General features: G+C 68.8%; 49 protein-coding genes and 3 pseudogenes (2 of these 52 running past the window's edge). 25 read left to right on the top strand and 27 right to left on the bottom strand.

Features of this window, described 5'->3' with window-relative positions:
• The 3 genes and pseudogenes from FVE89_RS01310 to FVE89_RS01305 form a co-directional block, all read left to right on the top strand.
• On the top strand, positions 1-120 hold the 3' portion of the coding sequence (locus FVE89_RS01310) for a hybrid sensor histidine kinase/response regulator (protein WP_071000266.1). The gene continues 1053 nt to the left of window position 1, outside the view; only the last 120 of its 1173 coding nucleotides appear in the window; its start codon lies beyond the left edge, outside the window; the stop codon is at positions 118-120.
• Between the two features lie 197 nt (positions 121-317).
• Positions 318-881 carry a Crp/Fnr family transcriptional regulator gene (locus FVE89_RS30390; protein WP_071000265.1) on the top strand — a complete coding sequence of 188 codons (564 nt, stop codon included), beginning with the start codon at positions 318-320 and terminating at the stop codon, positions 879-881.
• An 89-nt stretch (positions 882-970) separates the two neighbouring features.
• A pseudogene (locus FVE89_RS01305) lies at positions 971-1694 on the top strand (response regulator); the annotation flags it as partial.
• 39 nt (positions 1695-1733) lie between these two features.
• On the opposite strand, the gene FVE89_RS01300 reads toward FVE89_RS01305, so the two are convergent.
• From FVE89_RS01300 to FVE89_RS01290, 3 genes are all read right to left on the bottom strand, one after another.
• Positions 1734-2654 (bottom strand): molybdopterin-binding protein, encoded by a 921-nt coding sequence (locus FVE89_RS01300; RefSeq protein ID WP_043074860.1) that lies wholly within the window; start codon positions 2652-2654, stop codon positions 1734-1736.
• Positions 2651-3535: a cytochrome b/b6 domain-containing protein gene (locus FVE89_RS01295; RefSeq protein ID WP_236961835.1), complete on the bottom strand. Its 885-nt coding sequence runs from the start codon at positions 3533-3535 to the stop codon at positions 2651-2653. Before FVE89_RS01295 ends, FVE89_RS01300 begins: the two co-directional genes overlap by 4 nt.
• 76 nt (positions 3536-3611) lie before the next feature.
• Positions 3612-3845 (bottom strand): hypothetical protein, encoded by a 234-nt coding sequence (locus tag FVE89_RS01290; protein ID WP_043074859.1) that lies wholly within the window; start codon positions 3843-3845, stop codon positions 3612-3614.
• 560 nt (positions 3846-4405) lie between these two features.
• On the opposite strand from FVE89_RS01290, the gene FVE89_RS01285 reads away from it, so the two are divergent.
• Positions 4406-6961 (top strand): ATP-binding protein, encoded by a 2556-nt coding sequence (locus FVE89_RS01285; protein WP_071000264.1) that lies wholly within the window; start codon positions 4406-4408, stop codon positions 6959-6961.
• A gap of 289 nt (positions 6962-7250) precedes the next feature.
• On the opposite strand, the gene FVE89_RS01280 is transcribed toward FVE89_RS01285, so the two are convergent.
• The 8 genes from FVE89_RS01280 to FVE89_RS01245 form a co-directional block, all read right to left on the bottom strand.
• The gene (locus tag FVE89_RS01280; RefSeq protein ID WP_071000263.1) at positions 7251-8948 is read right to left on the bottom strand and encodes a GMC family oxidoreductase; all 1698 of its coding nucleotides are present in this window, start codon (positions 8946-8948) and stop codon (positions 7251-7253) included.
• Positions 8949-8962: 14 nt separating this feature from the next.
• Positions 8963-9622, bottom strand: a complete 660-nt coding sequence (locus FVE89_RS01275) for a gluconate 2-dehydrogenase subunit 3 family protein (protein WP_043074858.1) — start codon at positions 9620-9622, stop codon at positions 8963-8965.
• A 14-nt stretch (positions 9623-9636) separates the two neighbouring features.
• Positions 9637-10623, bottom strand: coding sequence for a hypothetical protein (locus FVE89_RS01270; RefSeq protein WP_236961837.1), 987 nt, complete (start codon positions 10621-10623; stop codon positions 9637-9639).
• A gap of 40 nt (positions 10624-10663) precedes the next feature.
• Complete coding sequence (locus FVE89_RS01265; RefSeq protein ID WP_071000262.1) at positions 10664-11758, bottom strand: enolase C-terminal domain-like protein; 1095 nt, start codon at positions 11756-11758, stop codon at positions 10664-10666.
• 15 nt (positions 11759-11773) lie between these two features.
• On the bottom strand, positions 11774-13561 hold the full coding sequence (locus FVE89_RS01260; protein WP_043074856.1) for a thiamine pyrophosphate-requiring protein: 1788 nt from the start codon (positions 13559-13561) through the stop codon (positions 11774-11776).
• A gap of 180 nt (positions 13562-13741) precedes the next feature.
• On the bottom strand, positions 13742-14686 hold the full coding sequence (locus tag FVE89_RS01255) for an SMP-30/gluconolactonase/LRE family protein (RefSeq protein ID WP_043074855.1): 945 nt from the start codon (positions 14684-14686) through the stop codon (positions 13742-13744).
• A gap of 651 nt (positions 14687-15337) precedes the next feature.
• Complete coding sequence (locus FVE89_RS01250) at positions 15338-16774, bottom strand: YncE family protein (RefSeq protein WP_007557737.1); 1437 nt, start codon at positions 16772-16774, stop codon at positions 15338-15340.
• Positions 16771-17223: a DUF305 domain-containing protein gene (locus FVE89_RS01245; protein ID WP_007557739.1), complete on the bottom strand. Its 453-nt coding sequence runs from the start codon at positions 17221-17223 to the stop codon at positions 16771-16773. The genes FVE89_RS01250 and FVE89_RS01245 overlap by 4 nt, the downstream gene beginning before the upstream one ends.
• A 181-nt stretch (positions 17224-17404) precedes the next feature.
• Between FVE89_RS01245 and FVE89_RS01240 the strand changes: the two genes are divergently transcribed.
• From FVE89_RS01240 to FVE89_RS01220, 5 genes are read left to right on the top strand one after another with little or no spacing between them, the layout of a single operon-like run.
• Positions 17405-17788 carry a hypothetical protein gene (locus tag FVE89_RS01240; protein ID WP_007557741.1) on the top strand — a complete coding sequence of 128 codons (384 nt, stop codon included), beginning with the start codon at positions 17405-17407 and terminating at the stop codon, positions 17786-17788.
• Positions 17789-17831: 43 nt separating this feature from the next.
• Complete coding sequence (locus FVE89_RS01235; RefSeq protein WP_043074853.1) at positions 17832-18341, top strand: sigma-70 family RNA polymerase sigma factor; 510 nt, start codon at positions 17832-17834, stop codon at positions 18339-18341.
• Positions 18338-19147, top strand: a complete 810-nt coding sequence (locus FVE89_RS01230; RefSeq protein ID WP_043074852.1) for an anti-sigma factor — start codon at positions 18338-18340, stop codon at positions 19145-19147. Before FVE89_RS01235 ends, FVE89_RS01230 begins: the two co-directional genes overlap by 4 nt.
• The gene (locus FVE89_RS01225) at positions 19144-20034 is read left to right on the top strand and encodes a LysR family transcriptional regulator (protein ID WP_007557747.1); all 891 of its coding nucleotides are present in this window, start codon (positions 19144-19146) and stop codon (positions 20032-20034) included. The genes FVE89_RS01230 and FVE89_RS01225 overlap by 4 nt, the downstream gene beginning before the upstream one ends.
• Positions 20031-20402, top strand: coding sequence for a DUF202 domain-containing protein (locus FVE89_RS01220; protein ID WP_007557749.1), 372 nt, complete (start codon positions 20031-20033; stop codon positions 20400-20402). The genes FVE89_RS01225 and FVE89_RS01220 overlap by 4 nt, the downstream gene beginning before the upstream one ends.
• A gap of 3 nt (positions 20403-20405) precedes the next feature.
• Here the strand turns inward: FVE89_RS01220 and FVE89_RS01215 are convergent, their stop codons facing one another.
• From FVE89_RS01215 to FVE89_RS01185, 7 genes are all read right to left on the bottom strand, one after another.
• Positions 20406-21491: a sulfite oxidase gene (locus tag FVE89_RS01215; RefSeq protein ID WP_007557751.1), complete on the bottom strand. Its 1086-nt coding sequence runs from the start codon at positions 21489-21491 to the stop codon at positions 20406-20408.
• 78 nt (positions 21492-21569) lie between these two features.
• Positions 21570-22553: a beta-propeller fold lactonase family protein gene (locus FVE89_RS01210; RefSeq protein WP_007557753.1), complete on the bottom strand. Its 984-nt coding sequence runs from the start codon at positions 22551-22553 to the stop codon at positions 21570-21572.
• A 183-nt stretch (positions 22554-22736) separates the two neighbouring features.
• A complete protein-coding gene (locus tag FVE89_RS01205; RefSeq protein ID WP_007557755.1) occupies positions 22737-23075 on the bottom strand; it encodes a cytochrome c in 339 nt (112 codons plus the stop codon).
• Between the two features lie 11 nt (positions 23076-23086).
• Complete coding sequence (locus FVE89_RS01200) at positions 23087-24310, bottom strand: molybdopterin-dependent oxidoreductase (protein WP_043074850.1); 1224 nt, start codon at positions 24308-24310, stop codon at positions 23087-23089.
• A 196-nt stretch (positions 24311-24506) separates the two neighbouring features.
• Positions 24507-25646, bottom strand: a complete 1140-nt coding sequence (locus tag FVE89_RS01195; RefSeq protein WP_007557758.1) for an adenylate/guanylate cyclase domain-containing protein — start codon at positions 25644-25646, stop codon at positions 24507-24509.
• 101 nt (positions 25647-25747) lie between these two features.
• Positions 25748-26845 (bottom strand): putative sulfate exporter family transporter, encoded by a 1098-nt coding sequence (locus tag FVE89_RS01190; RefSeq protein WP_007557760.1) that lies wholly within the window; start codon positions 26843-26845, stop codon positions 25748-25750.
• Positions 26846-26992: 147 nt separating this feature from the next.
• A complete protein-coding gene (locus FVE89_RS01185; RefSeq protein ID WP_193375331.1) occupies positions 26993-27607 on the bottom strand; it encodes a 2,3-bisphosphoglycerate-dependent phosphoglycerate mutase in 615 nt (204 codons plus the stop codon).
• Positions 27608-27948: 341 nt separating this feature from the next.
• Here FVE89_RS01185 and FVE89_RS01180 point away from each other — a divergent pair, with 341 nt between their 5' ends.
• The 3 genes from FVE89_RS01180 (at position 27949) to FVE89_RS30385 (ending at position 30329) form a co-directional block, all read left to right on the top strand.
• Positions 27949-29229, top strand: coding sequence for an MFS transporter (locus FVE89_RS01180; protein ID WP_160532424.1), 1281 nt, complete (start codon positions 27949-27951; stop codon positions 29227-29229).
• Between the two features lie 19 nt (positions 29230-29248).
• Positions 29249-29977, top strand: coding sequence for a phosphatase PAP2 family protein (locus tag FVE89_RS01175; RefSeq protein ID WP_043074849.1), 729 nt, complete (start codon positions 29249-29251; stop codon positions 29975-29977).
• A gap of 175 nt (positions 29978-30152) precedes the next feature.
• Positions 30153-30329 (top strand): hypothetical protein, encoded by a 177-nt coding sequence (locus FVE89_RS30385; protein ID WP_164706348.1) that lies wholly within the window; start codon positions 30153-30155, stop codon positions 30327-30329.
• A 389-nt stretch (positions 30330-30718) separates the two neighbouring features.
• Here the strand turns inward: FVE89_RS30385 and FVE89_RS01170 are convergent.
• Positions 30719-31274 (bottom strand): annotated as a pseudogene (locus tag FVE89_RS01170) (terminase family protein); the annotation flags it as partial.
• The gene (locus tag FVE89_RS01165; protein WP_160532423.1) at positions 31240-31890 is read right to left on the bottom strand and encodes a hypothetical protein; all 651 of its coding nucleotides are present in this window, start codon (positions 31888-31890) and stop codon (positions 31240-31242) included. The pseudogene FVE89_RS01170 and the gene FVE89_RS01165, both read right to left, overlap by 35 nt.
• 614 nt (positions 31891-32504) lie before the next feature.
• Between FVE89_RS01165 and FVE89_RS01160 the strand changes: the two genes are divergently transcribed.
• Together FVE89_RS01160 and FVE89_RS01155 are read left to right on the top strand one after the other, a co-directional pair.
• Positions 32505-33530: a histidine kinase dimerization/phosphoacceptor domain -containing protein gene (locus FVE89_RS01160; RefSeq protein WP_160532422.1), complete on the top strand. Its 1026-nt coding sequence runs from the start codon at positions 32505-32507 to the stop codon at positions 33528-33530.
• A gap of 81 nt (positions 33531-33611) precedes the next feature.
• Entirely contained in the window at positions 33612-34040 is a 429-nt protein-coding gene (locus tag FVE89_RS01155; protein ID WP_160532421.1) for a SufE family protein, read from the top strand.
• 315 nt (positions 34041-34355) lie between these two features.
• Here the strand turns inward: FVE89_RS01155 and FVE89_RS01150 are convergent, their stop codons facing one another.
• Both FVE89_RS01150 and FVE89_RS01145 read right to left on the bottom strand, forming a co-directional pair.
• Entirely contained in the window at positions 34356-35210 is an 855-nt protein-coding gene (locus FVE89_RS01150) for a DUF6456 domain-containing protein (RefSeq protein ID WP_246730439.1), read from the bottom strand.
• A 92-nt stretch (positions 35211-35302) separates the two neighbouring features.
• Positions 35303-35527 (bottom strand): hypothetical protein, encoded by a 225-nt coding sequence (locus tag FVE89_RS01145; protein WP_160532419.1) that lies wholly within the window; start codon positions 35525-35527, stop codon positions 35303-35305.
• A gap of 207 nt (positions 35528-35734) precedes the next feature.
• On the opposite strand from FVE89_RS01145, the gene FVE89_RS01140 reads away from it, so the two are divergent.
• Positions 35735-37882, top strand: coding sequence for a S9 family peptidase (locus FVE89_RS01140; protein WP_160532418.1), 2148 nt, complete (start codon positions 35735-35737; stop codon positions 37880-37882).
• A gap of 96 nt (positions 37883-37978) precedes the next feature.
• Here FVE89_RS01140 and FVE89_RS01135 read toward each other — a convergent pair.
• Positions 37979-38964 (bottom strand): annotated as a pseudogene (locus FVE89_RS01135) (IS630 family transposase).
• A gap of 441 nt (positions 38965-39405) precedes the next feature.
• On the opposite strand from FVE89_RS01135, the gene FVE89_RS01130 reads away from it, so the two are divergent.
• Positions 39406-40125, top strand: coding sequence for a hypothetical protein (locus FVE89_RS01130; protein ID WP_160532417.1), 720 nt, complete (start codon positions 39406-39408; stop codon positions 40123-40125).
• A gap of 116 nt (positions 40126-40241) precedes the next feature.
• On the opposite strand, the gene FVE89_RS01125 is transcribed toward FVE89_RS01130, so the two are convergent.
• Together FVE89_RS01125 and FVE89_RS01120 are read right to left on the bottom strand one after the other, a co-directional pair.
• The gene (locus FVE89_RS01125; protein ID WP_160532416.1) at positions 40242-43664 is read right to left on the bottom strand and encodes an AsmA-like C-terminal region-containing protein; all 3423 of its coding nucleotides are present in this window, start codon (positions 43662-43664) and stop codon (positions 40242-40244) included.
• Positions 43665-43927: 263 nt separating this feature from the next.
• Positions 43928-44878, bottom strand: a complete 951-nt coding sequence (locus FVE89_RS01120; protein WP_160532415.1) for a LysR family transcriptional regulator — start codon at positions 44876-44878, stop codon at positions 43928-43930.
• Positions 44879-44948: 70 nt separating this feature from the next.
• On the opposite strand from FVE89_RS01120, the gene FVE89_RS01115 reads away from it, so the two are divergent.
• The 8 genes from FVE89_RS01115 (at position 44949) to FVE89_RS01080 (ending at position 53454) form a co-directional block, all read left to right on the top strand.
• Positions 44949-46361 (top strand): MFS transporter, encoded by a 1413-nt coding sequence (locus FVE89_RS01115; RefSeq protein WP_246730462.1) that lies wholly within the window; start codon positions 44949-44951, stop codon positions 46359-46361.
• A gap of 184 nt (positions 46362-46545) precedes the next feature.
• Positions 46546-48912 carry a UvrD-helicase domain-containing protein gene (locus FVE89_RS01110; protein WP_160532413.1) on the top strand — a complete coding sequence of 789 codons (2367 nt, stop codon included), beginning with the start codon at positions 46546-46548 and terminating at the stop codon, positions 48910-48912.
• 431 nt (positions 48913-49343) lie between these two features.
• Positions 49344-50060: a PhoH family protein gene (locus FVE89_RS01105; RefSeq protein ID WP_160532412.1), complete on the top strand. Its 717-nt coding sequence runs from the start codon at positions 49344-49346 to the stop codon at positions 50058-50060.
• A 132-nt stretch (positions 50061-50192) separates the two neighbouring features.
• Positions 50193-50450 carry a hypothetical protein gene (locus FVE89_RS01100; RefSeq protein WP_160532411.1) on the top strand — a complete coding sequence of 86 codons (258 nt, stop codon included), beginning with the start codon at positions 50193-50195 and terminating at the stop codon, positions 50448-50450.
• Positions 50451-50598: 148 nt separating this feature from the next.
• Positions 50599-50883 carry an accessory factor UbiK family protein gene (locus FVE89_RS01095; protein ID WP_160532410.1) on the top strand — a complete coding sequence of 95 codons (285 nt, stop codon included), beginning with the start codon at positions 50599-50601 and terminating at the stop codon, positions 50881-50883.
• A gap of 306 nt (positions 50884-51189) precedes the next feature.
• Positions 51190-51699 carry a YbjN domain-containing protein gene (locus tag FVE89_RS01090; protein ID WP_160532409.1) on the top strand — a complete coding sequence of 170 codons (510 nt, stop codon included), beginning with the start codon at positions 51190-51192 and terminating at the stop codon, positions 51697-51699.
• Between the two features lie 26 nt (positions 51700-51725).
• Positions 51726-52529 carry a pyrroline-5-carboxylate reductase gene (gene proC, locus FVE89_RS01085; RefSeq protein ID WP_160532408.1) on the top strand — a complete coding sequence of 268 codons (804 nt, stop codon included), beginning with the start codon at positions 51726-51728 and terminating at the stop codon, positions 52527-52529.
• A 103-nt stretch (positions 52530-52632) separates the two neighbouring features.
• Positions 52633-53454: a TetR/AcrR family transcriptional regulator gene (locus tag FVE89_RS01080; protein WP_202130503.1), complete on the top strand. Its 822-nt coding sequence runs from the start codon at positions 52633-52635 to the stop codon at positions 53452-53454.
• Between the two features lie 25 nt (positions 53455-53479).
• On the opposite strand, the gene FVE89_RS01075 is transcribed toward FVE89_RS01080, so the two are convergent.
• Complete coding sequence (locus tag FVE89_RS01075; protein WP_246730438.1) at positions 53480-55432, bottom strand: HAMP domain-containing methyl-accepting chemotaxis protein; 1953 nt, start codon at positions 55430-55432, stop codon at positions 53480-53482.
• Positions 55433-56040: 608 nt separating this feature from the next.
• A complete protein-coding gene (locus FVE89_RS01070; RefSeq protein ID WP_160532407.1) occupies positions 56041-56475 on the bottom strand; it encodes a histidine kinase in 435 nt (144 codons plus the stop codon).
• Positions 56476-56705: 230 nt separating this feature from the next.
• Between FVE89_RS01070 and argJ the strand changes: the two genes are divergently transcribed.
• Positions 56706-57056, top strand: the beginning of a protein-coding gene (argJ, locus tag FVE89_RS01065; protein WP_160532406.1) for a bifunctional glutamate N-acetyltransferase/amino-acid acetyltransferase ArgJ. It continues 900 nt past the right edge of the window; the window shows 351 of its 1251 coding nt (coding positions 1-351); it begins with the start codon at positions 56706-56708; its stop codon lies beyond the right edge, outside the window.

Here is a 57056-nt window from a genome sequence, read left to right as displayed (position 1 = left end):
CGACAGGGCGCCGTGCTGACCGTGACGAGCGCCGTCGACCGTGGCACGACCTTCCGGTTCCGTCTGCCTGCACCGCTCATGGCCAGACAGGTCCCCGCCTCCGCCGCATCGACTTCCTGAACTCCTCCAACGCCCCTGGCCTTTCGGAGGTGACGAAACGTCCGTCGCCCCGGGAAAAAGTCGCGCCTCCTTGGACGACTTTGGCTCCACTCGTCAGGTATCGGACTTCTTCGCGCCAGGAAATCCGCTAGTTCGCAACCCGACGACCAGCGCTGCGACCATCCCCCCGTGAACATCCGCCCTTCATCGACGGCAACTTGCTGCTCGAAGCCCTCGATGCCGACGACCGCAACCTGCCGGCTCTGCACGCCGAGCGGCGCGAGGTCGAACGGGGCGACGTCCTGTTCCGTGCCGGCGACGACGTCAGCCACGTCACCTTTCCGGCTCACGGCTGCGTCGTCATCCTGGTTGTGCCGCTCATGGACGGGAAGTCCGTCGAGACCGCCACGGTCGGTCGCGAAGGCGCCATGCGCGGCGTCGTCAGGCATGGATACCTGCCGGCGTTCGGGCAGGCGGTCCAGGTCGGCGGCCCGGTCGTCCGGATCGACGCCGCGCGCCTGTCCGAGGCCAAGCAGGCCTCGAAGGCCATCCGCGACCTGTTCGTGCGCTACGCCGACTGCCTGCTGGCGCAGGTGCTGCAGTCGGTCGCCTGCAACGCCGCCCATACCATCGAGCGACGCTGCCTGCGCTGGCTCCTGACCCGGCAGGACCGCCTCGGCACGCCCGACTTACCGGTGTCCCGTGAGATCCTAGCCGACATGCTCGGGTGCGCCGCGCCTACCTTACGGAAGTGCTCGGGCGCATACATCGGGAGGGTTTGATCGAGATCGGCCACCGGCGCCTGACGCTGCCGGACCGTGCACGCGCGGAAGCCGCGTCCTGCGAGTGCCATGCCGCCGTCCGACATCACCGCATCACCATCGAGACCGCCAACCGTTGGATCGACGAGGCCGGCGGCCGCCAGCACGACCTCGCGCCCGGCCAGTACCTGGGCGTCTGCGTGACCGACACCGGCACCGGCATGGCCCCGGACCTGATCGGCAAGGTGTTCGAGCCGTTCTTCACGACGAAGCCCACCGGCGAGGGCACGGGCCTCGGCCTGTCCATGGTCTACGGCTTCGCCAAGCAGTCCGGCGGGCAGGTGCGCATCTACTCCGAGGTCGGCGAGGGCTCGACCGTCTGCCTGTACCTGCCGCGGCACTACGGCGAGGCCGACGAGGACGAGGTCGTGCGCAGGCTCGCCGAGGTGGAACAGGCGGGCCAGGGCGAGACGGTGCTCATCGTCGACGACGAGCCCTCGGTGCGGATGCTGGTTACCGAGGTGCTGGAGGATCTCGGCTATACCGCCATCGAGGCGGCCGACAGCGTCGCCGGCCTCAAGGTGCTGCAGTCGGACGTGCGCATCGACCTGCTGGTCACCGACGTCGGTCTGCCAGGGGGTATGAACGGGCGCCAGATGGCCGATGCCGGCTGCGAGCGTCGCCCAGATCTCAAGGTGCTGTTCATCACCGGCTACGCAAAAAAATGCCATGCTCGGGAACGGTTACCTGCGCCCCGGTATGCAGGTCCTGACCAAGCCGTCCGTGCTGGAAACCCTTGCCACCCGCATCAAGGATCTCATCGCCGAGAGTTAGTCTCCCGCGCATGCGCCGACCCCTGATCGCCGCAGCGGGTCAGATTCCCGCGTACCAAGCGTAGCCCTGGTCTTCCCAGTATCCGCCCTTGCCCTCGCCGATGTCGGCGAAGCTCTCCACCACCTCGATGCGCATCACGTACTTGGCTTGCTTGTAGCCGAGGTTGCGTTCGAGGCGCAGCCGCAGGGGAGCGCCGTTCGCCACGGGCAGGGTCTTCCCGTTCAGCTCGTAGGCGAGGATGGTCTGGGGATGGAAGGCGTCCACGAGGTCGATGCTCTCGTAGTAGCGAATGGGCGCGTCGTTGCCAGTGGAGCTTCCCTCGGCGGCCTGCTGGCCTCCGGAATCCCGCTTGTCCTCACCCCCGCCCGATTGCTTCGTCATCGCGGGGTTGGCGTTGCCGCCGGACGAGGCGTCCTCCGTCCCGTCACCCTCGGCGCCATCGTCCTCGCCCTGGTCCATCGTGTCGGCGCAACGGAACACGACGTAGCGCGCCTGCGGTTTCAGCCGTGCCCGGTCCAGGATCTCGGACAGTGGCACGCCGGTCCACTTGCCGATGCAGCTCCATCCCTCAACGCAGTCATGCCGGGTGATCTGCGTCCGGGAAGGGAGCTTGCGCAACTCGGCCAGGGAAAGCTTCAGCGGGGTCTCGACGAGGCCGCACACCTCCAGCCGGTAGTCCGCGAACTTGCGCCGCTCCAGCGCCTTGTAGGCCCGGTCCGGCGGATCCTCGGTGCCGTTCGGCTTGAACCACGGCGAGATGTCGGCCTCGGCGTACTCGGGCGCGAGCGTTCGCTCCGTGAGGAGCAGCCGCTGCACGAACAGGTTCGCGTCCTCGCCGGCCTTGAGCGTGCGCCGGAACCAGTCGGCCTCGCCGAGGCGGTCGCAGCCTCCGAGCATCGCTGCTCCGGCCGCGGCGGTGGCGCCGAGCAGGAGGGAGCGTCGGCTGGGCTTCCGGGTCATGCCCGGTCTCCCGCGCGGTCCGCCGATGCGGGCTCGACCTTGCGCTCAATCACGAACCAGCCGGTGAGCATGCCGCGCATGTTGTTCCAGAACCCCGAGAGCACGACCAAGGCAACGTGGACGACCACGAACAGAACCAGCAGGGCCGCCACGACGAAATGGACCGTGCGGGCCGACTGCCGCCCGTCGAACAGGGTCAGGAGGAACGGGAACGCCGCGTCCATGGCTGGAGACATCGCCAGCCCGGCCAGAACCTGCATCGGCAAGAGCACGAACAGCACGATGGCGTAGGTTAGCTTCTGGATGACGTTGTAGCGCTTGGCCTCGTCGCCTTGCGGGAAACGCAGGGTCACGTGCTCCCACACCGAGGCGGCGAAATGCCGGACCTGGTCGCGCTGCGGGACGACGCGAAAGCGAAGCTGGCCGCTCAGCAGCCCGTACAGGAGGTACAGGGCGCCGTTCAGGACGAAGGCCCAGGCGAAGAAGAGGTGCCAGGAGCGCCCTCCCGTGAGGTCCTGATCGCTGGGAAGCGTCAGCCAGGAGGGGAAGCCGCGGTCGGCCGGCTCGCCGTCAGCGCCGGGCGAGGAGCCTAGCCAGCCGGTGGTGTCGAGGCTGTGGCCTAGCAAGGTCGTGACGCCCTTGGGCGGGTCGTCGTCAGTCGAGGTCATCGACAGCAGCGGGTGATCGAAGGTCGAGACCTTGCCCCAGTACAGGGCCGGGTGGGCGTTGAAGATCTGCAGGCCGCTCATCAGCAAGACGAGCAGGCACAGGGCGTTGACCCAGTGGGTGATCCGGATGACGGCGGGGTGCCTGAACATCCAGCGCCGATGCTCGACCTCTCCGGTGTCGGGGGCGGAGCGCGTCAGGTAGGTGCGGGGCACAAGGGCGGCTCGTCCTGAGGACCGAGGGGCGCGGCGACCGGACCGAGGGTCGGGCCGCCGCGTTCGGGATGGCCGCTTACATGCGGTTCATCATCATCTTCCGCTTCATCATCCGGCGCTTCATCATCTTCTTATGCATCATGCGCTTCTTCATCATCATGCGCTCGCTGTGCGTCATGCGGACCTGCGTGATGCCTGCCGGGCCGGCCTGAAGGCCGTTCGGGCCCATCGGGGCGGCCGAGGCGGCGCCAGTTCCAAGCGCGAGGCTTCCGAGGACCGAGGCGGTGAGCGCGAGGGTGGTGATCTTCATTCGGTATCTCCTTTACAGGGTAGAATTTCCCTTTCGCACAGTGGAGCAAGAAGGGAAATACGTCACAAGTTCCTGATTTATCGAATTAATTTCTTTGATTAGTGGCCTATGGGCGCAACTCTCCGGGCGCCGGGGCGAGGCGCCGCGCCACGCCCCAACCGGGCGTACCCCGACCTGTACGGAGGCTCGCCGCGGAAGGTTTCAGGGGGCGGGAATAATCTGGTCCCGGGCATGAATGGGGTTGTTGGCATTTTACACCCTATTGGCATCACGGACGGGAGCGGACCGGAAGCCGAGCAGCTTGACCTGCGCTGGCCTGTTACTGAATGGAGCGGACTAACCTTCCTTCTGTTGCCTCGCCACCGACAAGGGGACGGCTTCCTCCCCGGCCGGATCTGGGGGATTCGGGCAACCGCGGCACCAAGAAGGCGCGACCGCGAACGTCGCGTGGGCCGGTGCGTTCTCCCAAGGCCAGGCTGCGGACGGGAATAGAGTTGGCACAGGTTCCTCGACGAGCGGACAACACGGCTGCGGCGGGTCCCGCGGCAAGGGCAAGGGCCATGTCCCGGGCGCTCGCCTACTTTGGCATCGCGGTCTCGATCACTGTCGCCTCGGGCTGGGCGTTCCGATTGCCTCTCCTGACGACGATCCTACCGGGCGAGGCGCCGATGGTGGCGCTGACCGCCCTCGCGGTGCTGATCCTGTCGGTCTCGTTGCTGCTCTCGGCCCAGCCCGAGGGGCGAGAGGTCGACAGGTCTGTGGGCCGCTGGCTCGCCGTCGTCGCCGTCGCGGTGGCCGCCGGCGGAGGCATCCAGTACGCCAGTCCGCACGGTTTCCGGCTCGACGACTGGCTGCAGCGGCTCGTGTCAGGCCCGCTCGGGCCGGACAACGGGATGTCGCTCGCGACCGTGGCCTGCGTCCTGGGGGCCGCGGCCGGTATCATCCTCGGCGACGCGCGAGGCCGGACATTCACCCGCCTCGGCGTGGCGACGGCTGCCTTCGCCTTCGTCGCCGCCGCCGTCGGCGGCCTGGGCTACGTCTACGGGGTCGGCGCCCTCCATCAGGGCGGCCCGTTCTCGCGCATGTCGCTGCTCAGCGCCCTGGCCCTGGGCCTGCTGTCGGCCGGGGTGTTGCTCTCCAGGCCGCACGGGCCGTGGGTCGCGACCGTACTCCGCGGCGGCGAGGTCGCGCGTGTCCTCCTGCCGGCCGTCGTGGTCGCACCGCTGCTGCTCGGGGCGCTGGAGATCTACGCCGTCCGTTCGAACCTGCTGGAGCCCGAGACCGGGACCGCTCTCCTCGTCACGGTGCTCGCGATCTGCCTCGCCGCGCTCGCCCTCCGCCTCGCGCGTGACGTCGAGCGGCGCATCGTCGGAGAGAGACGGCTCAGGGATGCTCTCCAGGCCATGAACGAGGCGCTTGAACGGCGGGTGGAGGAGCGGACCCGCGACCTCGCCCAGGCGCAGGACGCCCTGATCCAGGCCCAGAAGATGGAGGCCATCGGGCAGCTTACCGGCGGCGTGGCCCACGACTTCAACAACCTCCTGACCATCATCCGGTCGTCGGTCGAGTTCCTCCGCCGGCCGAACCTGCCGGAGGAACGGCGTGTTCGGTACATGGACGCCGTGTCCGACACCGTGGACCGGGCGGCGAAGCTCACCGGGCAGCTCCTCGCCTTCGCCCGGCGGCAGCCGCTGAGGCCCGAGACCTTCGACGTCGGCTCCCGCCTCGTCGGTCTGGCCACGATGCTGGACACCCTGACGGGGGCCCGCATCCGCGTCGTGACGACCAAGCCCGAGTGCCCCTGCTTCGTGCACGCCGACGCCAGCCAGTTCGACACCGCCATCGTCAACCTCGCAGTGAACGCCCGCGACGCGATGGACGGCGAGGGCACGCTGACCCTCACCCTGTCCTGCGGCAGGGAGAAGCCGGCGATCCGCGGCCACGCTGGCCTGTCGACGCCGTTCGTAACGCTCGGCGTCGGCGATACCGGCGCGGGAATCGCGGCGGAGAACGTGGCCCGCATCTTCGAGCCGTTCTTCACCACCAAGGAGGTCGGCAAGGGCACGGGCCTCGGCCTCTCCCAGGTCATCGGCTTCGCGAAGCAGTCCGGCGGCGACGTCGACGTCGCGAGCGTCGTCGGTCATGGGACCACGTTCACGCTGTACCTGCCGCAGGGCCAAGAGGCGGTCATGGACGTCGTCGAGGACGCCGTCCATGACGACGCACAGGCCGACGACGAGGCCCGGTGTATCCTGGTGGTCGAGGACAACGTGGAGATCGGGCGCTTCTGCACGCAGATCCTGCACGACCTGGGTTACGGCGCGATCCTGACGGAGACCGCGGAGGCGGCGCTCGCGGAGATCGAGGCGGTGCCGTCCCGCTACGACGCGGTGTTCTCGGACGTCGTCATGCCGGGAATGGGCGGCTTCGAGCTGGCGAAGCGGCTGCGGGAGACTCACCCCGGCCTGCCGGTGGTCCTGACGTCCGGCTACAGCCACGTGCTGGCGCAGGACGACGCCCACGGCTTCGACTTGGTGCGGAAGCCCTATTCCGCCGCCCAGGTCGACGGTGCCCTACGTTCGGCGACGCGCCGTCGACGACGCGCGCGCGCACTCGGCATCCATGCGGGAGATGAGCTCATGACCACCTCGAAGCCTCGCCTCGTCGGGCTGAACCACGTCGCGCTTGAGGTCGGAGATATCGGGGAGTCACTCGGGTTCTACCGGGCCGTGTTCTCGTTCGAGCTCCGGGGCACCCATGAGGATGAGGCAGGCCGCACGGTCATGGCCTTCCTCGACATGGGCGACCAGTTCCTCGTCCTGTCGGCCGGGCGGGAACAGCCGGCCGACACGGAGCGGCATTTCGGACTCGTCGTCGATGATCGGACCGGCGTCATGGAACTCGCCGAGAAAGCGGGTGCGAAGGTCCTGGACCGCCCATTCAACTTCCTCGACCCCTGGGGCAACCGCCTGGAGATCGTCGCCTACCCGGATGTCCAGTTTACGAAGGCGGGCGAGATTCTCGGAGGCATGGGCCTGAATCTCGGGAAAGGCGATGAGGCGTTGGGGGAGTTGCGGCGCAAGCTGTCTTCGCCTCCGGCACGCGCCGAAGATTGAAGGCGTGTTTTTCGGGAAAGGCGGGCATCGGATCACCCGCATAAGCGATGGACGGTCGCAGGTCTCCTGGCGCGAACTACAAGAACGATGGCCCCATCCACATACGGAAAATGGCGACCGAGGGGCTGTCAGTCGCCCCTTTCGTTTCCATCCTGACGATTTGGCCTCGAACCTCCGATGACTCCGCAATGCCTCAGTAACCGTAGCCGTAGGCCCGGCAACCGTACCTATAGTTCGGCGCGTAGCCATCACCGGCGTATGAATTTGCGTCATCGACACGCGAAGCCGGTCACCGCCTCCTCGCGAGTATCCGGTCCGCCGTACGCAACGCGACCGCTTGGATCGTGAGCGAGGGATTGACCCCCCCAACCGTCGGGAAGACCGAACCGTCGCAGACGTACAGGTTCGGGATGTCCCAGGACCGGCAATCGGCATCGACCACGGAGGTCCGCGGGCCGGACCCCATCCGGGCGGTGCCGTTCAGGTGGCAGGTGTCATCACCCTGGTCCCAGACCTCGCGCCCGCCCGCGGCCGATAGGGCCTCGCGCATGAACTTGAGCGCGTGCCGGTTCAACGCCTTGTCGTTGTCGCACCAGGAGTAGGTGATGCGCGCCACCGGCAGCCCGTACTGATCCTTCACGTCCGCGAGGGTCACCCGGTTGCGCTCCTGCGGCATGTACTCGGAGACGACCTTGAGCCCGGCGACGTGGTTGTAGCGCTGCATCTCCGAGACGAGCGCCTCCCCCCACAGGCCGTGCGCCGAGGCCTGTGTGTTTGCCCAGAGCTGCGGCAGCGGCCCCTGGCTCATGTAGGAATAGCCACCGAAGAAGTCCTTTACGAAGGGGCCGTGACCCTTGTCGTCGTAGTTCCAGTGCTCGCTGATCGCCAGAGATGGCGGGCCCTTGTAGCTACGGATCTCCTCGTCGAAGACGCCCCAGACCGCTTGGTTGCCCTGGACCATCAGGTTCTTGCCGACGAGGCCCGAGGAGTTGGCGAGGCCGTCCGGGAACTCCTGGTTCGCCGAGTTCAAGAGGAGCCGCGGCGTCTCGATGGCGTAGCCCGCCACCACGACGTTCTTCGCGCGTTGAAACCGCCACTTCCCCTCGCGGAAGTAGTGGACGCCGGTGGCGCGCCCATTCCTCGTCTCGATCCGCCCGACCATGGCGAGGTCGCGGATCTCGGCGCCCGCCTTCAGGGCGCGCGGCAGGTAGCTCACGAGCACGCTCTGCTTGGCGTTGGTCGAGCAGCCCAGCGTGCAGAAACCCCGGTAGACGCAAGGCGGTGCGTCGCCGTGCGGCGCCGAGACCGTAGCGAGCGGCGTCGGCGTCCAGTTGATGCCCATCGCCTCCGCGCCCCGGGCCAGCACCTTGGCGGCGGCGTTGATCTCGTGCGCACGGCGGTGATAGCGGCGACGGTGCGGTCCCCATGGGTAGGAGACCGGGCCGGAGATCTTCAGGTCGTCCTCGACCTGATCGTAGTAGCGCCACATCTCCCGCCAATCGAGCGGCCAGTCGGCGCCGTAGCCCATCAGGGTGCGGGTCTTGAACCATTCCGGTCGGAAACGCAGGGCGACCATGGCGTAGTGTACGGTCGAGCCACCCACCGCCTTGCCGGAATTGTTCGAGCCCATCTGCAGCGGGTTCTCGCCGTCGACGATGCGCTCGTCCGTCCAGTAGAGCTTGGACTGATGGCTCTCGTCCGAGGCGAAATCCTCCAGCGGCCGGAAATACGGTCCGGCGTCGAAGGCCACCACCGACACGCCACCCTCCGCGAGCCGGCAGGCCAGGGTGCCGCCGCCCGCGCCGGTGCCGACGATGGCGAAGTCGACCTCCTCCTCGTCCCGGTGCTGGCGCATCGGCACCCATTCGCCGATCCGCATGACGTTGGGCGCGCGGCCGTCGCGGGCGCGGGGATGGTGCTCCGGGTCGTCGCCGGGCGTGGCGTGCTTGGGGTTGTCGGCGGCGTTGCCGAGGCCGGGGATGCGCATGGACGGAGGTATCCTTATCGACCGACCCGAAGGTTCTCTTGGTAGGCCTCGTCCTCGCGGCCGGGCTTGGCCTCGGCGGCCTCCCAGGGGTCGCGGCGGTCGAAATCCATGCGCACGTAGCCGCGCGGGCTCGCCGGGCCGCCCCAGCCGATCTCGTTCCAGGCCGTGGGGTGGGCGTAGTACGCCTTGACCACATCGGCGAGGACGCGCTGGTGGAAGAACAGCTTCGAGGGCATGCCCTCCCAGACCGCACCGGTCAGGTCACCCTTTTCAGCAAGCTTCAGAAGCTCGTCCTGCGCCCAGGCGCCGAGTTCGTGGAAGCGTGCCCCGAACCGTGCCCGTGCCTCGGCATCGAGGGCGCGCAGTCCCAGGCGCCATGCCTCGCGCTCCCCGGGCATTTCGGCGTTGCGGTAGCCGTCGCGGGTATCGGTCGCGAGCTTGTGGTCCACGAGGGCGGCCACCGGAACCGGATCCCCCCGGTCGGCGGGTTGCGGGACGATCCGCTCGGCCAGCGACTTCATCGTCGACCATTCGGCCTCGTCGAAGAAGCGGCGCGTCTCAGGTCCGATGGCGAGCCGTTCCTCCAAAACCTCGCGGGTCTTGGCGTTCCAGGACGGGCCGTCGCGCTTCGCGAGCACGTCGTAGCCCGGATAAAGGTCCAGTCTCGGACGCATGATGATCTTTCGGGTCAGAAGCGGAAGCGGCTGCGTTCGATGAGTTCGAGGGCCGCGAGCCCCCCGAGCGCCACCCCCGAGAAGGAGGGCGGGGCCGGCAGAGGCGGCCCGTCGATGAGGTTCTGGCGCCAGTTGGACCAGCCGCCCATCATCCGGGCGACGCCGTAGCCGTGGAACGCGACGCCACCGACGCCCATCGCCGAGACCGCCCACATCCCCCACTTGGCGCCCGATTGACTCGCTCCCTCCGGTTTGGTCGCGGCGCGGACGAGAAGGGCGGCGGCAAGCGGCGGCAGGGTGACGGGAACGAACATCGCCGGGTTCTGGAAAGCACCCCGGAAGTGAAGCAGCCCGGCCTCCAGGGTCGTGCCGGCGAGCATGCCCGCCGTGGCGACTGCAAGGGAGCGCCCCGCCGGCAAGCCACCGAGCCGCGGCTCGTCGGGGTCGGCGTCGCGCACGCGCTCGGCGATGACCCCGAGGACGCCGGCCAGCGTCAGAGCCATCGGCGCGCCGATGGGGGCGGAATAGAACAGGTTCTGGAAGGAATACCCACCCTCGCGCTTGCCGACGTTGTAGGCGTGGAAGCCGAAGCCGATCAGCCCTGTCAGGCCGGCGAGCGCCTGCACCCCGTGCCGGACGCGGGAGCTGCCGGGGTCGGTGTCGCCGGCCCCGTGCAGGGACGCCGCCAGGATGACGCTGGACACGACGATGGGCGTGTACATCGCCCGGTTGAAGAACTGGCCGCGGTAGTGCTCCAGGCCGGAATCGAACAGTACCGAGGCGGCGAGCATCGTCGAGGCGTGGTTCAGGCGCTGTGCCGCGCTCGCGGTGACCTCGCGCCCCCGCGGGCTGTAGCTGCGGCCGCCGGCGGCGTGACCTAGGGGCTTGGAACGCCCGGCGGCGAACCAGGTCAACAAACCGGCCCCCGCCGCCACCGCGGCGAGGACCACCACCGGGTGGACGGCCGCCTCAACTCTCACAGGTGCGACGCGCCGCTTCATGCCTGGCGCATGTTGACGTTTCGGCGGGGGTGGGCCGCGATCAGACGGCATAGGCATCGGCATCCCGGGTCTTGAGGGTGAGGCCGTGTCCCGGCCGGGTCAGATCGGGGGTGATCACGCTATCGCGCGGTGCGGGCGCCCCGTCGAACAGCATCCGCTCGATGCGGACGTGGTCGTGGAACCATTCGAGGTGTCGGAAGCGGGGAGCCGCAACCGCCACCGGGAGGTGCAAGGCGGGGGCGCAGTGGCCGGACAGATCGATATGCGCCGCCTCGCACAGGGCCGCGATCTTCAGAAACCCGCTGTAGCCGCCGCAGCGGGTCACGTCCGCCTGGGCCACGTCGACTGCCCCTACGTCGAGCAGTCCACGCAAATCGTTCAAGGTGTAGATGTACTCGCCCGCGGCGACTTCGATGCCGGCAGGCGTAGAGGCACGGACGGAAGCCATACCTGCGGGATCGTCACTGGACACGGGTTCCTCGAACCACGCCACGTCGTAGCGGTGTGCTTCGTGCGCAAGGGCGACGGCGCGCTTCGGGGTGAAGGCGCCATTGGCGTCGATGAACAGACGTGCATTGCCGATGGCTGCCTTCGCCACCGCCATGCGCGCCGGGTCGTGCTCGGGAGCGCTGCCGACCTTCATCTTCACCGCCCGGCAGCCGTCTCGCTCGACCCACCCGGCAAGCTGCTCGCGCAACTGCCGGTCGCCGTAGCTCGTGAAGCCGCCGCTGCCGTAGATCTCCGCGTGTTCCCGCGCCTGCCCGAACAGGCTCGCCAGGGATACGTCGAGGAGGCGTGCCTTGAGGTCCCACAAGGCGGTGTCCAATGCCGAGATCGCCGTGGCGGCCAGCCCGGAGCGCCCGAGGTTCCGCACGGCGCCCCACAGCACGGCATTGGCCCGCGGGATGTCGAAGGCGGACAACCCGGTAAGACGCGATGCGAGCGTGCCTACAATCAAGCGCGCGACACTGGCGTCGGTGTAGCTGTAGCCGAGGCCGGTCTCGCCCCCGGCCTCGACATGGACGACAACGAGCGTCGTCCTGTCCCAGCTGAACGTCCCGTCCGCCTCCGGCGCGTCGGTGGGAACGGTGTAGGCTCGCGCCCGCACCGTTCCGATCCTCGGATCGTCATGCATGCCGTAGAAGCCGTCCTACTTGCTGCCCGGTAGGACGGAACTCAGCACCTGTCGGGCGGTGTCGACAAGGAGATGACGCTCCTTCGGGTCGCCCTTGCCGAGCATCGACATGAAGTTCTGCACCTGCTGGAGCGTGAAGAACGGCGGCAGCGGCGGCACCTCGGGGTCGGTCTTTACCTCCAGCACCACCGGCACGGGGCTCGCCAGCGCCTCGTCCCAGGCCGCCCCCATGCGCTGGGGATCATCGACGTAGATGCCCTTCAGGCCGATCAGCTCGGCGAACTTGTGATAGGGCACGTTCGGGATAGTCTGGCTCGCCTCGAACTTCGGGTTGCCCTCCATCACCCGCTGCTCCCAGGTCACCTGGTTCAGGTCCTCGTTGTTGAACACGCAGCAAATCCAGGTCTTGTTCGACCAGCGATGCATGTACTTTGAGACCGTGATCAGTTCGGCCATGTTGTTCATCTGCATGGCGCCGTCGCCGACCAGCGCGATCACCGGCCGGTCGGGATGGGCTACCTTGGCGGCGATGGCGTAGGGGACCGCCGCGCCCATGGAAGCGAGGCCGCCCGACAGCGAGCACATCTGGCCGCGGCGCATCTTCAGGTCGCGGGCGAACCAGTTGGCGCAGGACCCGGAATCCGAAGTGATGATCGCCCGCTCGGGCATGCGCGGCGAGAGTTCCCAGGTGACGCGCTGCGGGTTGACCGGGCTGGCCTTGGCCATCGCCCGGTCCTCGGCCTCCTTCCACCAGGAGACCATCCCCTTCTCGATGCCGGTGCGCCAGGAGCCACCCTCCTTCTTCTGCTCCAGCAGCGGCAGCAGGGCACGCAGGGTCTCGGCGGACTCGCCGCAGAGCGGCACCTCCATCGGGTACCGCAGCGACAGCATCTCCGGTGAGATGTCGATCTGCACACCGCGGGCCTGCCCCTCCTTCGGGAGGAACTCGGCCCAGGGAAAGCCGGAACCGATCATCAGGAGGGTGTCGCAGTCCTCCATCATGTCCGAGGACGGCTTGGACCCGAGCAATCCGATGGTGCCGGTCACGAACGGCAGGTCGTCCGGCAGCGCCGCCTTGCCGAGCAGCGCCTTGGCGACGCCGGCCTGAAGCTTATTGGCGACGGCGATGACCTCGTCGGTGGCGTGCAAGGCGCCCGCACCGACCAGGATCGCGACCTTCTTGCCGGCGTTCAACACGTCGGCGGCGCGGCGCAGATCGGCGTCGAAGGGCACGACCTTCGGGGCGGTGTAGCCCACCCCGGAGAAGGTGTTGCCGTGCTTGCGTACCGGCTCCTCGTAGGGAACGTCCTGCAGGTCGTTCGGTAGAATGATGGCCGAGACCTTCCGTTCGGCCTTAGCGATCCGCATGGCGCGGTCGACGATGTGGCGGACCTGCGCGGGCGAGGACGCCTGCTGCACGTAGGCCGAGACGTCCTTGAAGACGCTCGTGAGGTCGAATTCCTGCTGGTAGTGGGCGCCATTGACGTTGCGCGCCTGCTGCCCGCAGATGGCGAGAAGCGGCACGTGGTCGAGATGGGCGTCGTACATCCCGGTGAGCAGGTGCGTCGCGCCGGGACCGGAGGTCGCCATGCAGACGCCGACCTCGCCGGTGAACTTGGCGTAGGCCGCGGCCATGAACGCCGCCATCTCCTCGTGGCGGACCTGGATGAACTCGAACGGCAGGTCGTTGCGCTGGAGGGCGCCGAGCAGGCCGTTGATGCCGTCGCCGGGATAGCCGAAGATCTTCTTCACCCCCCACTCGGCCAGGCGCTTCCAGAAAAAGTCGGCGACGGCTTCGGCCATGGCGGATCCTCGGAATAGGTATTGGTGCCGCCCGCTGGGCGAACGTGGTCGGGGGCGGCATGGGATGAAGCCTGCGTGTACCGGCACACGGCTTCCTTAGTCCGAGGCCAACCTCGCGTGGGAACCCAGGTTCCTAGGAGTTTCCGGAGCGTTCTGACGATGCCGTGATTTCACCCCGATCTACTGGGCGGCGAGGTCCAGGGCGTACAGGTGCTGTTTGGACGTGATGAACAGCCGTTGCTGCTCCGGGGAGAAGCAGAGATTGGAGCACACCTGAGGCGTGGGAATCAGTCCGAGCCGGTGCCCCTCCGCGGAGAGGACTTGAACCCCTGCCTCCGAGCTCGTCCAGATCCAGCCGCGATGGTCCACGCGGAACCCGTCCGGCACGCCGGGCTCGACCTCGGCAAAGACCCGCGGTTCGCCCAGGGTTCGGTCATCCACGACCGCGTAGGCGTGGATCGTGTGCCCGTCACCGCCCTCGGTCCGTGAAGTGTCGCTGACGTACAGGGTGTGCCCGTCCGGCGAGAAGGCCAGCCCGTTCGGTTGGCCGAGGTCGGCCATGCGCCTGACGGAGCCGTCCGCCGGGTCAAATCTGTAGACGCTGTGATGGCCCAGGTCGGACGCGGCCAACACCCCCTGCCTGGGTAGCCGTAGCCCATAGGCTGGATCGGTGAACCAGAGGGCGCCGTCGGCGGCGCAGACCACGTCGTTCGGAGCGTTGAACCGGCGGCCCTCGTAGGTCTCGACCAGGGCCTCGTAGTGTCCGTCCGGGGATGTGCGTGACAGGCGGCGGTTGCCGTGCTCGCAGTGGATGAGGTTGCCGTCCCGGTCGACCGTGTTGCCATTGATGAACGGGGTTGCGTCGATGACGACCCGCACGCAGCCGTCGGCGTGCCAGCCAAGCACCCGGCGCCCCTCGACATCGGACCAGACCAATATGTCCCGCGCGGGCCACCAGGTCGGCCCCTCGCTGAAGACGGCCTGATCGTAGAGCGAGACGAGACGGGCGTGGTAGGGCACTACCTCGGTGAAGCGCGGGTCGGACGCCCGGGGTGGATCGACGTGGTGGACGGGCTCGGGCGGACCGGGTCGCCGCAGCAGATTCGACGCGGGTTCAGCGTTCATGATCCCTCCCTGATCGAAGTTTTAGGGCACCTCAGTGGGTGCATGTCTCGAACGGTTAATCCCTCCGGGTTGATGTCGTTCTCCCGCCACCCCCGGCTGACTTGTCGGGTACGACCTAAAGAATGCGGGATCGTCGAAGATCATGAATCAAGAAAAACGCCGATCTTTTCGATGACGACTGCAGCCGGCACCTTGGGGCTAGGTTACTGTCGGCGCACGTCCCGAAGGTCGAACGCAATCGCGAACCTCGTCTTCAGGGCGGCATGGAGACCATTTTAGAAATGGGTGCCCAGCTAAACGCAAGCCCGACCGTGGAATATCGTTCCGTAGCGTCGCCTCATGCGAATGGCCGATCGCAGCTGGTAGCGTCCACTTACGGGATATTGTCAGAACCATCTGAATGACCGGGATGGGCGCGAAGACGAATGTCCGGTGTTGCGCGCTCCAGCGGTACGGCGTGACAAAGTGGGGCCGAAAGCGACTGGTCCGCTTCGGAGAACTCCCGCGGGAAAAGCGGACAGCCTCCTATCGACCCAACTGCGCCGTAGAAGCAGTCCGACGTCGTTCTCGAAAGCAGACATCGAAACTGGGCTCGCGCCGCCAAGGTACTCTTATGAGTGTTCGCCTTCCGAACTAGCGCCCCCCACTCGATCAATCCACAGTCTGCATCTGGACGACACTGCCGAGTTCACCGGGCTTGCCCGAGACCACCACGAGGTAGCGCCGGCTAGCGCCGGCATCCGTGCGGGTGACCTGTCGGATCGGGCCGATCGCGTTGACGATGGCCGCGCCGGCCGGGTTGGTCATGAAGGCGGCGAGCGGCTCCAGGCCGGTCGCTCCCTTCGGATTGGCGGCGAGCGCCAGCACGAAGGGCATTTTCGCGGGCAGTCCTGTGACCGCGGCCTGTAGCGTTTGCAGCACGCCTTGGTCGAACAGGGTGACCTGCGTCGCCGGCTTGTCATCGGAACCGGTGAGCGTCAGCGCGCTGGTCTTGCCGGCAGCACCCAGCGGCTGGAGGTTCTGCTTTCCGTCGCCCTCCGGCACGGCGTTCGGGACGTAGGCGACGCCCTGCGGACCCTGCCCGATCGGCACCTCAGCGATCACCGTGTTCGACGCCGTGTCGATCACCGCCGCCATGTCGGCGTTCTCCAGGCCGACATAGACGCGGCTGCCGTCGCCCGAGGGCCAGAGCCCGTGCGGCAGGGCGCCGGTCGCGATGGTGGCGACCTGAGAGAAGTCGTCGGTGCGGAACACCTTGAGCTGGTTCAGGCCGCCGATCGTCACGTAGGCGAACTGGCCGGCCTTGGTCGAGACGATGTTGACGTGGTTGGTGATCGGCCCGGTCTCGATCGTCTTCAGCGGCGCGAAGGGCGGACGCGCCGAAAACACTTGGGTGCGGCCGACATCCTTAAGGGTGAACCACACCTGCTTGCCGTCCGGCGTCGCGGCGATGTCGGGGCAGAACGGGCTCTCTTGCTTCACGCGGCCGACGATGGTGTGGGTCTTGGTGTCGATGACGACGGTCTCGGGGCTGAAGCTGGAGCAGACGTAGCCGTAGGCGCCGTCCGGCGAGAAGATCGTCATGCCGGGCCCGTTCGGTACGGTGATCCGGCGGGTCTCCTTGGCGGTGGCGGCATCGAGCACCGCGATATGGTCCTCGCCGCGCACGCTCACCCAAACCTCTCGGCCGTCCGGCGTGAAGAAGGCTTCGTGCGGCGAGCGGCCGACATAGGCGGTGTGGCGGACCGCGTTGGTCGCCGTGTCTATGAAGCTCACGGAGTTCGAACCGATCGAGACCGCGAGCAGGGTCCTGTGGTCCGGCGAGAAGCCCATGCCGTGAACCAGAAGCTGCCCGCGATAGAGCGGGCTCAGGTTCATCGGCGTCGGGTCGCCGAGCCGGATCACCCCGAGCAGGGTGTTGGCGGCGGGATCGACCACCGAGACCGTGTTGGAGAACTGGTCGGAGGTGTAGAACCGATCCTTGCCGCTAACCGGCACGTCCGGGGCGGAAGCTGCGCCCGGGGCCTGCCCGGCGAGCGCCGGGCCGGAGAGCAGCGCGAGGGCGAGGATAGTCAGGGCGGTCTTCATCGGCGGGTCTCCGAGGGCATGGCGGCGGGGGCTGCACTGTGGTCGTGGGAATGGGCCGCACCAGTCGATGGCTGCGGCGCTTTAGGAAGACTGGCGAGCGCACGGCGCATCACATCGATCTCCTGGCCCTGCTCGACGACGATTCCTTGCGCGAGGCGACGCAGGACCGGATCCTTGCCGTAGAGCAGCTCCGCCTTGGCCATCGCGATCGCGCCCTCGTGGTGGGGGATCATCATCGCGGCGAAATCGCGGTCGGGATCGCCCGAGGGCGGGACCATCATGTCGGCGTGCATCCGCGTCATCGACTGCGCCATCATCGCGTCGAACGACGTTGACGACGCGGCCGGAGGCTCGCTGGCGGCCAGCGTCGGGCGCATCATCATCCGGCCGCCGACGAGGCCGCTCGCCATCAGCGCCGACGTCACGGCAAATCCCAGTGCTCCGCGCATGCGGCCTCCTCGCGATCCGGTATCAATGGAAGGGATGCCAGAGGACCGCCTTTATTCCGCGGCGGGGCCGAAAAAGCGTTCGCGCCGATGGGATCGCCTTTTTTCGTGTGTCAGCGGAATAAAGGCGCCCGTTTCGCATCCCTCCCGATGCGGTCATGCTCGACCGCGGGAGACTTCACCCATGCGCAATCTGCTGATCCGCACCGCCTTCGCGGCTATCGCCTTCTCCGCCGTGGCCGCCCAGGCCGCCGCGCCCGCCATGACGGCCGAGACCGCCAAGGGGCCGGCGCTCGTGGATGCCAAGAGCATGACCCTCTACACCTTTGACAAGGACATGGGCGGCAAGTCGATGTGCAACGGCCCCTGCGCCGCCAACTGGCCGGCCCTGACGGCTGCCTCCGGATCGGCGGCCTCCGGCGATTGGACGACGGTGACCCGGGACGACGGCACGATGCAGTGGGCCTACAAGGGCAAGCCGCTCTACACCTTCGCCAAGGACACCAAGCCGGGCGACACCACCGGTGACGGCTTCCTCAACGGTGCGTGGCACATCGCAAAGCCCTGATCGGTGAATGCCCGGATCGGCTCCCTCTGATTGGGACACGTCGTTGGACGAGATCGCCCCCCTGATCGAACCGCAGATCCCGGCCCTGCGGCGCTACGCGGTCGCGCTTCTTCGGGATCGCGAAGCGGCGGACGACCTCGTCCAGGACACCCTGGAGCGGGCATTGTCCGCCTGGTCCGGGCGTCGCCGCGACGGCGACCTGCGGGCGTGGTTGTTCACGATCGAGCGCAACCTGTTCCTCGCCGCCGTCCGACGCCGGGGCCGGCGCGGCGCCGATCTCGGCGCGGAAGTGTTGGAGCAGGTGCCCGATCCGAGCGCCGACCCGGGGGCAGCTTTGGGAGCCCGTGACGTACTCGCAGGGCTCGACACCCTGCCCGAGGAGCAGCGCTCGGTGTTGCTCCTCGTGGCGGTGGAGGACCTGTCCTATGCCGAAGCGGCACAGGTGCTCGGGGTGCCGCTCGGCACGGTGATGTCACGATTGAGCCGGGCGCGCACGCGGATGCGCGGATTTGTGGAGACGGGCCGGACAGGCCTGCTGAGGAGGGTTAAATGAGCGGGGATCCGCGCCCGGTCGGCGAGGACGATCTGCACGGCCTGATCGACGGCCGCCTTGAACCGGAGCGGCAGGCGCTGGTCGAGGCGTGGCTCGTGGGGAACCCCGCGCGTGCGGCTGAAGTCTCGACGGACCGAGTTCTGCGCGAGCGCCTGCGCGCCCGCCTCGCGCCGATCGCCGAGGAGGCGATCCCGGCGCGACTGCGGGTGGCCAACATCCGCTCGCGACACCTGTACCCTGGCGCACGCTGGTTCCCCATGGCGGCTGCGGCCGTGCTCTGCCTCGCGCTCGGCAGTGCCGGCGGCTGGGTTGGCCATGCCCTGCACGGTGTGCCCGCGGCGGCGGCGGTGGCGGAGGCACCGGCGACGCAGGACGCGGTCGCAGCCTTCCGCACCTTCGTGGTCGAGGCGGTGCATCCGGTGGAGGTGCGCGCCGACGAGAAGCCCCACCTCGTGACGTGGCTCTCGAAGCGTCTCGGTCACGCGGTCGCGGCCCCCGACCTCTCGGCGCAGGGCTTCCGGCTGATGGGCGGGCGCCTGTTGCCGGCCGGCACCGAGCCCGCGGCGATGTTGATGTACGACGACGACCGCGGCACCCGGCTGACGCTCTACAGCCGCGTCGGTGACGGCGACGGCCGCACGCTCTTCCGCTTCGCCCGCGAGGGCGACATCGCTGCCTTCTCCTGGGTCGATGGTGGCATGTCATACGTCGTCACCGGCCGCACCGACGAGGCCCGGCTGCTCTCCGTCGCGCAGGCGGTCGATGCGCACGTCCGCGACCTCGCGCCGGATCGTCGGCAGCCATGACCCTCGATCAGCTTCGCATCTTCGTGGCGGTGGCCGAGCGACAGCACGTGACGCGGGCCGCCGAGGCGCTGAACCTCGTCCAGTCGGCGGTCAGCACGGCGATCGCCAACATCGAGGGGCGGCACGCGACGAAGCTGTTTCACCGGGTTGGCCGCGGGATCGAGCTGACCGAAGCAGGGCGCGTGTTCCTCGTCGAGGCCCGCGCCGTGCTCGCCCGGGCCGAGGCCGCCGAACTTGTGCTCGCCGACCTCAGCGGCCTACGACGCGGGACGCTGGCGCTTTTTGCCAGCCAGACCATCGCCAGCGACTGGCTGCCTCGCCACCTCGTCGCCTTCCGCCGGGCCTACCCTGAGATCGCTATCCGGTTGGCGGTGGGCAACACCACCGACGCCGCCGACGCGGTGCGCGCGGGGCAGGCCGAACTCGGCTTCGTCGAGGGGGCGCTGGACGACCCGACGCTCGCAAGCACGACCATCGCCCAGGACAAACTCGTCCTCGTGGTCGCCCCAAACCATCCCTTCGCCGGGGCGGCTGCACTCGCACCCGAAGACCTCGCCGGGGCCGACTGGGTGCTGCGCGAAGCGGGATCGGGAACCCGCTCGGCCTTCGAGGCGACCCTGGGTGCGGCCGGCCTTGCCGCGGCCCAGCTCCGGGTCATGCTCGAACTGCCCTCGAACGAGGCAGTGCGCGCCGCCGTCGAGGCCGGGGGCGGGGCCGCCGTCCTGTCCGAGACCGTGGTCGCCGCAGCGCTTCGAACCGGGACCCTGGTGCGGGCGGCGTTCGACTTACCGAGCCGGCCGTTCCGGGTGCTGCGCCACAAGGAGCGCTACCGCAGCCGGGCCGCCGACGCGCTTCTCGACCTGATCGCGACGGCGAACATCAAATGAGCGAGCCCGCGAAACCAGTGCCCCCCGACGACCCGCGGGTGAGGCTCGCCGAGGACCGGACGGTGCTGGCAGCCGAGCGTACGTTCGTGGCGTGGCTTCGAACCGGGCTCGCCTTTCTGGGCGTCGGCTTGGCCGCGCAGCGCTTCCTGCGGGAGGTGCTGGCGGTCTGGCCGCTGAAGGTGCTGTCGCTCACGTTGATCGGCTGCGCGCTTGCCTCGTTCGCCGGCGCCGCATGGCGGGACCGGGCGATCCGGGCGCGTCTCGCCCATGCCGAGATCCCGATGATGCCGCGCATCCTCACCATCGGGATCGCGGCCTTGCTGATCGCGATCTCGGGCCTCGCGGCCACCGCCTTGCTCTGGGCGTGATGATCAGGCCACGGTGACCCGCACCCGGTGCCATGCGGCGCTAAGGTAGCCCTTGTAGTTCCAGGTGTCGTCGGGGGCGGCCGGCTGGGTCTGGCCGGCGGAGTCCCAGGCCCGCACCGCAAGTTCGTGCTCGCCGGCCGTCAGCTCGCGCTCGATCTCCCAGAATGTCCACGCGTAGGGCGCGTCGGCATCGCGGTCGATCCGGGCCTGCGCCCAGCTGCGGCCGCCATCCGTCGAGACGTCGACGCGGGCGACCGCGCGGTCGCTGGCGATGGCATAGCCGCGGATCGCGTGCCGGCCGGCCTTCAACGCCGCGCCGCGGGCGGGCTCGCAGATCGCGCTGTTGAGCGGCATCGCCTCGATGGTGATGCCGTGGGCGGGGTCCGCGGTCTCGGCCGTCACGTCGGGCGGAAACAGCTTGTAGTCGTCGGCCTGCATCGGGTTGTCGGAGGGCCGGTCCTGCACCGTGATCCGGGCGAGCCATTTCGGGCTGCGGATGCCGGCAAATCCCGGCACCACCACGCGCAACGGATGGCCGTGCTCGGGGGCGAGAGGCTCGCCGTTCATCGCGAAGGCAAGCAGCGTCTCGGGCGCCAGCGCCTTGGCGAGAGGGATCGAGGCGCCGAAGCGCGTGTCCGTGTCCGCGATCCGGTCGTGGCTCTCGAAGGCGACGTAGCGCTCTTCATCTGCATCGATGCCGGCCGCGCGCAGCACCTCGGCGAGCCGCACGCCGGTCCATTCCGCGTTGCCGATGGCACCGGGCGCCCACGGGTCACCGGAGACCGGCGCCACCGCCAGCATGTCGGCCCGTCTGTTGCCGGCGCATTGCATCACCGCCGTGACGGTGGCGTGCGCAAAGCGCGCCTTGAGTTCCGCGAGGGAGAGTTCGAGCGGCATGGTGACCATGCCATCTACCGTCAGGCGGTAGCTGTCGGCGTCGAGGTCCGGGATGTCGCCGTGGCTGCGGACGTAGAAGTCGGCCTGTTCGGTGAGGAACGCCGCCCGCAGGCGATCGAGCGGCGGCTCGGCGTTGTAGGGCGCCTTTCCGTGGACGATGAGGCGGTCCTTGCGCTGGAACAGGCGGAGCATGGGGTCTTTGTCCTGCGTACTTGACATGTCGACGACGAGAACGCGCCGGGGGCGATAAGGCCCCCGGCGCGCGTCGCCTCAGGGCTTCATTGTCGAGACCACCGCATTCTTCGCGCGATCGACCACGGCGACGCTGAGATCGCGGTTGAGGACGTAGGCGCGGGCGTTGTCGGCCGAGAACGCGATCGCCTGGCGCGGCTCGTTCAGGCCGGTCACCGTGGCGACAACCTTGAGGGTGCCGGTGTCGATCACTGAGAGTGAGTTGTCCTTGAGGTTGCCGGAATAGACGAAGCGACCGTCCGGTGTCAGTGCGGCTCCGTAGGGGTCCTTGCCCACCTCCACCTCGGAGGTGACTTTGCGGGCGGCGATATCGACCACGCCGATGGTATTGCGGCCGCTGTTGGCGGCAAACAGCGTCTTGCCGTCCTTGGTGATCGAGATGGCGCGCAGCTTGTCGAACCCAGCGATCTCGCCGGTGATCTTGTTGGTGGCGGTATCGACCAACGTGATTTTGTCGCCGAGGAAGTTCGTCACGAACACGGTCTTGCCGTCGGGCGACAGCTTCACGCCCTGGCGCGGCTGCGCGAAGCCGGGAATCACGGCATCTGCCAGCATAGTCTTGGTGTCGAACACGGTCAGCGTGCTCGCGGCCTCGTTGTTGACGTAGAGCTTGCCCCCGTCGGCCGAGAGCACGGTGCCGAAGACCCCGGGCCCGGCGGCGAGAACGCCGGCTTCCTTGCCGGTGGCGGTCTCGTAGACCGTGATCCGGCCGGTGCCGCTGTCGGAGACGTAGAAGCGGGCGCCGTCCGGCGCGAACACGATGTTGCGCGGCGTGACGAAGCCGTCGAGGCGGCGCAGCACCGTGCCCTTGGCGACGTCGTAGACGACGACGGCGCTCTCCTCGCTGTTCGATACAGCGGCGACGGTCCCGGCAGCGTTCAGCGCCAAGGCGTTGTTCTTGATCGCGCCGTCGAAACCAGCGGCGGACCCGGGCTGGCCCTGGGCGAGAAGCAAGGCAGCTCCGGCGAGGAAGGCGCGGAGACTGGTGCGGATATGGGTCATGAAGCGGGTCTCTTGGGCATGCGCGCTCGTTCGGCGGCCGGGGCCAGCCGTGCGGGCGGGTTCGAAATCGGATTGCGTCGTGCGGGACCGGTCCGGCCATGCATCGCCTTAAGGAGATGCCAGCGAGGGCGGTCTATTCCCCGAGGCCGGCGAAAAAACGCGGCGGCCTCGGGATTCGGGAGTTCAGGGGGTCGGCTTCAACGCCGTGAGGTAGTCGACGATGGTCTGCACGTCGGCCTGATCGACCGGAGCCTTGTAGATGTGGACCATCTTGTTCACGGTCTCGGTCCACTGCGCCTTCGTGAGCTTGGGCTGGGTCAACACCATCCCGGCCGAATGGCAGGCGAGGCAGTTGTTGTTGACCGCCTCGGCCCCGGGCCCGTCGGGGAAGATCCGGTCGGAGGTCGGCATCTCGATCGATTGCGAGGTGAAGCGCATCGGCTCGGGAGCCGGGGCGGCGAGCGCCACCAGGGGAGACAGTATGAGCGCGACGCTGAGGGCTGCAGAGCGGATCGGGGTCATGGCTGTTCTCCTCAAGCGGCCTGGAAGGACACGGTTTCTATACCGTTCTGCATGAAGCCGGCCCCGTTCCAGACCCGGTCCGTGGGCTGCGCGACGCCGTTGGTGTTGGTGCAGCGGACCTTCACCGTGTGGGTGCCGGCGGCCAACGCCGGCAGGCTGCCCTCGAAGCGGCGGAAGCTGTAGGGGCCCTCGTCCGCGCCGAGCTGTGCTGGAAACCACGTCGCGCCGCCGTCGCCGGAGAAGTCGACCGCCTTCACCCCGCAATCGCCGCCGAAAGCGATGCCGCGCAACGCCACCGGCGCGCCGGCCGTCACCTTGGCGCCATCCTGCAGGTTGGTGACGAACGAGCGCGGTACCATCTTGTTGATCGGCACCGTCTTGAAGCCGGTCTGGCCGGGCTTGATGTTGGCGCCCGGCACGTCCGGGATGCGGTAGGCGGTCTTCATCCAGTACTGGTCGTCGGGCTTGTCCAGCACCTCGATCTCCGACAACATCTTGACCCAGTAGGTCGAGTACCAGCCCGGCACCACGAGGCGAAGCGGGAAGCCGTTGAGAAGCGGCAATTGCTCGCCGTTCATCGCGTAGGCGATCATCACCTCACCGTCGTAGGCGTGGTCGAGATCGAGCGACTTCTTGAAGTCCGGCGCGTCGTCCACGACCGGCTCATCGAGGCCGCTGAAGCGCACCTGCACGGCACCGGCCTTCACCCCGGCCTTTTCGAGCACGTCCTTGAGGCGCACCCCGGTCCAGCGGGCGTTTCCCATCGAGCCGTTGGCCCATTGCGCGCCGGGAACCCGCGGCTCGAACAGCCCGCGGGAGTTGCCCGAGCACTGGTTGACCGCGGCGATCTCGAAGCGCGGCAGGCCGGCGATGGCATCGAGGGAGAGCGAGAGCTCCTTCTCGACATGACCGTGGACCTTGAGACGGAAGGTGCCGGCATCAACCTCGGTTGGGATCGAGGCCCAGTGCCAGCGCACGTAGAAGCGGTCGTTGGGGGTGAACACGCCCTCATCGAACACCGCAAACGGCGTCTCCAGCAGCGGCGGATGGGTACGCTGGAGGATCATCTCGCCCTTGCCGGGAAAGGCCGTCGTGAGATCCCGCACATCCGGGCCGCCGGGTAGCGGCAGCTTCACCGAGCCCGCGGCCCAGGCCGGCATCGCGGCGGCAAGGCTGCCGAGCCCGAGCCCGCCCAACAGGAGGCGGCGGTTCGTCGGTCTTTCCAATCCGTGCATGGTCTCTCCCTTCAAAGTTCGTCGGCGTCGATGCGTTCGAGGGCACCGGACCCGTGGCGATTCCTTGCGACTAGGGAGATGCTACGGGATGCGTTTAATTCCCACCAACGGTCTTTCGCGATGCGAACGATCTCCCAATGCGATGATTTGAGAATTTTGGATCTCCGCGCCGGTGGTGCCAGATATCGTCTCGACGTCAGACCGCCGGTGCTTCGACAGGCGCGGTCCTGCGACACCCGAACAAGGCGTGACGCTCGGCGAAACCGCGAAGGGCGACAATGCCGAGCGGTTCGAGGGCATGCGCCAGGCCGTGGAGGAAGGTGTCGGTGGCGATCAGCGGCGTGTCGTAGGTCTTGCACAGGCGCTCGACGCGAGCGAGCACGTTGAGATCGCGGCCGATCGCCGTGAAGTCGACCCGGTCGCCGCCGCCGATATTGCCGTAGGCGACCTCCCCAACATGAAGTGCGACGCCGACCTCAAAGGCAGCCCTGTCACCGTCGCGCAGGGTCGCAAGCGCATCGAGTGCGGCCTCGGCGGCACGCAAGGCGGCACGGCGCGCCTCGGCCTCGTCGCGATCGGCATCGAACACGGCCAGCAGCCCGTCACCAATATACTTTAGCACCTCGCCGCCTTCCGCCTCGACGGCCGGCACGATGGCATCGAACATCCGGTTGAGGGCGGCCACGACATGGTCGGGGCTTTGCCGGTCGGACAGTTCACCGAACCCGCGCAGATCGGTCAGCATCATCGCGGCCCGCATGAGGCGTACGTCGCCGCGCCGCACTGTGCCGGCCAGGATTTGCCGCGCCGGGTCGCGCCCGACATAGGCGCTCAGGACCGCGCCAAGCATGTCGTCGAGCGCCTTGATTTCGAACAGCAGCGAGAACGGCTCGACCAGCGCTAGCAACGTCTCGATCTCGATCGGCGTGAAGCCGCCCGGTCTCGCCGTGGCCCAGGAGGCGGCACCCATGCGTCCACGCGCGGCATGCAGCGGCGCGATGAGGTAGTCGGTCAGACCCTCGTTGCGAAGCTCGCCAAGCACGGGAAACGGCAGCGGCCCATCCCCGTCGAGACGGCATTGGAGTGGGGTCCGCGTCTCGACCACGTGCTCGACGGTGTTGCCGTGGAAGGTCGGCGTGCCCTCGATGCCGTGGCGGCGACGCAGGGCTAGGCTCGACGTTCCTGGATGCCAGACGCGCATCACCCACCGGAACGACGGATGCAGGGTCGGCGCGTGGGTGGTGGCGCGGGCCAGCGGCAGGCCAAGCCCCGAGAGGCACGCACTGAACCCATCGAGAAGGGCTGCCGCGTCCACCGCTTCGCGACCCGGCCCCATCAACCATCCCGTCGCCTGCGCGACTGCCTCGGATGAAGATTGGGACGAACGTGTCACGGCAATTCTTCCATCAAGGGGTCGGATCGATGCCATAGCGTGGATCAGACGAGGCCGAGCACATGGATCAGGCCGAGGCTGACGGCGCCGAGGGCAAGGAGCGAGGCGACCACAGCGAGGGTCACCCGCGCCCCGGCCTTGGCGACGCTGCGCACGTCGACCCCGAGGCCGAGTGCCGCCATCGAGACTACGGTCAGCACGTTGGCGGTCTCCGACATCGGCGCGAGCGCGACTTGCGGGATCAGCCCGGCCGAGCGGAGTCCCGCGAGCGCCAGGAAGGCGAGGATGAACCACGGCACCAGGCGGTGGATCGCGAGGCCGCCGGGGGCCGGGCGGTCGCCGGTTGTGACGCCGGGGGCGGCCTCGTCGGTCTCCTCGCGCAGCCGGCTCGCGCCGAGGGAGAGCATCAGAACGACCGGCCCGAGCATCAGCACCCGGACGAGCTTCACCAGGGTTCCGACCTGGACGCTGAGCGCCGCGACCGGCGCGGTGGCGGCGAGGACCTGCGGCACGGCGTAGACGGTGAGGCCGGCGAGCACGCCGTACTGCATCGGCGACAGGCCGAGCAGCGGCACCAGCAGCGGCAGGCCGAGCACCACCAGCACGCCCAGCACCGCGGTGAAGGCGATGGAGGCGGCGACGTCCTCGCCGTCGGCGCCGATCACCGGGGCGGTGGCGGCGATCGCCGAGTTGCCGCAGATCGAGTTGCCGCAGGCGACGAGGATCGCCATGCGCGAATGCAGTCCGAGCGCCCGGCCGATGCCGTAGCTCGACAGGATCGCGACCACGACGACGCCCGCGATGCCGAAGAGCAGGCCCGGGCCGGCGGCGAGGATCGTCGCGAGGCTGAGCGACGCGCCTAGCATTACGACCGCGATCTCCAGCACGGTCTTGGCCCCGAAGGCGATGCCGGGAAAGAAACGCTGCGACGGGGTCCAGGCGGTGCGGATCGCGCTCCCGAGGAGGATCGCCAGCACCAGGGCTTCGAGCCAAGCGCGACCGAACAGGTGCGTCTCGACGGCTTCGAAGCCGACCGCTGCGGCGGTAACTGCCACGCAGAGGCCCAGTCCTGGAAGGATGGCTCTCGTGCCGGCCAGGGCACGCATCGATCGAGGGTGGGAGACAAGTCTGGGGGCGGACATGGGTGGCTCCGATGTGATGCCGGAGAATCCCACTTCCCTTTCATTCACTCCAACGGAATGATTAGATAATTCCAATCACTTAATTAGATCAAATGGGGATCCCTTCGAAGCGTGAGGCGACCCATTCTTGGGGGCCTACAGGCGGATTCAACCGTCGATCCAGCGGGCCTCGATCGTCGTGTCCGCAGCAAACTCATAGATCCTGACGGAGCCCGTCGCGAGTTCGAGTTGCTCGACCTCCGCCGGGCTGAGGTCGTCGAGCGCCATAACGAGCGCCCGCAGGCAATTACCGTGGGCGACGACGAGCACGTCCCCGCCCATGACCGCCGGTAGGATGGATCGGAGGTAGCATGGCACGATGCGGGCGACGGTATCGCGCAGGCTCTCACCGTTCGGCGGCGCCTCGGCGTAGGAGCGCCGCCAGGTCTCGATCCGCTCCGCCCCCCAGCGCGCATCGGCGGCGGTCTTGTCGAGCCCGCTGAGGTCGCCGTAGTCTCGCTCGTCGAGCGCGGCGAAGCGTTGAGGGATTAATCCGGGTTGCCCGAGCGTATCGAGGATAAGCCGGCCGCTCACGACGGCCCGCGTCAGCGTCGAGGTGAAGGCATCGGAAAAGCGCCAGCTGCGCTCGGCCAAACGCCGCCCGGCTGCCACGGCTTCTATCCGACCCTGCTCGGTCAAGGGCGAGTCCAGCAATCCCGTGAACAGACCGGATCGGTTGGCTACGCTCTGGCCATGCCGGACCAGCACGAGACGTCGCGTGATTGGGGCTTTGCGATCGTGAATCACTCTGTCTCCCAAGGCAACGCACTTTCGCGTCGGTCGCATCGCCTCTGATGAAAACGGCATCCGGCTTTAACGAACTTCGACCCTGAGATGGGTTGGACCGTCCATCCGGAGACGGCGATTCATCCTAGGTCCGCTTTAGAACGTCTTGCGACCGAAAGCAGCCAAGCTGCTTCCCACCCCGAGCGGTCATACGGCGAGCGCCCCGTCCGTGATCACCGGGTCGAGCACGGCTGCAAATCGTTCATGCCCGCGGATAGCTCCCTCATTCGGTTTGGTTCGGCGACGCCCTAGGTGAGTTTGAAAGGGAGGCCGACCACGTGGAGCAGGACAGCGGCGAGGATGACGGGCAGCCTGCCGCCCAGGTGCGAAAGCCCATCTCCAGACCTCTCGATCTCCTGAACTTCCTGCTGATCGACGTGAACGGGGCGATCAAGCCCTACCTCAACGTCTACCTCTACGTGCATCGCGGATGGGACGACGCCTCGGTCGGACTGGTCAGCACGGTGTCAGGCATCGTCGGCATCGTGGCTCAGACACCCATCGGGACGGCCATCGACGCAGTGCGGGACAAGCGAGTCATCCTGCTCGGCGCCCTGGTCGCGCTCTCGCTGGCCACGCTCCTCGTCGCGCTCTTCCCGCAGTTCTGGCCCGTGCTCGCGGCTTCCTGCGTGTTAGCCGCCGTCGGGGGCATGCTGAGCCCGGCCATCGCAACGCTGACCCTCGGCCTTTTCCCGGCCGACAGGCTCGCCCGGCGCTTCGGCCGCAACGCCGCACTGGAGCGGACCGGGAACGTCGCCATCGCCGTGCTAATCGGGCTCGTCGGTTGGCTGTTCCCGGACCGGGCGGTCTTCCTCTTGGTCCCGGCCTGCGCCATCGTCTCGGCCGCGGCGCTCTACTCGATCCCGCGCGATGCCATCGACGCGCGTCGAGCCCGCGGTGGCGGCGAGGGTGAAGGCGAACAAGCCCCGGCCGGATGGCGAGCCCTGCTGACCTGCCGGCCGCTCATGATCTTCGCCGCCTGCGTGGGTCTTTTCCATCTTGCTAACGCGCCGCTGCTGACCCTTGTCGCTCAGGAGATCGGGCAAGCGCGCCCTGACTGGTCGTCCGTCATCGTGTCCGTCTGCATCGTCGGCGCGCAGGCGGTTATGGTGCCGATGGGGCTCATCGTCGGCCGCCGGGCCGAACATTGGGGCCGTAAGCCTCTTCTCGTGATCTGCTTCGCCGCGCTGCCCATGCGCGCCTTGCTTTATCTCGTCTGGCGCGACCCGTATTGGCTGATCGCGGTCCAGTGCCTCGACGGCGTCGGCGCCGGCCTGCTCAGTGCGGTGAAGCCCTTGGTGATGGCCGACATCACCCGCGGGACCGGCCGCTACAACGCCGCCCACGGCCTGATCGGGACCGTTCAGGGCGCGGGCGCTTCCCTATCGTTCGTGATCGCCGGAACCTTGGTCCAGCAGGCGGGGTTCGATGCCGCCTATCTCGCGTGCGCCGCCGTCGCGGCGGTCGCGCTCGGGGTGCTCGTGGTGATGCTGCCGGAGACCGCCCCCGGGAAAGCCTTGGAGCTGGCCGGCGACGTGACTGCGGGCGGTACGACCTGACACGGCGTGAGGAGGGGCGGTGAAACATCGGAACTTCGTCAGGGGCTGCCAGCGATTCACTGCGACGCTGGCGGTGGTCCTGTCCCTTGCCCTGCCTGCCGCCGCCGCCGGGACGCTGCGCAGCACCTACATCGACCCGGAGGCGATGGCGCTCCAGCGCGTCCTACCGCCCCCGCCCGAGGCCGGTTTGGAAGCAGCCAAGGTGGACTTGCAGACCGTGGAAGCCGCCGTCCGTGCCCGCACGCCCGAGGACGAGCGCCGCATCACCGCGAACCTGCCGTGCACCCTCGACCGCTTCACCGGTGTGCTCGGCCCGGCCTTCACGGCGGAGACGATGCCGGTCACCGCAGCGCTGATCGAGCATGTGTTCCAAGACGGCGAACTCGCCGTGCTGGCGGCCAAGGCCACCATCGCCCGGCCGCGCCCCTATAAGGTGAAGCCGGACCTCGCCACGTTCGGCCATCGCTCCGACAGCACGTCCTATCCGAGTGGGCACGCCACGTTCGGGTATCTCGCGGCCACGGTGTTGTCGCGCCTCGTGCCCGAGAAACGCCAGTCGCTGTTCGCGTTCGCGGCCTCCTACGGGGAGAACCGCATGATTGCCGGAACCCATTTCCCGTCAGACCTCGAAGCCGGGAAGATCGCCGCGGCCGTCATCGCGGAGGTGCTGTTCCGCGATCCTCGCTTCGAACGGGATCTCGACCGGGCGGCCGCGGAGATCGCGGCCCAGGGAGCGTCAGGTCGTTGAGGCGGACGCCGCTTCGGTGAGGATCACGAAGGCGGGAGCCGGGTTGCGACGCCCGCCCGCGTGTCCATCTCCGATTCCAAGCACCCCGGGCGTCCGCGCGCCCTTCGTCGCCGCATGCACTTACCCCGGAGACAGGCCGCTCGACGTCCGAGCCCCGAACGACAGGAGGCCGACCATGCACTACGTCACCAAGGAAAAGGCGGCCGACGGGCACTTCATGGTCAAGGTCGCCGGTCGGCCAGTCATCGAGACCTGCGAGAAGCGTCAGGCCAAGAAGCTCGTCCGCGCGATCAGGAGCCTGCGCCGCCTGAAGAAGGCCAGGAAGCAGGCTGGAGCCTGGCGCCTGTACTGAACGGGCCGGGGGGGGGGCTGGGTCGCTCAGACGAGCCTCATATCGCCCGGCTTGAGGCCTAGACTCCGTGTCAGGTCCCGTGAGAGGGCGCTGGGATATCGACGCGTCAGGACCGAGGTCAATCGACACGCTCAGGGCGCCCCCGCTCACGTGCGAACTCCGAATCGGCCGTGAAGGCGAGCTTGACGCTCCACGGCCCGATGCGTCCGGCCTTGGTCTGGGCGAGGAGCCGGGAAGGTCAGCGAATGGCTTGCATACAGGTCGGAGATAGCCCCAAGCACCGCGTTTGGGGGTAGCTTATTCGAACGGCGCGGCAGGCGATGGCACTGCTTCAACTCGGGTTGCAAGGGCGAAGGGGTAGCCTATTCCGTCAACCGGGGGACGTTAAACCCTATTTGGGGCATGTTAAACGCGCTCCTGACACTGACACCGGCGCCACTTGGCGGCTTCGTCGCACCACGCGGCGCCGAATTGCGGGCCGCGCAGGGCGTCCGGCTCCTCGGCCGAGAAGGCCTGGGCGACGGCGCCGTTGCCCCATTCGAGCCGCCGCCGGCTCGGCGACCAGACGGGCCGACTCCGGCCGCGCCGGGGCAGGCTCAGGATCCCCGAGGGACCCTCGATCATCACCTCGCGCACATCGCAATGCGTCTCGCCGACCAGCGCGATGCGCCCGACCGGCTCGGGCGTGAAGGCCGGATCGCCCCGGGCCAGGGCATCGACCCACTCGGCGCCCGTGCGGGTCTTGCCGCTGCCGCGGCCACCGATCACCGCCCAGGTCGTCCAGGGTTCCGTGCAGGGCTCGGCCTCACCGGGCTCCGGATCGGCCGGCGGGAGCTGGTCGGCGCGGGCGCGGTGCAGCCAGTCTGCGTCGAGCGCCCGGAGCAGGTCGGGCGGTAGCGTCGCCAGGAAATCAGGCAGGCGCCCCGCCGCCGACAAAGCCCTCATAGCGTCGCGCGATCTCCGCGCGGAGCGCGGGCAGGTCGAGCTTCGTGCCGTCATCGCCGCCCTCCCCCGCCGGATCCTGCACGCCGTCCGCACCGAGCTCGTCGAGCAGCCGTTTCAGACCGCCGAGGTCGCGCAGGACCCGGGCGGAGTCGGCGACCCCCGCCCCCTCCGCGCTCAGCGCCGCGTCGAAGACGGCGATCTGCCGGGCGATATGGGCGCGCAGATGCGCCCGCAGGTTCGCGGGATCGATCACCGGCGCCGGATCGTGCGCCGCGCCGCGGCCGGCCCGCCGCACCAGCGGTGTCAGCTGGAGAGCCGCGCTCAGCCATTCCGTCCGGTTGCGCCCGAAGCTCAGGGCCGCCGCGATGTCGACGGGATCGTTGCCGGGCTTGCTCAAAAGCCGGGCGACCGCCCTGCGACGCGGCGCGGGCCATCGCGCGATGACGTAGCGCCAGTGCGGCGGCCGCAGCCAGCCGGCCCGGGCGTTCCAGGTCCGAACCGTGCCCACCTTGACCCCGGTACGGGCCGCAATCTCGGACATGGTCAGGGCGGTCTCGCCCAGGAGCTGCAGCACCTCCGCGCGCTGCGCGGCTGGAAGGGCGGGGCGGAACTGCATCGCCGCTCCTCCGCATACGTCTCGACCGTGCCTGAGGGATAGCCCAGGAGCGTGTCGGTGTCAAGCTCAAATTCCTATGTTCGGCAAATTCTCTGGCGCGACCGCAGATGCCCTGGGATCGTCGTGCGGTTGCCAGAAAGGGCAGCCCGGCCGGCCCCTGCGCCCTCCCCCCTTTGCGGGGGAGGGAGAGAAGCGGAGCTGCCCACGCCGAATCGCCGACCGGGGCCGTTCAAGCCGGTTGCCTGCACGACGGAGATACCCCCGCGCATCCCTGTCCCGCCCGAACCCGAAACCCGCGCGGCTCCCCCGGAACAGCGCCGCCGCGGCCCTCCTCGGACCGGGCGTCCCGGACGGTGTCCCGCCGGCCCCGGCCGCCGACATCCTGTGCGATGGCGTACGTTGGCGACGGATCAATCATCCCGTCCCTGTGAATGAGAGCTCCAAAGGCGGCTGACGATCGGAACGGCACCCCCATCGGCACGTTGACGGGCGCTATCCTCACGGTCCTCTCATCACACAGCGCGTCAGAGCGAGTCGAACAGAGTATGGTCGGACAGCCACCAGGGTCCGGAACGGCTGCGCCGCAGAGCGAGGGTCCTGCGGAGGATTCCGACATGGCTCCGACGCAGGGCACCGCCGAGGCAGCTGCGCTGAGCGACAGCTTCAAGCGCTTCGCCGACGTCGTCCCGCTGATGATGTGGCGCTCGGACGCGAACGGGCATGCGATCCACCACAACGAGTGCTGGCTGGAATTCACCGGGCGTCCGCTCGCCGCGGAACTCGGCCTCGGCTGGCGCGAGGGGCTGCACCCGGAGGATTTCGAGCGGCACGCGCGGATCGTGACGGAGGCGTTCCAGGCGCGCCTGCCCTTCACGGTGGAATTCCGCCTGCGCCGGCACGACGGCGTCTATCGCTGGTTGCTCGACACCGCACGCCCGCTGGTGGAGGACGGCCGGTTCCAGGGCTATCTCGGCTCCTGCTTCGACATTACCGACCGCAAGCATGCCGAGGAAAGTATCGAGCACGCGCTCGCCGAGAAGGAGACGCTGCTCGCCGAGGTCTACCACCGCGTCCGCAACAACCTGCAGGTGATGGTGAGCCTGATCGGCCTGTACGGACGGGCGGCGCCGGACGCCTGCCGCGGCAGCTTCGAGGCCTTGGGTCAGCGCGTCCGGGCGATCGCGCTGGTGCAGCAGCACCTCCACGAGGCGCCGCACATCGCCTCCATCGACCTCCGGGATTACCTGCACCGCCTGGCCTCGGGCCTCGGCCAGCTCCGCCGGGCCGGCCGGATCAGCGTTCAGGTCGAGGGATCGGGCAACGGGCTCGTGGAGCCGCGCACCGCCAACGCGCTCGGCATGATCGTCGCCGAGATCGTGGCCGAGTGCCTGGATGCCACGGCCGAGCACGTCGCCTGCGCGATCAGCATCGGCCTGGAGGCCGCGGCCGGCCAGCCGCTCTGCGTCTCGATCGTCTCCGGCGTGAGCGAGATGGCGGCCTCCGGCCGGCCCAACGTCCCGAAGCTCGGCCCGCGCCTCATCGCGGCCTATGCGGCGCAGGCCGAAATCGCCGTCTCGGGTGACGCCTCCCCGGCCGATCCCCTGAAACTGACCCTGCCGCCGACCGCGGCCGTGCAATAGCGGCCCGCGTCGCCGGGCCCCGTCGCCACGAAAGCCCGGACGGCCTATAGCGGCGCGGACGCACCCCGGATCCGGACCCGCATGCTGCCGCCGATCGACACCATCATCGAGAATTTTGAGATCGTCGAAGACGACGACATGCGGCTCGAATATCTGATCGAGCTCGGCCGCGCCCTGCCGCCGATGCCCGAATCCCTGCGGACCGAGGCCAACCGGGTCCATGGCTGCGAGAGCCAGGTCTGGATCGACACGGCCGCCGAGGGGGCCGGTCCGGAGCGCCGCCTCAAGCTGCAGGGGTTCAGCGATTCCTTCATCGTCCGCGGCTTCGTGGCGCTGATGGTGGCGCTCTACACCGGAAAGACCCCGCGCGAGGCCGCCGAGACCGACGGGCTGGACCTGTTCCGGCAGCTCCGCTTCGGCTCCCACGTGACGTCGAAGCGGTCGAACGGCGTGCGCGCGATGGCCGAGCGCATCCACCGGGACGCGACCCGGCTCGCCGCGGAGGGGTGAAGGCCACGGTCCCGATACGACGCGATGGGGAATGACTCCGCGCCCCCGGCGTGACCTTCGCCCGAATGGGCCGGACCCGTCAGAGCTCCACCGCGGCATCGCCGCCAGTGGCCCACAGGGCCGAGCCCAAGACGAGACTCGCCCTGTCGCGGGCGCGGAACAGCGGCGCTCAGGCCCGGTATCGGTCCTCCGGGATGGTGGCGAGGCGGGATTGGTGCAGGCGCCCCGGGGATGGTTCGCCCGGTTCCCGGGACCCGGGGCTCGGCCGAGATCCGCCTGCCAGCGGGACGCGGCGATGAGGGTCGGCCGGCCGGCTCACCCCCGCCACAGGCGCAGCCGCGCCTGATCCGGCCCGGTCGCCTCCCGCTCCAGGCCATAATGCTCGGCCAACCGCCCGAGGGCGATGCGCGCCACGACCTTCGCCGAGCGGGCCGGCCAGCGCCGCTCGATCTCGATCCGCTCCAGGCCCTTCAGGAAGCCGCAGAGATCGATCAGCAGGCCGGACAGGTCGCTGCCGACCGCGTCGAGGGCGCCGCGCACCCGCTGCCGGGCCGCGATCACATGGTCCGCCGCCGAGGCCGGATCGCGCGGGCCGCCGCCATCGACGCGGGTCGCGCCGAACTCGCCGCCCATCCGGGGCAGGAGCGCGGCGGTGGTCATGTCCCGCCGCAGCCGCTCGCCGGCCTCGAACGCGGCCGCGTCGATCAGCGGGACGCCGTCCCGGCCGCGGCGGCGAACCATCCAGGCGAGCGGGTTCTCGGCGGCGTTGCGCAGGACCGGCTCCGCGCTTCCCTCCCCCTTCTCCACGGCCAGCTCGCGGTGCTGCGCGGCGAAGGCGGCCTCGCCCCCCGCCGCCTGCCGGCGCAGGCGCGACCGCCCGGCGGTGCTGATCGTCAACCGCGTGCCGGACTCATCCCAGTCCGCCAGATCGGCCGCCACGAGGGTCCGGCCGGATGCCGCCGCGAACCGCCCGCTCCCCACCGAGATGCCCGCCCCCCCGCGCCGGACGAGGAGCGAATCCTCGGCGAACGGGTCGGGTCGGGCATAGGCCCCCGGCTCGCCGAGCCGCGCCAGCAGGCGGGTGGCCTCCGCGGGCAGGGCCGCCTTCCGCGCCCGGGAACGCTTCGACACGGCAAGGCCGGGGGACGCCGGCCCGACTTTTTTGTTCATGTTTTGTTCCTGACGCGCTATGGCTCGGACGCACAGGGACAGCCTGCCAGGAAATCTCAGAAATTCAAGGTATTTTTACCTATTATCCCCAGCTAACGCGTCGCCGCCCGGGTCGGCGGCCGGTGCAGGACCTGCGCGATCTCGGCCTCGGACTTGCCGCGGACCTCGTAGCCCATCGCCTCGAACCGATCGATCAGCGCCGCGCTGTCTGCGGCCGAGCGGGCGGCCCATTCCGCGAGGATGTCGTTCACCTGCTCCAGATCGGGCGGGGATGGATCGCCCTGCGAATCGGACTGGGACGCGGGGGCTGCGACCATGACGGCACCTCGGGCTCGAACCGGCGCCGCCCACGCGGATGCGCCGCGGCCGGCAGTTCAACGCCGAAGGTCCGATTGGGGTCCCGCAGGGCGCGCCGGTCGGACTCCAGCCCCGCGCGGCACCGTCTTGCATCCCGCCGCGCGCCGGGACACATCCCGTGACCCGCACGCCCTGACCCCATGCGACGCGATCCGACGGGAGACACGATGACGGAGATCGGCCGAGGCTTCCCGGCTCAAGCGACCGGTACGCCGATGGTGGCACCGATGGCCGAGGCCCGGCCCCGGCGCTTCAGCGTCCACGGGCAGGAGATCACCGACCCCTATGCCTGGCTGAAGGCCGAGAACTGGCAGACGGTCCTCAAGGACCCCGCGGCGCTGCCCGAGGACATCGCCGCCTACCTGAAGGCCGAGAACGCCTTCGCCGAGGCGGCGCTCGCCCGGACCGCGGATCTGCGCAAGCAGCTCGTCGCGGAGATGCGCGGGCGGATCCAGGAGGACGAGAGCGGCGTCCCGGAGCCGGACGGGCCGTTCGCCTACTACACGCGCCACCGGGAGGGCGGACAGCACCCGCTGATCTGCCGGCGCCCCGCCGCTTCGCCCGACGTCCCCGAATCGGGCCCCGACCCGGACGAGACGATCCTGATCGACGGCGACCGCGAGGGCGAAGGCCTGCCGTTCTTCGAGATTGCCGCGGCGGTCCATTCCGACGACCACACGCGGCTGGCCTGGAGCGCCGACACCAAGGGCTCGGAACTCTACACGATCCGGGTGCGCGACATCGCCACCGGCCTCGACCGCGACGACCGGGTCGAGGCGACCTCCGGCGAGGCGGTCTGGGCCGGAGACGGGGAGAGCTTCTGGTACGTGGCGCTCGACGCCAACCACCGCCCCGCCAAGGTCATGCGCCACCGCCTCGGCACCGCGCAATCCGATGACGAGACGGTCTATACCGAGCCCGATGCCGGCTACTTCGTCCATATCGGCAAGACGCAGTCCGGCGCCTTCCTCGACGTGACGGCGAGCGACCACGAGACCTCCGAGATCCGCCTGCTCGACCGGCACGCGGCGGGGGCGCCCCTGCGCCTCGTCGAGCCGCGCACGCCGCTGCTGATCTACGGCGTGGAGCATCGCGGCGACCGGCTGTTCATCCGCACCAACGCCGACGGGGCCGAGGATTTCAAGATCGTCACCGCGCCCCTCGACGACCCGGGCCGCGCCAACTGGACCGACCTCGTGCCGCACCGGCCCGGGGTGATGATCCGCCACCTGCACCTGCTCTCGGGCCACCTCATCCGGCTGGAGATCGAGAACGCCCGGCCGCGGATCGTCGTGCGCGACCTCGCCGACGATGCCGAGCATACGGTCGCCTTCGATGAGGAGGCCTATTCCCTGGGCCTGCGCGCCGGCCTCGCCTTCGACACGGCGACGGTCCGCTTCGTCTACTCCTCGATGACGACCCCGTCCGAGACCTGGGATTACGATTGCGCAAGCCGGGACCGCCGCTTGCGCAAGCGGCAGGCGGTGCCGAGCGGGCACGATCTGGCCGCCTACGTGACCCGGCGGCTGTTCGCCACGGCGCCGGACGGCGAGCAGGTTCCGATCTCGCTGCTGCACCGGCGCGACCTCACCCTCGACGGCAGCGCACCGCTCCTGCTTTACGGCTACGGCTCCTACGGCACGCTGATGCCGGCCGCGTTCCGCACGAGCCTGCTGAGCCTCGTCGATCGCGGCTTCGTCTACGCCATCGCGCATATCCGCGGCGGCACCGAGAAGGGCTGGCGCTGGTACCTCGACGGCAAGCGCGAGAAGAAGCCCAACACCTTCACGGATTTCATCGCCTGCGCGCGGGCGCTGATCGGAGCGCGCTACACCGCCGAGAAGCGCATCGTCGCCCATGGCGGCTCGGCCGGCGGCATGCTGATGGGGGCGGTGGCCAACATGGCGCCCGAGCTGTTCGCCGGCATCGTGGCCGACGTGCCCTTCGTCGACGTGCTCAACACGATGCTGGACGCCGAATTGCCGCTCACCCCGCCGGAATGGCCCGAATGGGGCAACCCGGCCGAGAGCGAGACCGCCTTCCGGACGATTCTTTCGTATTCCCCGTACGACAACGTCGCCGCGAAGGAATACCCGGCGATCCTGGCGCTCGGCGGCCTCACCGACCCGCGGGTGACCTACTGGGAGCCGGCCAAATGGGTCGCGCGGCTGCGCGCCACCATGACGGGGGGCGGCCCGGTGCTCCTGCGGATCAACATGGAGGCCGGCCACGGCGGCGCCGCCGGCCGGTTCGACCGGCTGGAGGAGGTGGCGCTGATTTATGCGTTTGCGCTGATGGCGGTGGGCAAGGCTTGAGTACAACCCTCCTCAGGTGGTGGGTCGAGCGATGGGCGCCGCCTTCTGTATCTGAAGTTCGATTCTGGATTAATTTAGATTTAAAGCTTCGCCCGATCATATAGCAACGGCCAAGTCGCCTTCGTAACCGGCGGCTGTGAGGCAGTGGCGGCACTCGTCCGGGGTGAAGCCGGTGAAGGCTTCGCGGATGGCGTCCCAGAGGTCGGGCACGGTGCGGGCGGCCGCGGTTCGCAGCAGGTGCTTCAGCTTGGAAAAGATCTCCTCATCCTGAGCCTGTCGAAGGATCGATCGGATTGAAGTTCGGACTGTAGGGCGGAAGGTAGAGGATCCGCGCACCCGCCGCCTCGATGGCTTCGCGCACGCCGGCGACCTTGTGGGCCTGCAGGTTGTCGAGGATCACGGTGTCGCCGGCTCGCAGCACCGGGACGAGGCTGTCGGCGACGGTGCTGCGGAAGCGGGCACCGTTCGTGGCGCCATCCATGAGGCTGAGCGCGCACAGGCCGGTGGTGCGCAGCGCCGCGATGACGGTCGTGGTCTTGTCGTGCCCCTGCAGCACGCGCAGCCGGCAGCGGGACCCGCGCGGTGCGCGTCCGTAGCGACGGGCCATGTTGGTGGCGGCCGCGGACTCGTCGAGGAACACGAGCGTGTCGGGGTTGAGGTCGGGCAGAGCGTCGAACCAGGCTTGGCGCGCGGCTTTCACATCCGCACGCTCCTGCTCAGCCGCGTTCAGAGCCCCTTTTTACGGCTGATGCCGTGGCGGGCGAAGAACCGCGACAGCCCGCTCATGCCGGTCTGCACGCCCCGTGCGGCCAGGACGTCGCGCAACGCGCACAGGAAGATCTCTCGGGTCGGGCCTCGTAGGTGGACAGGATCAGGTCGGCCTGCGCCTCGATGACCGGGAGGCGATCGTCGCTGAGCGTCGGGTCGGGCGCGACGTGGCCTTCCTGCGCAAACCGTGCCGACCACCGGCTGGCGCTCGATTCGCTCACACCGAACCGGGCCGCGACCGGATGGAAGGAAGCGCCCTCGGTCACGGCCGCCACGACGCGCTCGCGCAGATCGACTGATAAAGGTGATGGCATTGCCAGCTCCTCCACCGTTCAACGCGGCAACCCCGCCTCCGTCGCAACACCAGCAGAAACGACTCTAGCGCGCCGATCTTGGCCGGCCCCAGGGCATGAACGGTTCGATTGCCAAACCTTGCTCGTCCAAGAACAAGAACAGGTCATCCGCCGAAGCCACAAGTTATAGTGACAGACTCAGGCAATATAACAAGATAGTTTTGAGTTACTCCACGGATACCCTCAACATAAACAAACATATCTGGCAGATTTCTCTAGTTATTCCGGGTCAAATTCTGCACATAGCGGACCGATGGGCATCATCTTGACATCGGTGATCGCGAGTGGTTCGATTTTTATCCGATTCAGATCGTTTATGACGCTCTCTTTCGCGTCAATGCATAGTCAGATGCGCCGAGTCAGCGCAGTCACAATTTATCTTAACTAATGAGAGTATTTGTCATGTCTGTCTACGTCTTCGGCGATAGCCATGGACAATATCTTTTTGCGCGCGCAGGGGCCGCGACAGCTTACTGCCTGCCAGGCCATACTATGCACCGCGCTGGCCGCGACGGCGTGCAACAACTGCTTGCCTCGATCAAACCCGCTCCAGGCGACGACTACATCTTCGTCTTCGGTGAGATCGACGTGCGCCGGCATCTGATCCGCGTGGCTGGTGAGAAGGGATGGACGTACCAGGAGGCCGTCACCGATCTCGCTGACCGCTACTTTGCGGCCCTGCACGCTGCACTCGATGCTCTCGAGCCCCGACCGAGAGTCAGCCTCCTCGGGGTCGTCCCGCCATTTAATCCCCCGCGCGGAGCCCATGCGCAGCAACCGCACGGCCCCCTGCGCGACCGGCTCGTGGTGTGGTACCTTCTGAACGAAGCATTGAAATTGCGCGCAGGCGAGGCCGGCTTTCACTTCATCCCAATTCCGAAGATTTATTATGCGCGCGACGCTTCATTGAAGCTCCGCTATAGTGACGGGTTCGCCCATATCGCCAAAGACTGCACCAAGCCCTTCGTCCGGGCGGTCGAAAAGGAATTGGGCGTGGATCTGTCGTTCCGTCCGCTGCCACGCCGACGCCATCTTCTACGCTCGGTGATGCGTCAGATCGCAGTCGTGAACGATGACTGGCACGCCCTCTGGTTTCTGGGCGAAAGCCTCATCGACGCCTAGGCCTTTGATCGCTCGTTCTGCGCTTTTGTAAAGTTCGTAATCGCCCTCTCATTGGAGCAACAGGTCAGAGCGCTGACGCGCGTCTGAAATTCATAACCATGCGGTAGAGTGAACGCTTACGGCCCAGCCGCAGGCTGCTGCTGCCCCTCGCCACTCATCGCCCCCTCCCCGAGAATTCTTGCCCGACGCGCCGCCTCCTCCGCGGCGGCCTTCTCGGCAGCCGCCTTGAGGGCGGCGGCCCGCGCCTTGTCCATCTCGATGCGATTGCGCCGCCGCTGCCGCTCGACCTGATCGGCCTCCGTCAATTCGATCGTCTCCAATTCACGCTGGAGCACGAAGGCCGCGAGCCCGTTCGACAGGGCGCCGACATCGAGCACCTGTTCGGGGGCGGCGAGCGGCCCCGCCAGACCGAGCTGGATCGCCGGCGGGCCGGCACTCCAGCCCCGGGGCACAGGTCCGCCCGTGAGCGTTCCGCGGGCGTCGAGGCGGGCGCTGCGCAGGTCGTAGCCGATCGTGCCGGCCCAGCGGGCGGGCCCGAAATCGACGGTGAGGGGGCCGGCCCGCAGAATCCCGCCCACGATCGTGGCGGCGGCGCGCGCAGGTCCGGCCGCCTGCGCCGCCGCCTTGCCGAGTTCCTCCGCGACCAGGGCCTGAAGGCGCCCCTCACGCAGCGGATCGTCGATCTCCACCGCCTGGGCGAGGGCGCGACCCGCCGCCCCCGGATCGGCCGCCGGGATGCGCAGGTCCTTGAGGGTCAGCGTGCCGCTGCCCGAGAGCCCGTCGCCGAGGCCGGGCAGCGTCTCGGCCGCGGTGGAGAAGCGCAGATCCGCATCCAGGCGCCCGCCGATCGGGCCACCGCCGAGTCCGGCGATCGCCACGTCATCCAGGTTCCCGGAGCCCGAGATCGCCGCGCCGGCGCCGGCCCGGCTGACCGTGGCGGAGCCCGCGATCCGGCCGCCGCCGAGCTTGGCCGTCAGGTCGCGCAGGGTCAGGCTGGAATCCGACAGGGCGAGCGCCACGGCCGCGTCCGTCGCCGTGAGGCCGCGGCCGAGATCCAGCTTGGCGATGCGGGCATCGAGGGTGAGCGCGGGGGGATGGGCCGGCGGCCCGAACCGCCCATTCTCCTGAACCGGGAGCAGGAGGGCGTCCATCACCTGCGGCAGCGACAACCGGTCGAGGGTGAGGCGGCCGCGCAGGACGCCGCCAGGCGACCGGACCAATGCCCCGCTTACGGCGGATCCCGCGATCTGCCCGGCGAGCGCGGCGGCGCTGTCGCCTCCCTCCCTGGAGAGCGTGACGGTCAGATCGGCCGGCCACGCGCCGGGCGGCAGGCGCGCGGCGCCGGCCAGCGCCAGGAACGGCGCGAGATCGGCCGCGTCGGCCCGGACCACGCCGCCGGTGGGCAGCGCGTCGGTGCCGATCAGGATCGGCCGGGCGGTCGCGATCCGTAACCCCGCCACGGTCCCGTTGGCGGTGACGGCCAGCGCCGCTCCGTCCGGCCGTTCGGCGCTCAGGTGCAATTCGGCGGGCTGCTGGAGGCCCGGGATGTCGGTTCGCCCGAACCACGTTCCGGCCCGGGCCGTACTCAGCGCGGCGGTGCCGCCCTCGATCCGCGCCCCGCGGCTCGCCAGGGTCAGGTCGAGGGTGCCGCCGCCGGCGCTGCCCTTCGCCTGGGTCCGAAGGGCTTCGGCGGCACCGCCCTCCCGGTCGAGGGTGACGGCGAGGTCGAGGGGTGCATCCTTCAGGAAGGCCGGCAGCAGGCGCAATTCGCCGACCCAGACCCGTTCGAGCAGGCCGAGCAGCGGCGCCGCCACCGGGGCCTTCAGGCGGCCCGAGACGCGGCCCGTCCCGTCCGCGCCGATCCGGCCGGACAGCGTCGCGCTCGCCCCCGCGAGGTCGGTCACCGCGAGGCTGTCGACCATGACGCTGGCGCCGTCAGTCTGGATGCTGGCCGCGATGGTGCCGTTGCCGGAGCCGATGGTCCCGTAGCGGACGTCCCGGGCCTCCAGGGTCAGGGCGAGGTCGAGGTCGCGCAGGGTCCCGAGGGTCGTGCCGAGGGGCGGCAGGGCCGCGATGTCGATGCCGTTCGCCCGGATCTGCGCGTCAAACCGGCCACGCGCCCCGGCCTCCGCGGCCGTGTAGCGGGCATTCCCGGTGATCCGGGCCGGGCCCAGGGCAAGGCGCAGGTTGCGCAGGGACAGGCTCGCGGGATCGGCCGAGAGGTCGGCAGCCGCCTCGATCCGGCGCCCGTCGAGCAGCGCGGTCAGCGGCCCCTCCAGGCCGAGCCGGCGCAGATAGCGGCCCAGCGCATCCGAATCGGGGGCGGTGAGCGCCACCGGGCCGGTCAGGCGGAACGGGGCCGTCTCGACCTGCCCATTGACGCTGAGGGTCGAGTCCGCCGGGCCGCTGACCGAGAAACGGCGCAGCAGCAGGCCGCCCGCCCGCTCCAGAGTGCCGGTGAGCGCGAGGTTCGACCATTCGTCGCCCCCGAGCACGGCGCTGCCGACGGCCAGATCGAGGTCGAGCATCGCCGGCAGCGCGCCGCCCCAGCTCGGCAGGCCGCGGGCGATCAGGTTCTGTCCCTCGGTCGAGGCCAGGAAGGCGTCGAGGTCGAGGCGGCGGGCCTCCAGGCTCAGGCCGGCGCGCCACTGGCGCAGGTCGAGCCGGCCGGTGCCGCCGAGCCGCAGGGTGCGCCCGCCCGGATCGATGGCGAGGTCCACCCCCTCGAACCGCACCTGCGCGCCCCGGGCCTTGAACGCGCTGTTCAAGGAAAATGGCAGGTAGGCCCCCGCGGCCTGGGTGGGCGGGCCGACGACGAGGCGGGCGGTGCCTTCGGATTCGACCTGGACGGCCCCGCCGGCCTCCTGCGGGACGAGGCCGAACCGCGCATCCGCCTCGAAGCGCGGATGGGCATCGCCGCCGCCCGAGATCTTGACCGCGAGCCGCCCGTCCGGCCCCGGCGTGCCGCTGACGGCCCGGAACGGGACGCCGCCGCTCGTGCCCTCGACGCGCCAGGGCCCGACGAGGGCCGGCGCCTGGAGGGTGAGATCCTGCGCGTAGAACTGGTCGGTCCGGCCGGTCGCCGGCACCTGGGTGGTGACGAGGAATTGCTGGACGTGCAGCGCCTCGATGGCGAAGTCGCGCCCGCGCAGGGATTCGCCGAGATCAGGGGGCAGCTTCAGGGCATCAGGGCCGGCGAGCGGGAGCTTGATCTCGGCCCGGCCGATCCGGGTCTCGGTGAAGCGGAACTCGCCCTTCAGGAGCGGCGCGAGCGCCACCTCGGCCTTGACGAACCGGGCATCAAGGGTCGGGCGCTCCGGATCGGTCCCGAGATGGAGCCGGTCGACGCGCAGCCGCGGCGAGGGCAGGAGCCGGACCTCGATCCGCCCGTCGGTCCGCGCCGGGATGCCGAGCGAGCGGGCGATCGCCCGATCGACCAGGGCACGATGGGCCTGCCAATCCACGAAGGGCGGGACGGCGAGCGCCGCCACGAGAACCAGGATGACGGCGCCCGCCAGCGCGGTCAGAAGATCACGCAATGGTCCCGTTCCGCACTCGATCCCGCGCGGGACCGCTCCCCGCGTGCCCCCGCGGGCAAACCGCTACGGCCATAGCACGATCGGGGGCCGGGGGCGCCAGCGGGGATCACGCGTGGGCGAGGGCTGCTTGGCGTGGGAGCCGTCCTGAATACCGGAATCGGTTCGGCTGTGGTCTACCTACCTTGGTAAAGTCCTGCGCCTGCACGGACTGCCCTCTCAGCCGCACAGCTCGTTTTAGGGTTCAATTGAAAGTCGAAGGCAGTTTAGCGAAATGGCGTTGGAACCGGCGTGCTAAGCTGTGGCAACGGCACTTGATTGCTGACAGGGACGGATTGTCCTGCCGATAAGACAAGCCATGTGGCCATGCGCTCGGCCGTCGAATCCTGGATGTCACGCCACCGCGCAATCTGTCTCTTCGAGCAGGCTTGCATCTCATCCGAGCCGGTCAGCCGCGTCAGCCGCGTCAGCCGGCGCTGACGCAGCGCATCGGCGGCGAGGAGCGAGCGCGCCAACGCCACACCGTTCCCATCCACCGCCGCCTGGAGGGAGCTGCCGATGTCTCGGAAGCGGATCGCCTCGTGACCAGGGTCACCCTGCAACCAAGTCGACCAAGACCATTCCCGTCCCGTCTCTTCGCCCCTGCGTCCCTTCGCGAGCAGCGGCAGCGCTCGCCAATCCTGGCCGGGGCATAGGGTGCTCAGTAGCCCCGGCGCAGCCACGGGGAAGACGCTCTCGATTGGGAATGGCAGCGCGCACGCGCCCTCCACTCCATTGGCCTGCGGCAACCAGAGCAGGGCGAGATCGACGTCGACACACGCGGCCTCGGCGGCCGTATCCCACGTCACGACCTCGACAGACAGATCCGGGAAGCCGCCGCAGAGGGCGGGCAAGCGGGGCGACAGCCACCAAGCCAACAGGGCTGTGCTGAGACCAAGCCGGAAGACGCGCAGTCCTGTTCGCCCGGCGATTCGCCGGTGCATGCCCGCGAGCGTCCCGAGCAACGGGCCAAGTTCCTGGGCGAGTCTCCCACCCGCCTCGGTCACGCGCAGGCCCGGGTTGAGCCGTTCGAGCAGGGCGACGCCGAAGAAATCTTCCAGGGCTCGGATGCGGTGGCTGACGGCGCTCTGCGTGAGACCCAGTTCATCGCCGGCCAACGTCATGCTGCCGTGTCGCAGCACAGCCTCGAAGGCGAGGAGGCCCGCAAATGGGGGCATGCGCGACGGGATCCGAGACACACCGCATTAAATCGCTTCATGCGCTGCGGAGCAATACTCATTTGCCGTGATGCTGCATGCGGCTCATTGCGAGGCCATGCAGCACACCGTCGCGAACGATGCCTGGACTGGTCGGACCCGCCTGACTGCGGTCAGCCTCGGCTTCGCCGCCGCCCTGACGAATTTTGACGTGACATCGGTCGTGGTCGTCCTGCCGTCGATCGGCACGACGCTCGGCATCCGTGTGGCGCAGTGGGCCTGGATCATTGACGCCTACAGCATCGCCTTCACCGCGACCCTCCTCGTCGCGGGTGCCATCGCCGACCGCTTCGGCAAGCGACACACCCTCCTCGCCGGCAACATCGGGTTTCTGGTGGCATCCCTCGCCTGCGGCCTTGCCCGGAACAGCCCCCTTTTTTTGATCGCCCGCGCTGCACAAGGCGCCGCCGCAGCTTTCCTTGTGACCGGGGGTTTCGCTTCGATCGCCACCGCCTTTCCGGCCGCGGAATCGCGGGCTCGCGCCTTCGGCGTCGCCGGTATGGCATCCGGAGTTGCCATGGCGCTGGGGCCGAGCCTCGGCGGCGTCATCGGGGCCGGCCTGGGTTGGCGCTGGATTTTCCTCTTCAACCTGCCACTGTGCATGCTGATCGCGCTGATGGTGCCGCGCCTCGTGGCAGAAGAGCGCGACAACACAGACAAGCCGTTGGACTGGCTCGGCATTGCACTTCTGACCGTCGCACTGGCGTTGCTTATCGAAACCATATTGGAAGCCCATGATGCGCCAGTTCCCCTAGCGTTCGGGCTCGGCACCGGGGTCGGACTTGCTGCATTGTTCGCCATCCGGCAGCGCAGGCAGCCACGGCCGATGCTCGATCCGGCGGTCTTTGCAAGCCGCCCCATGATGGGCGTGACAGCCCTGCTCTTCGCCGTCTCGGTCGGCTACTGGGCCGTTCTCGTTTACCTCCCCCTCTTTCTGAGCATTGCCTTCGGCTGGACGGCCGAGACAGCCGGGCTGGCAATGCTGGTGGCCACGCTTCCCATGCTCGCCATGCCTCCGCTCGCTGGTAGCCTCGTGCCGCGCCTGGGATGGCGGCGGCTCTTCACGATGGCACTGGCGCTGATTGCACTTGGTGGGGCCGCCCTTGCTCTCTCATCGCTTGTCGAGGCCACGTCAGCCCGTGCCTGCGCCCTCGCCGGAATGGCGCTGATCGGGATGGGAGCCGCGCTGTCCCATCCACAACTCTCCGGTGCCGTGATTGCCCTCGCGCCGCCGGAGGCGAGCGGCATGGCCTCGGCCCTGACGGTGATCGCCAGACAAGCTGGGTTCGCGCTCGGTGTCGCAGTCCTGGGTGCTCTCACGGCGTCACGTCTCGATGTCACCGGTTTCGCATGGCCTTTTGGAGTTGCTGCGGCTGCAGCGACCATCGGTGTGCTGGCCTGTCTTCTGCTGCCACCCTCATCGAGCGCGAGGAACAGGCCCTGATCGCGGCCTCCTGCGACGACATATTCCCGTCCACCAAGCGTAGATCGCGACCGATCAAACCGTCCCCAAACCTACAGCGCGCCGCGAAGTGTGTGCGGATCGGACGGCTCTCACCCCACACCCACCGGTCGCATCCCACCCGAACCACCTCGACGCCGTTCGCGATTTGGTCCAGGGAAGCGGGATGCAGAACCGCCCGCATGCGCAGCCCGCCGGGGACGGCGCTCCGTCCTCCTCCATCGCCGCCCGCGCCATGGGCGCGCTCCGCCGCGACGCCGCCGCCTACCTCGACGGCCTCAACCCGGAGCAGCGCCGCGCCGTCGAGACCACGGAGGGCCCGGTCCTCGTGCTGGCCGGGGCCGGCACCGGCAAGACCCGGGTTCTGACCACCCGCATCGCGCACCTGATCGCCACCAACCGGGCGCGCCCCTTCGACATCCTGGCGGTGACCTTCACCAACAAGGCCGCCCGGGAGATGAAGCACCGGATCGGCGCGCTGATCGGCCCGGCCGGCGAGGGCATGCCCTGGCTCGGCACCTTCCACGCCATCGGCACCAAGATCCTGCGCCGCCATGCCGAGCTGGTCGGGCTGAAATCCGACTTCACCATCCTCGGCACCGACGACCAGCTCCGGCTGATGAAGCAGGTCATCGCCGATCAGAACGTCGACGAGAAGCGCTGGCCCGCCCGGGCTCTGGCCTCGGCCATCGACGGCTGGAAGAACCGCGGCCTCGGCCCCGAGCAGGTGCCCCCGGGCGAGGCCTCTTCCTTCGCGTTCGGCAAGGGCGGCGCGCTCTACACCGCCTATCAGGCCCGGCTGGCCACGCTGAACGCCGTCGATTTCGGCGATCTTCTGCTTCTCTGCCTCAAGCTCTGGCGCGAGAACCCCGACGTCCTGGCCAACTATCAGGACCGCTTCCGCTACATCCTGGTGGACGAGTATCAGGACACCAACGTCGCCCAGTACCTCTGGCTGAGATTGCTGGCGCAATCCCGAAAGAATATCGCCTGCGTGGGCGACGACGACCAGTCGATCTATGGCTGGCGCGGCGCGGAGGTCGACAACATCCTCCGGTTCGAGCACGATTTTCCCGGCGCGGTGGTGGTGCGGCTGGAGCGCAACTACCGCTCGACCGGTCACATCCTGGCGGCCGCCTCGGGGCTGATCGCCAAGAACGAGAGCCGGCTCGGCAAGACCCTGCGCACCGACGACGAGCCGGGCGAGCGCGTCACTGTCACGGGGGCCTGGGATTCCGAGGAGGAGGCGCGGCTGCTCGCCGAGTCGATCGAATCCCTGCAGGCCAAACAGCATCCCCTGTCGGAGATCGCCGTGCTGGTGCGGATCTCCGCGCAGATGCGCGAGATCGAGGACCGGTTCGTCCAGCTCGGGCTGCCCTATCGGGTGATCGGCGGCCCGCGCTTCTACGAACGGGCCGAGATCCGCGACGCCCTGGCCTATCTGCGCGCCACCGTGAACGTCAGCGACGACCTCGCCTTCGAGCGGATCGCCAACACCCCGAAGCGCGGCCTGGGCGACGCCACGCTCCAGCAGCTCCACACCTATGGCCGCGCCAACCGCGTCCCCCTGCGGATCGCCGCCGAGCGCCTGTGCGAGACCGATGAGCTGAAGCCCCGGGTCCGCTCCACCCTGCGGGCGCTCACCGAGAGCTTTTCCCGCTGGGCGCGGCTCGTGGAATCGCAGCCGCACAGCGAGGTCGCGCAGACCATCCTGGAGGAATCCGGCTACACCGAGATGTGGCAGAAGGACCGCTCGGCCGACGCCGCCGGGCGCCTGGAGAACCTCAAGGAATTCGTCCGCTCCATGGAGGAATTCCCCGACATGGCGGCCTTCCTGGAGCACGTCTCCCTGGTGATGGAGGCCTCCGAGGCCGAGGGGGCCGAGCGGGTCTCGCTGATGACGCTCCACGCCGCCAAGGGGCTCGAATTCGACACCGTGTTCCTGCCCGGCTGGGAGGACGGCCTGTTCCCCAACCAGCGCGCGCTCGACGAGAGCGGCCGGGCCGGCCTGGAGGAGGAGCGGCGGCTCGCCCATGTCGGCCTCACCCGGGCGCGCAAGCGCGCAAAACTCTCCTTCGCGGTGAACCGGCGCATCCACGGCCTGTGGTCCTCGACCATCCCGTCCCGGTTCATCGACGAGTTGCCGGAATCGGCGGTCGACGTGGTCGAGGCCCCGGCGCATTTCTCAGCCGGCGCCTCGCGGTTCGACCGCAACCCGACGCCCTTCGGGTCGAGCTACGGCACGCCCGGCTGGCAGCGGGCGCAGGCCAACACGGCGCCGCAAGGCGGCCGCGGCTTCGGCTCCGGGCCGGGCGGGCGTTCGGGCGGACAGCGCGGCGGCCCGCGCCAGATCGAGGGCGAGCTGATCGCCAAGTCCACGGGCGCGCCCTCGGCGTTCCAGGCCGGTCAGCGGGTCTTCCACACCAAGTTCGGCCCCGGAACGATCGCCGGCGTGGACGGCAACAAGCTGACCGTTGACTTCGACAAGGCCGGCCGGAAGATGGTCCTCGACAGCTTCATCCAGGCCGGGTGAGGCCCGTCCCGCCGATCAAGCCCGGACGTTCCAGGGCGGCAGGGTCGGCCGGCTTCGCCCGAGCGGGCGGGGAGGATCGTGATCGTGCCGGATGCCGCGTCATCGCGTCTCCCCCATCCCGAGCCTCATTCCAAGCCTGATGCATCCGCGCCAGCACGGCGACTTTTTCGAACCGGCCGAGTCCACCGTCACCCCCCGGTCACACCCTGCGCGCAATCGTGGGGCACGAATCACGCTGGTGCGACAGTTGCATTGCGTATTCGGCCGCGCGCGGCATGTCGTGACGCTCTCCACAGGCGGACGAGCGCGGCGCGGAACCTTTGGGAAGGGGCCCGTATTAGTTCCGCGAAAGACGTAAATCCGGGAGCAAATAGGTAAACGGCAGTTCAGCGACAAATCCAGGTTGGCAAGTCCCGTTGGAGTGTACATCCATGAAGAGACGCCGCGCACGCCTTGAACTGGTTGAAGACCGTACGTCCCGTATTCACCGCACACGCTTCGACGAAGAACGCAACCTCGCTCCGATCCAACCTCTCACCGAACGCCAGGCCGAATACCTCGATGCCCTCGCCCGCTCCCCGCAGGTCATCGTCCTGGGGCCCGCCGGCACCGGCAAGACCTTCATCGCCGGCACCCGCGCCGCCGACCAGCTCCGCCAGCGCCGCATCGCCAAGGTGGTCATCACCCGCCCGAACGTGCCCTCGGGCCGCTCGCTCGGCTACTTCCCCGGAACCCTCGAGGAGAAGATCGCCCCCTGGGTCGCCCCGCTGACCGAGGCCATGAAGGAACGGATGGGCGCGGCCGCCTTCGAGATCGCGCTCAAGGCCGGCGACATCGAGATCGTCCCGTTCGAGGTGATGCGCGGGCGCACCTTCAAGAACTGCCTCGTGATCCTCGACGAGGCGCAGAACACCACGACCAACGAGATCAAGATGTTCCTGACCCGGATCGGCGACGATTGTCAGGTCATCATCAACGGCGACGTGTCGCAAACCGACCTGCGCGAGACCTCCGGCCTGCGCACGGTGATGCATCTCGTCAAAAGCCGGATGATGCCGATACCGGTGGTTGAGTTTACCCGCAACGACATCGTCCGCTCCGGCATCTGCGCCGAGTGGGTGAAGGCGTTCGAGGAAACGAATCTCTAAGTCAGAAGTTGATGGCGGCGGGCCCTCGACGGTCCGCCGTGCCGCCCGCGGCACGAGACGACTCTCCGCACCTCCCGTCCGGGAGGATGAACCGGGCCTCATACCCGGCCATCAGAGAATTGGAGTCTCCTCGTGAGGAAACTGACCTTCGCCTTCGCCGTGCTGGCCTCGCTGGGCGGTGCCGCCCTCGTGCAGCCCGCTTCCGCGGCCCCCGCCATGCCGGGCGCCGTCGCTGCCCCCGACGCCGTGACCCAGGTCCGGATGACGCCCATGGAGCATCACCGCATGCACCGGCGGATGGAGCGCCGCATGATGCATCACCGCATGCACCGCCGGATGGAACGGCGGATGATGCACCACCGCATGCATCGCCGCATGCACCGCATGTGAGTTCGGTGCGGAGCGGGGTCCGATCCGGCCCTGCTCCGCGACCCGGACGATCCGGACGTTGCTCCGCGCACCGAAGATTCCTATCTCGTCAGCTCGAATCGCGCCGTCAGGCGGCCGTCGCGGCAGCCGGCCGATCCGGGAGACCCCGATGCCCCCCTCCAATCGCCTGTTCGACGACCTCGCCCGCCTGATGACCGATGCGGCCGGTGCCGCGCAGGGCGTGCGCCGCGAGGCCGAGACCGTGGTCCGGGCCCAGCTCGAACGCGTCATCCGTGATCTCGACATCGCCTCCCGGGAAGAGCTCGACGTCCTGCGCGACCTCGTCACCAGCCTGCAGGCGCAGAACGAGGCCCTCACGGCCCGCGTCGCGGCCCTCGAGGCGAAATCCGGCCCCGCCGCAGCGGGCGCGGCCGGCCTGAGCGAGGTGGTCTGAGCCGCGGTCTGAGTCCGCGCGGCAACGCGGGGGGCTTTTACACAGGAAGCCGCAGCGATGACCCGGTTTCCTGTTCACCGATTATGACCTGCACTTTGTGTCGCGAGTCACGGCCGGTTTATAGTCGGGCATAGGGTGATTCGGGGGCTGCGGGGCGATGTCCGCGGAGCTTCGACAGTCGATCGCATCACCCCCGGCGCAGATCGGCCGGCCGTTAAAGGTCTCGGGGTGTTCTCGGCACTCCGGTTTCGCATCACCGCTCACGACGGGCCGGATTTCTCGACCGGACCGTCCTTTTGGATCGTCATGCCGCTGCTCAACGTCGACTTTCACGATCCGGATAGGAACGAGCATCCGCTCGACGTCGTCGAACGTCTGGCGTCCCTGCGCGATTGGATCTTCGACCGGGCCGAGACCGACGAGATGTCGGTGACGAGCCCCGGCCGCTGGACCGATTACAACGTGGCCTTCACCTGGATCGAGGATGTGGAGGCGTTGCACGTCGCCTGCGCGTTCGATCTCAAGGTTCCGGACCGGCAGCGGACCGAGGTGATGCGCCTCGTCGCGCTGATCAACGAGCAGCTCTGGGTCGGGCATTTCGACCTGTGGTCGAGCGACAGCGTGGTGATGTTCCGCCACGCGCTCCTGCTGACGGGCGGCGCGGTTCCGACACACCCGCAATGCGCCACCATGATGAAGACCGCGGTGGAGGCCTGCGAGCGCTATTATCAAGCCTTCCAGTTCGTGCTCTGGGCCGGCAAGAGCGCCCGCGAGGCGCTGGACGCCGTCCTGTTCGAGACCGAAGGCGAGGCGTGAGCGCCCCGGGGGCGAACGCGGCATCGATGCCCGCCTCGCTGGTCCTGGCCGGGGCCGGCAAGATGGGCGGAGCGATGCTGGCGGGCTGGTTGGCGGCGGGGCTCGATCCGCGCCGCACCACCCTCATCGACCCCGTGCCCAGCCGCGAGATCGTCGATCTGTGCGCGGAACGGGGGCTCGCCCTCAATCCGCCGGACCCCGAGCCCGGTGCCGTGCTGGTCTTAGGGATCAAGCCGCAGGGGCTGGAGGCGGCGGCACCCGGCCTCGACCGGCTGATCGGCCGCGACACGCTCGTCGTCTCGATCCTGGCCGGCAAGACCGTGGCGAACCTGCACGAGCGGCTTCCCCGCGCGCGGGCCGTCGTTCGGGCGATGCCGAACCTGCCCGCCAGCATCGGCCGGGGCGCCACCGGCGCCTACGCGAATCCCGACGTCACGCCCGGGCAACGCGCCTCCGCGGACGCCCTGCTGGCGGCGAACGGCACCGTCGCGTGGCTCGCCGACGAGGCGCAGATCGACGCGGTGACGGCGGTCTCGGGCTCCGGACCGGCCTATGTCTTTCTTCTGGTCGAGGCTTTGGCCGAGGCGGGCGTCGCGGCCGGGCTTGCCCCGGAAGTGGCGCGCCGTCTCGCCCGGGCGACGGTCTCGGGGGCGGGTGCGCTCCTCGACGCGAACCAAGCGGACGCGGCGGAGTTGCGCCGCAACGTGACCTCTCCCGGCGGCACCACGGCGGCGGCCCTCGACGTGCTGATGCGCCCGGACGGGCTCGGCGCGCTGATGCGGGAGGCCGTGGCGGCGGCCCGCCGGCGGGCGGGGGAACTCGCCGGCTGACATCCGGTCGGCCCCGTGCGGCATGGCCGCGCGAAACCCCTGCCTTTCCGCGGCGGATTGCCTACATCAGGCGCGACGACCGACAGGAGCGGGCGACGGATCCATGACTGAGAGCAAAGGCCCCGCGAAGCGTCCCCGCAAGGCCGCGAGCCCAGCCAGAGCGGGCGGCGCGCCCGAGAGCGTTGCGCAGGAGCGCGTTGCGCCCGAGGCCTCTGCTGGAGCGAACGCCGCGCCCGACGACACCCCGCCGAAGCTGCCGCCCCGGGAAGCCGCCGTCGAGGCGCTGATGCGGCTCGCCGCCGAGCAGCCCTGGAACGATATCGAGATCGGCGACATCGCTCAGGAGGCGGGACTGACGCTGGCCGAGCTGCGCGATCTGTTCCCGTCGAAGGGGGCAATCCTCGGCGGCCTGACCCGGATCATCGACCGCAAGGTTCTCGAGGGAGACCTCGCGGGCCTTGAAGAGGAGCCGACCCGCGAGCGCCTGTTCGACGTGCTGATGCGCCGCCTGGACGCGATGGAGCCCTACAAGCCCGCGCTCCGCCGGATCGCCTACGCGCTGCGCGGCGAGCCGCTGTCGATGCTGGCGCTGAACGGCGTCATGCTGAACTCGCACCGTTACATGCTGGCCGCGGCCGGGATCGACACCGAGGGACCGCTCGGCCAGCTGAAGCTTCAGGGCGTGGTGATCGCCTTCGCCCGCGTGACCCAGACCTGGCTCGACGACGACGATCCGGCGCTCGCCCGGACGATGGCCCGGCTCGACAAGGAGATCCGCAACGGCGAGCGCATCATGGAGCGGGCCGAGGATGTCCGGCGGCTCACGGCGCCGCTGCGCGCGCTGGGCCGCTCGTTCCTCGACCGCCGGCCGCGCGAGCGGCGCGACCGGGACGGCGACGAGACGGACCCCGCCGCCGCGATCTGAGAGCGGCGGCGACGCCCGGCCCGGACTACACGGCCTGGATATCGTTCAGGAAGTTGTCGACCTCCTGCTTGACGGCCAGCGACTGCCTGGCCAGCTCGGCCGCCGCGTTCAGCACCTGCGTGGCGGCGCTGCCGGTCTCGCTGGCCGAGGCCAGCACCCGCGACACGTTGGATGAGACGTCCTGCGTGCCCTGCGCCGCCTCGCTGGCATTGCGGGAGATCTCGCTCGTCGCCGCCGTCTGCTCCACCACCGTGGAGGCGATGGCTCCGCTGATCTCGTTCACGCTCGCGATCGTGCGGGCGATCTGCTGCATTGCCTGCCCGGCCTGGGCGGTGGCCGTCTGGATCGCGGCGATGAGCTCGCCGATCTGATCGGTCGCCTTGGCGGTCTGGCCGGCCAATTCCTTCACCTCGGCCGCCACCACCGCGAAGCCCCGTCCCGCTTCGCCGGCACGCGCTGCCTCGATCGTGGCATTGAGCGCCAGGAGGTTGGTCTGGGCCGCGATGCCCGAGATCGTCGTCACCGCCGCGCCGATCTGCTCGGAAGCCGCTTGCAGGCTGGCCATGGCGGCGTTGCTCGCATCGGCCTCGTGGGCGGCGAGGCTGGCCGCCTCGTTGGCGCGGAGCACCTGCCGCTCGATCTCCTGGAGCGAGGAGACCATCTCCTCGGCCGCCGCCGCTACGGTCTCGACATTCATGGACGCCAGGTCGGCGGCCGTGGTCGAGGCCATCGCCTGGGCATTGGTGTCATCGGCGATCTGCGTCATCGAATGGGCCGTGGCGTCGAGTTCGTTGGTGGCCAGGGTGACAATCCCAAGGGAAGCAGCCACCCTTTGATCGAAGATCTCGACGAGCTGTTCGCGCCGCTCAGCCCGGCGCAGGCGGGCCGCCTGCTCGGCGGCCTGGGCGGCCTCCAGCTCGGCCCTGGCAATGGCGTTGCGGCGGAACACCTCCACGGCCTTGGCCATGGCACCGAGCTCGCCCGCGGCCTCCTGCGAGGGGACCACGAGATCCGTGTCGCCGTTGGCGAGGCGCGCCATGGCCTTCACCATGCCGTCGATAGGCCGGATGATGCTGCGCGCGATGATGGAGGCCAGGGTCACGCCGATGATCAGGGCGAGCGTGCCGAGGCCGATCTCGATGCGCCAGGCGCGCAGGGCCGTCTCGGCGGTCGACGTCTTGATTTGCGCCGTCGTCGCCAGAATCCGCTTGCGGAGTTCGGCGCAGTTCGCCGCGATGGCGCCCGTATGCGGCTTGATGCCGGTCTCGTACATCGCTTTCGATGCGGCCGCCGCCTCGTGAAAAGCGCCAAGCTCCGCCCTGTAGGGGACGAGTGCGTTCGCGATGTCTCTCACCCGCCCGGCAATCGCCGCGGAGCCATGGTCCTGCAGGTCCTGGAGAGCGGCGCTGGCCTGCTCGATCTTCCCTCGAAATTCGTCCTGATAGAGCGGATCGTGATCGATGATGGAGCGCGCGGCCGAGAGGCGTGAGGCCAGCACGGCATTCTGGACGCGGCTGACCTGCAGCTTGGTCCCATCGTCGCCATCCCGACCGAGATCGGCGACCAGCCCCTCGACCAGCTCGGTCAGGTTGTTGCCCGCCTTGATGATGCGCTGCCGCGTGGCATCGAGCCGGGAACCGGCCTCCGCGAGACGGTTCAAGTCGGCCTTCATCGCAGCCGCATCGTCGACGATGGCGCGATAACGGACTCTCCCGATTTCTGTCAGGGCCTTGGCCATGCGTTGCGCGGCGATTTCCTCGAGCGAGCGCCGGACCTCCTGCAGGACGGGGATCTGCGCGGCGTCCAGCGCCACGCGGTAATACTCAGCCTTGGCCGCGAGCTGGGCGGCGAGGCCGTCCATCGCGATGATCTCCTGCGCACTCTCCTGGATGAAGCTCAGGTGTTCATATTCCTGATCGAGATTATCCTGCTGGTAAGTTGCGAAAGCTCCGATGACAGCAGCGATCGCAACGAGCAACGCGAATCCGGCATACAGGCGGATACGTATTCCGATCTTCACAGGGAGTCAGCCTTTTCGGTTGGATAGATTTTTTGGGGCAAACTCCACTAGGAAGCGAATTGCTCGTGACAAGTTTGTGTCAAATCAGGATCTTAACTTGAAGTTATTCGCCACGTATCCAGATCACTCACAAATCAATACAGCATGTCCAGCGGCAGCAACCCCATAGTCATCGCAAGCATATGCGAAGATCAATCACATTATATTGTGAAGACCGGTCTAAATTCTTTGGCCCCGGAACCGCGATCACGTCACACAACCTGAACGAGACGATATCCGTGAGATCTCGACACCCGGAACATGACACTCTTGGGCCGCCGGATCATCCGGTCCTCAGCGGAATGGCCGTCCCGGCCTTGGCCCGAGATCCGGACTTGCGTTCGATCGACCAGTGCTTGAACCCTGGTTCCCCGCAGGACAGCTTGGCGGTGACAACGCGAATCGGACCGCTCCAGGGCGTCCGACGTTTCGTGAGGTGCCCGAGCATGCTCGGCTCGGGTCACGGCGCCGATCGGTCCCGCGGCGCACATGCTCGGATAGCGTGAAGGGGCGTTCGGCGTGCCCGATCAGGCGGCGCGATCACCCAGCGCTTCGCGCATCAGGGTCGCCACCCTGCCGCTCTGGAGCTGGTCGTGGCGGACGCGCAGCGCGTCGGGGATCTGGGCCGGCGCCTCCGGTTCCGGATCATCGAGCGCGTCGCCCGCGAGCACGATGCGCAGGCCCGGGCGCAGGGTCCGCGCCTCGACAGCCAGCTGTGCGCAGCACAGGCCGCCCTGCAGGCCGGAATCCACCACCATCACGTCCACCGGCAGGCCCAGCGCCAGGACCGTCATGGCGTCGATGCCGCGGTCGCAGGCAGTGACCTGATAGCCCAGCAGGCGGACCTGCGCGGCCACCTCGTCGCGCCAGCGCTTGTGGCGACCGACGACCAGAACCTGAATCCGGTAGCATCCGCCCTGGGGCATCGTGCTGGAGGCAGTCGTGACGTCGGGCGTGGACATTCCGAACTCGACTTCGCGCTCGCATTGCGATGCAGCATGCTATGCCGGGTTGTAATTCGGACGCAAGCCTGCCGCCGCGGAGGCGCCGCATTTCGCGCCGTCTGCGCACAATGAGGCGGCAGACGGGATCCCCGACCAGAGATCGGGCACACGGTTGACGCAGCCTGGGTCCTGCGCTCAACACCGGGCCGCCCGCGGGACCCCACCGCGCGCTCCCGGAGCCTGAGCCGATGTCGTCCGCGAAATCCCCGCCCGTCTCCCCGCTGGCGCCCACCGCGACGCCCGAGCTGCCCCCGCTTCCGGGAGTGCGAATCGCCACCGCCCAGGCCGGGATCCGCTACAGCGGCCGGACCGATGTGCTCTACGTCGCGCTGGAGCCCGGCACGCGGGCGGCCGGCGTGTTCACCCGCTCGAAATGCCCCTCGGCACCGGTCGACTGGTGCCGCGAGGCGCTGGCCGAGGGGTCGGCGCGGGCGCTGGTGGTCAATTCCGGCAACGCCAACGCGTTCACGGGCCGACTCGGCCGGGAGGCGGTCGCCCGCACCGTCGAGATCGCCGCGCAGGCGGCGGGCTGCGGCCCC

The organism is Methylobacterium sp. 2A (genome assembly GCF_009806555.1).
Taxonomy (GTDB): Bacteria; Pseudomonadota; Alphaproteobacteria; order Rhizobiales; family Beijerinckiaceae; genus Methylobacterium.
The sequence above is the reverse complement of the archived record's forward strand: the minus strand, read 5'-3'. Positions and strand labels throughout refer to the sequence as shown.

Excerpts from the sequence above, each read along its gene's own strand:
- FVE89_RS01160 (WP_160532422.1), top strand. The coding sequence starts at position 32,505 with ATGGCTCCGACGCAGGGCACCGCCGAGGCAGCTGCGCTGAGCGACAGC.
- FVE89_RS01195 (WP_007557758.1), bottom strand. The coding sequence starts at position 25,646 with ATGGGGCCGGGTCGCGAAGCGGTGGACGCGGCAGCCCTTCTCGATGGG.
- FVE89_RS01145 (WP_160532419.1), bottom strand. The coding sequence starts at position 35,527 with ATGGTCGCAGCCCCCGCGTCCCAGTCCGATTCGCAGGGCGATCCATCC.
- FVE89_RS01115 (WP_246730462.1), top strand. The coding sequence starts at position 44,949 with ATGCTGCATGCGGCTCATTGCGAGGCCATGCAGCACACCGTCGCGAAC.
- FVE89_RS01080 (WP_202130503.1), top strand. The coding sequence starts at position 52,633 with ATGACTGAGAGCAAAGGCCCCGCGAAGCGTCCCCGCAAGGCCGCGAGC.
- FVE89_RS01200 (WP_043074850.1), bottom strand. The coding sequence starts at position 24,310 with ATGCACGGATTGGAAAGACCGACGAACCGCCGCCTCCTGTTGGGCGGG.
- FVE89_RS01290 (WP_043074859.1), bottom strand. The coding sequence starts at position 3,845 with ATGAAGATCACCACCCTCGCGCTCACCGCCTCGGTCCTCGGAAGCCTC.
- FVE89_RS01225 (WP_007557747.1), top strand. The coding sequence starts at position 19,144 with ATGACCCTCGATCAGCTTCGCATCTTCGTGGCGGTGGCCGAGCGACAG.
- FVE89_RS01280 (WP_071000263.1), bottom strand. The coding sequence starts at position 8,948 with ATGCGCATCCCCGGCCTCGGCAACGCCGCCGACAACCCCAAGCACGCC.
- FVE89_RS01275 (WP_043074858.1), bottom strand. The coding sequence starts at position 9,622 with ATGCGTCCGAGACTGGACCTTTATCCGGGCTACGACGTGCTCGCGAAG.
- FVE89_RS01240 (WP_007557741.1), top strand. The coding sequence starts at position 17,405 with ATGCGCAATCTGCTGATCCGCACCGCCTTCGCGGCTATCGCCTTCTCC.
- FVE89_RS01265 (WP_071000262.1), bottom strand. The coding sequence starts at position 11,758 with ATGCATGACGATCCGAGGATCGGAACGGTGCGGGCGCGAGCCTACACC.
- FVE89_RS01215 (WP_007557751.1), bottom strand. The coding sequence starts at position 21,491 with ATGCTCCGCCTGTTCCAGCGCAAGGACCGCCTCATCGTCCACGGAAAG.
- FVE89_RS01070 (WP_160532407.1), bottom strand. The coding sequence starts at position 56,475 with ATGTCCACGCCCGACGTCACGACTGCCTCCAGCACGATGCCCCAGGGC.
- FVE89_RS01285 (WP_071000264.1), top strand. The coding sequence starts at position 4,406 with ATGTCCCGGGCGCTCGCCTACTTTGGCATCGCGGTCTCGATCACTGTC.
- FVE89_RS01155 (WP_160532421.1), top strand. The coding sequence starts at position 33,612 with ATGCTGCCGCCGATCGACACCATCATCGAGAATTTTGAGATCGTCGAA.
- FVE89_RS01090 (WP_160532409.1), top strand. The coding sequence starts at position 51,190 with ATGCCGCTGCTCAACGTCGACTTTCACGATCCGGATAGGAACGAGCAT.
- proC (WP_160532408.1), top strand. The coding sequence starts at position 51,726 with ATGCCCGCCTCGCTGGTCCTGGCCGGGGCCGGCAAGATGGGCGGAGCG.
- FVE89_RS01140 (WP_160532418.1), top strand. The coding sequence starts at position 35,735 with ATGACGGAGATCGGCCGAGGCTTCCCGGCTCAAGCGACCGGTACGCCG.
- FVE89_RS01300 (WP_043074860.1), bottom strand. The coding sequence starts at position 2,654 with ATGACCCGGAAGCCCAGCCGACGCTCCCTCCTGCTCGGCGCCACCGCC.
- FVE89_RS01255 (WP_043074855.1), bottom strand. The coding sequence starts at position 14,686 with ATGAACGCTGAACCCGCGTCGAATCTGCTGCGGCGACCCGGTCCGCCC.
- FVE89_RS01120 (WP_160532415.1), bottom strand. The coding sequence starts at position 44,878 with ATGCCCCCATTTGCGGGCCTCCTCGCCTTCGAGGCTGTGCTGCGACAC.
- FVE89_RS01260 (WP_043074856.1), bottom strand. The coding sequence starts at position 13,561 with ATGGCCGAAGCCGTCGCCGACTTTTTCTGGAAGCGCCTGGCCGAGTGG.
- FVE89_RS01190 (WP_007557760.1), bottom strand. The coding sequence starts at position 26,845 with ATGTCCGCCCCCAGACTTGTCTCCCACCCTCGATCGATGCGTGCCCTG.
- FVE89_RS01230 (WP_043074852.1), top strand. The coding sequence starts at position 18,338 with ATGAGCGGGGATCCGCGCCCGGTCGGCGAGGACGATCTGCACGGCCTG.
- FVE89_RS01095 (WP_160532410.1), top strand. The coding sequence starts at position 50,599 with ATGCCCCCCTCCAATCGCCTGTTCGACGACCTCGCCCGCCTGATGACC.
- FVE89_RS01245 (WP_007557739.1), bottom strand. The coding sequence starts at position 17,223 with ATGCGCGGAGCACTGGGATTTGCCGTGACGTCGGCGCTGATGGCGAGC.
- FVE89_RS01220 (WP_007557749.1), top strand. The coding sequence starts at position 20,031 with ATGAGCGAGCCCGCGAAACCAGTGCCCCCCGACGACCCGCGGGTGAGG.
- FVE89_RS01150 (WP_246730439.1), bottom strand. The coding sequence starts at position 35,210 with ATGAACAAAAAAGTCGGGCCGGCGTCCCCCGGCCTTGCCGTGTCGAAG.
- FVE89_RS01270 (WP_236961837.1), bottom strand. The coding sequence starts at position 10,623 with ATGAAGCGGCGCGTCGCACCTGTGAGAGTTGAGGCGGCCGTCCACCCG.
- FVE89_RS01105 (WP_160532412.1), top strand. The coding sequence starts at position 49,344 with ATGAAGAGACGCCGCGCACGCCTTGAACTGGTTGAAGACCGTACGTCC.
- FVE89_RS01250 (WP_007557737.1), bottom strand. The coding sequence starts at position 16,774 with ATGAAGACCGCCCTGACTATCCTCGCCCTCGCGCTGCTCTCCGGCCCG.
- FVE89_RS01110 (WP_160532413.1), top strand. The coding sequence starts at position 46,546 with ATGCAGAACCGCCCGCATGCGCAGCCCGCCGGGGACGGCGCTCCGTCC.
- FVE89_RS01130 (WP_160532417.1), top strand. The coding sequence starts at position 39,406 with ATGTCTGTCTACGTCTTCGGCGATAGCCATGGACAATATCTTTTTGCG.
- FVE89_RS01165 (WP_160532423.1), bottom strand. The coding sequence starts at position 31,890 with ATGCAGTTCCGCCCCGCCCTTCCAGCCGCGCAGCGCGCGGAGGTGCTG.
- FVE89_RS01205 (WP_007557755.1), bottom strand. The coding sequence starts at position 23,075 with ATGACCCCGATCCGCTCTGCAGCCCTCAGCGTCGCGCTCATACTGTCT.
- FVE89_RS30385 (WP_164706348.1), top strand. The coding sequence starts at position 30,153 with ATGCACTACGTCACCAAGGAAAAGGCGGCCGACGGGCACTTCATGGTC.
- FVE89_RS01210 (WP_007557753.1), bottom strand. The coding sequence starts at position 22,553 with ATGACCCATATCCGCACCAGTCTCCGCGCCTTCCTCGCCGGAGCTGCC.